Here is a 54,349-nt window from a genome sequence, read left to right as displayed (position 1 = left end):
ACTGGAGAAGGAGATCGGGGTCGAGCTGTTCAGCCGTTCCTCCAGCGGCGTGCAGCTCACCGAGGCGGGCGAGGCGTTCCTCGCCCAGGCCACGGTCGCCGTCGACGCCTTCGAGCGCGCCGTGGCCGCGGCCAGGAGCAAGGGCGAGACCGCCCGCCTGGGCGTCGCCGACGGCCTGGCCGACGTGGTGGCCCGGCTGCTCTCCCAGCTCCACACGGGCCGCCTGCGGGTGGCCCCGATGGGCACGGCCGAGCAGATCGTCTCGATCGCGGACGGCACCCTGCAGGCCGGGCTCGGCTACGCGCCGGGATCCCTGCCCAGGGGCGTGGCCCGCATGCTCGTCCACCGCTTCCCGGTACGCGCCCTGCTGCACCGCGAGCACCACCTGGCGGCGCACGACGCGGTGTCGCTGTCGGACCTGGCCGGCGAGCCGCTGGTCATGCCGGAGTCCGACGCGGTGGCCGGGGCCCGAAGGTTCCTCGAAGGCTTCGTACGCCACCGCCTCCACCCCCGCCTCGGCCCCTCCGCGGCCACCCATGACCTGGTCATCAACATGGTCGAGGAGGGCACGGGCTACGGCTTGTGCGTCCACGAGGGCACCACGATTCCGGACACACTAGTATTTGTACCGATAAAAGAGGACGTACCGCCGCTCGAAGTGGTCTTCCTCTGGAATCGCCAGGCTGACGTGCACGAACTCGTGAGCGCGGCTCGCCATCTCGCCCGATCTGGATAGCTCTAATATCTAACGATGCGCATCTCCGAACTCAGCGCCAAGTCCGGCGTCGCCATACCCACGATCAAGTACTACCTGCGCGAGGGCATGCTGCACCAGGGCGAGCAGACGGCCGCGACCAGGGCCGAGTACGACGAGTCGCACCTGCGCAGACTCCGCCTGATCCGGGCGCTGCTCGAAGTGGGCAGGCTCTCCGTGGCCTCGATCAAGCAGATCATCGCCGCCGTCGAGGACGAGTCGATGCCCACGCACGAGGTGCTGGGGACCGCCCACTACGCGCTGGGCCCGGCCGTCGAGCCCGAGCCCGGCGAGGAGTGGCAGGCCGCCCGCGCCCAGGTGGACGAGCTCATCGAGAAATTGGGCTGGGACATCCATCCCGCGGCACCCACCCGGGACGAGCTGGCCCAGACCCTCGTGAGGATGCGCCAGCTCGGCGTGGCGATCGATCTGGGGCCGTACGTGGAGGTGGTGCGCAAGCTGGTCTCCGAGGTGGAGATGAACACCATCCCGTTCGACGGCCCGCGTGACGCCGCCGTGGAGTCCCTGGTGCTCGGCACCGTTCTGTACGGCCGGGCGCTCGACACGCTGCGACGCATGGCCCACGAGTCGGAGTCGGCCCGCCGCCTCAGCTCCTAGGACCCGCCGCCTCGGCTCCCAGAGCAGGCCTCGGCTCCTAGAGCAGGCCGTTGGCGCGCAGGATCCCGACGGCCCGCACCGTGGCCGCGCCACGCCACTCCAGCGACCCGGCGGGCGAGAACCGCGCGTAGTCCACGACCCACCCGCCGTCGTCCTGCTGCTCCCCCGCCAGCCGGACGAGGTCGGCCGCGATCACGGCGGGCTCGAACAGGTCCCGGACGGGCCGCCCGGGGTAGGGCGCGAAGTCGAGGGGACGCAGGGCCTCGTCCACGGTGCCGCCCTCGACGGGCACCCTGCCGTCCTCGGGGATGTGGGCGCCAAGGCGTTTGAGCAGGTCGGCCGCGCGGGGGTGGCTGTCGTAGACGGCGTCGAGGAAGGCCACCGCGAACAACAACACGTACGCGTGCGGCCGCTCCTCCAGCGCCGCGATCGTGTCGACGCAGTAGCGCGTGGCCTTCTCCAGCCACGGATGCCGGGCCACGGCCGCGTCGTGGACGGCGACGCGCTGGGCGGCGGCCGCCGTCACGGCGGTGATCTGCAGGGACGAGGTGCCGGCGTCGCCTCCGGACCACCACGGCGCGGTGGCGGTGGGGACCGTGAGCGGCAACGAGAACGGCAGCCCGCCGTCGGGCAGCGTCACCGCGTCCAGCCAGTCGCACAGCACGACGGCCTGCGGCGAGGAGACGGGGGCGAGCTCCCCGAACACCTCGAAGGCGTGCAGGGCGGCGCCGGGCTGGCTCTCGGGCGAGCGCAGGTCCGGCTCCAGGCCCCAGCCGTAGCCGCCGTCGAGGTTGCGGTAGCCGTCCAGGGCCGAGAGCATTCCGACCGCGCTGCCCTCGCCCGTGAGCAGGTCGAAGCGGCGACGGTCGAGGACTCGCGCGTGCCCGGCCATGAACCCGGGGACCGCGGATAGGTTCGCATTCATGCAGCTATCGTGCCCAGATAGCCGCCACTCGGTCTTGTAGGTTCCGGACACCCTACGCGTGCAGGGCTTTCGACCTCGTTGAATGAACGACCGTACAACCAAGATTCGACGTCCGTACAATGAGACCCGTGACCGAGCCGCCCCGCCGCACCCGCGCCCAGCAGCGCCGCGACACCGAAGCCCGGATCCTGGCCGCCCGCGAGACGTCGCTGGTGGTGCCGCGCTGATCGGCGCGATCATGTCGGGACGCGAGAGGTTCGCCGCGCAGCCGGTGGCGCGGATGGCCAGGCTGGCCTCCGACGGGACGCCGCGCGTGGTGCCCGTCTCCTTCGCCGTGCTGGACGACCGCGTGGTGACGGCCGTCGATCACAAGCCCAAGACGACCACCGACCTCGCGCGGCTGCGCGACATCCGGCGCGACCCGGCCGTCAGCCTGCTGGCCGACCACTACGAGGACGACTGGACACGCCTGTGGTGGGTGCGCGCCGACGGGCGGGCCGCGATCGCCGAGGACACAGGGGACCGCGAGGAGGCGCTCGACGCGCTGGCCGCCAAGTACGCCCAGTACCGCGAACACCGCCCCGTCGGCCCCGTCATCGTCGTCGAGGTGACCAGATGGAGCGAATGGTCTGCTACTCCCTGATGGTCACCGGCCGTTTCAGCAGCCACAGCGCCGCCCGCTGGAGCAACGTCCGATGGATCTCGTTGCCGTACGACCTCGTGTCGTGCCCGAGCGCGTCGTAGAACACCCGCCCGCGCCGCACCGGACGGGCCCAGATCAGCGGCTGGCCGTTCGCGGAGGCCAGCGGCTCGACGTCGTCCAGCACGTCCATGTCGCTGTAGACCTCGTCCACGACGTCGAAGTCCCGCAGGCCCTCCACCACCGGATGGGTGCCGTGCACGCGCACGCCCGTCCAGCCCAGCGGCGGATGGTGGGACTTGGGCCACGTCCAGCAACCGCCCAGCACACGCGGCCAGCCCTGCCAGTCGTCGAAGCAGATCGACGCCGAATGCATGCACAACAGTCCGCCACCTCGGTCGAGGTGGTCGAGGAGGTTCGCCCGCGCCTCGGCCGGTAAGTCGAAGCGCCACTCGCCCCGCAGGTCGGCGAAGCGGTCCTGGTCCATCTGCCAGCGCAGTGCGTTGACGGTGATGAGCTGGACCTCCGACGGCTCGCTCAGCGCGCCCGCGATGTCCTCGGTGATCTCCGACTCGACCCCCACCTCGGCGAGCACTTCCGCGAGTGCGGCCGATGTGGCGGCGAAGTCGTGGAACAGGCCCCCTGACAGGATCAGATTTCTCGCCACCCGCCAACCTCATCACGCTTGTCCCGGCATTTCCACCCGTGAGCTGTCACATCCGGCGTCTCTTCCCCGTCCTGTCCATGTAGAGGAAGGAAGAGGACATGAGAGTTCTGGTCGCTGGAGCCACCGGGGTCATCGGCCGTCAGCTCGTTCCGCTGCTCAGGGCGGTGGGGCACGAGGTGGTCGGGCTTTCCAGGTCGCCGCGGGCGGACGTCCGCGTGGACGCGCTCGACCGGGACGCCACGGTCGCGGCCGTACGTGGGGTCGCGCCGGACGCGGTCGTCCACCTGCTGACGGCCATCCCCAAGGCCATCAACCCGCGCAGGATGTCGCAGGAGTTCGCCCTGACCAACCGGCTGCGCACCGAGGGCGCCAGGAACCTCATCGAGGCGGCCCCCGGCGCCCGGTTCCTCGCCCAGGGACTGGCCTACGCCTACACCCCCGGGCCGGGGCTGGCCGATGAGGACACGCCGTTGTGGCGGGAGGCGCCCAGCCAGTTCGCGCCGGTGGTGGCGGCGCTGGAGGACATGGAGCGGCAGGTCGCCGGGGTGGGCGGGCTGGTGCTGCGGGTCGGGCACCTGACTGGGCCAGGCTCGGTGTACGACGAGGACGGCTCGACCACGCGGTCCGTACGGGCGGGCAGGATGCCGATCGTGGGCGACGGAGGGTCCGTGATGTCGTTCACCGACTCGCACGACGCCGCCACGGCCGTCGTCGCCGCGCTCGACCGGGACGTCTCCGGGGTGCTGAACATCGTGGACGACACGCCGGTCAGGCTCGGCGACTGGCTGACCGCGTACGCGGCCTCGCTCGGCGGGCCCAAGCCCAGGCGGGTGCCCGGCTTCGTGGCCAGGCTGCTCGTGGGTGGCTTCGGCGTGGCGTACATGACCAGGCTCAGGGGCGCCGACAACTGCCGCGCGCGCCTCCAGCTCAACTGGCGGCCCCGGCACGCCTCGTTCCTGGCCGACAAGGCATGATGCGAGCCGTGGAGGACTTCGAAGAGCATCGCCCCATGTTGCTCGGGCTGGCCTACCGCCTGCTCGGCAGCATGTGGGACGCCGAGGACGTGGTGCAGGAGGCGTGGCTGCGCTGGCAGGGCACCGACAGGGGCGAGGTCAGGGAGCCGCGGGCGTTCCTGGTGACCGTGGTCTCGCGGCTGGCGCTCGACCAGCTCCGCTCCGCGCGGGTCAAGCGGGAAGCCTACACCGGGCCCTGGTTGCCCGAGCCGGTCATGACCTCGGAGGCGGGCCCGCTGGACACGGCCGAGCTGCGGGACACGGTCTCGTACGCGACGCTGCACCTGATGGAGCGGCTCTCGCCGCCTGAGCGGGCGGTGTTCGTGTTGCGGGAGGCGTTCGAGCTGCCCTACGACGAGATCGCGGAGATCGTCGGCTCCTCCGTGGCCAGTGCCAGGCAGCTCCACCACCGCGCCTCGGGCAGGCTGGCCGAGGGCCGCGACCGGTTCAGGCCGTCCAGCGAGGACCACGCGAAGCTGCTGGTGAAGTTCATGGAGGCGGCGACGGGCGGCGACCTGGCCGCGCTGACCGAGCTGCTGCACGAGGACGTCATCGCCTACAACGATGGCGGCGGCAAGGTGCGGGCGGCGCTGCGGCCGATCGTGGGCCGGCGCAAGGTGCTGGGGCTCGTGGACGGGCTGATGACCCGCTACCAGTTCACGGAGGCGCGGATCATCGACGTCAACGGCACGCCCGCGGTCTGGACGCGGGTCGAGGACGACGGGCAGCAGCTCGTCCTGCTCGACATCCAGGACGGCCTCATCAGAGGGATCTATGCCATGCTGAACCCCGACAAGCTCGAACATGTGCGACTGGGCTGACCTGTCCGATCTATAGTCGCCCCTATGGATCTCGGCATCTCGGGCAAGGTCGCCCTCGTCACCGGAGGCAGCGCGGGCATCGGGCTCGCCGCGGCCAAGAGTCTCGCGCGGGAGGGCTGCGACGTCTGCATCGCCGCCCGCGACCCGGAGAAGCTCGCCGACGCGGTGGTGGAACTGCAGGAGTTCGGCAAGGTCGTGCACGCGGTGCTGGCCGATGTGGAGGACCCGGCCGCCGCCCGGCGGGTGGTCGAGGAGACGCGCGACGTGGTCGGCCCGGTGGACATCCTGGTCGCCAACGCGGGCGGGCCGCCGCCTGGCCGCTTCGACGAGCTAGGGCTCGCCGACTGGGACGTGGCCGTCCAGCGCAACCTGCTCGGCACCGTACGGCTGATCCACGCCGTGCTGCCCGAGATGCGCTCGCGCGGCTGGGGGCGGATCGTCACGATCACCAGCAGGTCGGCCCGCGAGGCGTTGGACGGCCTGGCGCTGTCGAACGCCACCCGCTCGGCCGTGGCCGGCGTGGTGCGCACGGTGGCCCGCGAGGCCGCGCGCGACGGGGTGCGGATCAACAACGTGATGCCCGGCTCGATCGCGACCGAGCGGCTGTTGCAGACGGCGGGCAGCGAGGAGGAGGTGCGGCGGCGCGGCGAGGCGTCACCGGCCGGCCGCGTCGGGAGTCCCGAGGAGGTCGGGGACGTGGTGGCGTTCCTGGCCAGCGAGCGGGCCTCGTTCGTGAACGGGGTGTCGATGCTGGTGGACGGCGGGGAGAGCCGCGTCATCGCCTGACGAGCGTGCCGGCCTGGGGAGCCGCGTCATCGCCTGACGAGCGGGCTTGCCTGGGAAGCCGCGTCATCGCCTGACGAGCGTGCCGACGATCGTGCCGGCCCAGGTCTCGTCGTCGTCGGGCAGGTCCACGAAGTACGACAGGTTCGCCCGGTGGAAGCAGGCGCCCATCAGCATGGAGGCGGCGGCGCCCGCGTCGATGCCCGCGTCGAGCCGGTCGGCGCCCTGCTCGGCCCGCAGGATCTCGGCCAGCGCCTCGATCGGCAGGTGCGGGCCCGAGCCGGCCTTGACCAGCATGGTCCTGAACCCGTCGAGGAGCGGCGGATCGCCCAGCACTCCCCCGGCGATGGCCGCGGCCCTGGTGTAGAACTCCAGCGCCATGGTGGTGAACGTGGTCAGGTTGGCGCGGATCTCCCCCTGCCCCACGCTCAGCCGCAGCTTCGCCAGCGCGGGCGCGAGCGCGGGCATCCGCTCCAGCAGCACCGCGAGGAGGAGCGACTCCTTGCTCGCGAAGTGCTTGTAGAGCAGCGCCTCGGAACAGCCGGCCTGGTGGGCGATGCGTTTCGTCGTGGCCCCCGCGATGCCGAACTCGTGTATCGCCTGCTCAGCGGCGTCGATGATGCGATCGCGTGTGCCCATCCGCCCATGATATGAGCGTGTGCTCACTCTCACGGGCGTACATGACATCCTTCCTCTTAGGGAGACCACTGAAAGGGCGTAGGGGTATGGACAAGCCGGTCATCGTGACCGTGGACGACGATCCTGGCGTCTCGCGGGCGGTCGCCCGCGACCTGAGACGCCGCTATGGGCAGGAATACCGCATCGTGCGCGCGGAGACGGCCAGAGACGGCATCGACGCGGTGAAGCAGATGCGGTTGCGCGGCGACGAGGTGGCGGCGATTCTGGCCGACTACCGCATGCCGCAGATGAACGGCGTGCAGTTCCTGGAAGCGGCGATGGACATGTATCCGTTCGCGCGCCGGGTGTTGCTGACCGCCTATGCCGACACCGACGCGGCGATCCAGGCGATCAACGTGGTGGATCTGGACCATTATCTGCTCAAGCCGTGGGACCCACCGGAGGAGAAGTTCTACCCGGTGATCGACGGGCAGCTCGACGCCTGGTTGCGTACCGACCGGGTCGAGCAGGCCGAGCTGCGGGTGGTGGGCGACCGGTGGTCGGCGCAGTCGTACAAGGTGCGGGACTTCCTGGCCCGCAACCACGTGCCCTACCGGTGGATGTTGTCGGAGGACCCCGAGGGCGCGCAGCTCGTGAAGGCGGCCGGCGAGGGGTGTCACCTGCCGCTGGTGGTGACCGCCGACGGGGTCACGCTGGAGTCGCCCGACCAGGCGACGCTGGCCACGGCGGTGGGGTTGTCCACGACGCCGGCCACCGACTTCTACGACCTGATCGTGGTGGGCGGCGGCCCCGCCGGGCTGGGCGCGGCGGTGTACGGCGCCTCGGAGGGGCTGAACACCGTGCTGGTGGAGGCGTACTCGTCGGGTGGGCAGGCCGGGCAGAGCTCCCGCATCGAGAACTACCTGGGCTTCCCCGACGGCGTCTCCGGGCAGCAGCTGGCCGATCGGGCGCGCAGGCAGGCGCAGAAGTTCGGGGCGGAGCTGCTGACCGCGCGCAAGGTCGTCAGCCTGGAGCCGCGCGGGCAGGCGCGCGTGGTGGGGTTCAAGGGCGGCGGGGAGATCGCGGCGCACGCGGTGATCCTGGCCACCGGCGTCACCTACCGGCGGCTGGAGGTGCCGGGGCTGGAGGAGTTCAGCGGCCGGGGCGTCTTCTACGGCGCGGCCCTGACCGAGGCGCCGGCCTGCAGGGACACCGAGGTGTTCATCGTGGGGGCGGCCAACTCGGCGGGGCAGGCTGCCGTCTACCTGTCGGGATTCGCGAGCAAGGTCCATTTGTTGGTGAGGAGTGATGGTTTGGAGAAGTCCATGTCTCACTACCTCATCGAGCAGATCGCCGCGGTGCCCAACATCGAGGTGCACCTCGAGACACAGGTCGTCGGCGCCGCCGGCGACGCCCACCTGGAGCGGCTGACGCTGTCCACGAGGGGCGAGGAGCGCACGCTCGACGCGCAGTGGTTGTTCGTCTTCATCGGGGCCGAGCCGTACACCTCGTGGCTGGGCGAGACGATCGAGCGGGACGCGCGCGGGTTCGTGCTGACCGGGCCCGACCTGGTGCAGGGCGGGCGGCGGCCGCGTAACTGGCCGCTGCGGCGCGAGCCGTACTTCCTGGAGACCAACGTGCCCGGGGTGCTGGCGGCCGGCGACGTGCGCGCCGAGTCGATCAAGAGGGTGGCCTCCGCCGTCGGCGAGGGCGCGATGGCCGTCGCGCTCGTGCATCGCTATCTGGAGAAACAATGATCGACATCGATGAACTACGCAAACTCTTCCTGTTCGAGCGGCTGACCGACGAGCAGCTCACCAAGCTCGCGACCAGCGGGCGGGTGCAGACCTACGCCCAGGACGAGGACGTCGTCCGGCAGGGCGAGCCGGCCGAGTGCTTCGCGGTGCTGCTCGAGGGCGAGATCCAGATGATCAACGAGACGGTCAGCGCCGGGACCGTCGCCATGCCCCGCGCCTCGCAGCCCGGCGTCTACGGCGGCGCCACCGCGGCCTACCTGGGCGAGCGGGCGCCGCAGACCTACCAGCACACGCTGCGCGCCACCGCGCCGACGCGCATGTTCATGCTGCCGGCCAGGAAGTTCGCCTACATCGTGACCGAGTGGTTCCCGATGGCGATGCACCTGCTCGACGGCCTGATGTCCGGCGGGCGGATGCAGCGGGAGATCATCGACAGGCGGCAGCGGCTGACCGCGCTCGGCACGATCACGGCCGGGCTCACCCACGAGCTGAACAACCCGGCCGCGGCGGCCGTGCGGGCGGTGAGCGAGCTGCGTTCGCTGATCAAGACCTCGCGCCTGCAGCTCGCCCAGCTCGCCGAGGACGGCATCCCGCCGGAGAAGCTGCGCGCGCTGATCGAGGCGCAGGAGGCGTGCACGAGCAACCTGGGCAACCAGTCGCAGCGCTCGCCGCTGGAGATCTCCGACGCCGAGGACGAGCTCGGCGAGGCGCTGGACGAGCTGGGCGTCGACGACGCGTGGGAGCTGGCTCCCGCGCTGGTCAACGCCGGTTTCAACAAGTCCGACCTGCAGAAGATCCGGACGAAGGTGGGCGAGGAGCAGACGCCCGCGGCGCTGCACTGGCTGGCCGAGGCCATCGAGATCTCGCAGATGCTCAACGAGGTGACCGAGGCGACCGAGCGCATCACCACGCTCATCCGCTCGGCCAAGCAGTACTCCCAGATGGACCGGGCGCCGTTCCAGCAGGTGGACGTGCACGACCTGCTCGACAGCACCGTCGCCATCTTCCGTGGCAAGATCCCGCCGGGCATCAGCGTGGTCACCGACTACGACCGCACGCTGCCCGACATCCCGTGCTACGCGGGCGAGCTCAACCAGGTGTGGACGAACCTCATCCACAACGCCCTGGACGCGATGGAGCAGGAGGGCACGCTGACGGTGCGCACCGCGTACGACGAGGACGAGGCGATCGTCGAGATCGGCGACACCGGTCCCGGCGTGCCCGACGCGATCAAGGACCGGATCTTCGAGCCGTTCTTCACCACGAAGAGCGTCGGCGAGGGCACGGGCCTGGGGCTCGACATCTCCTACCGGATCGTGGCGGGGCGGCACGGCGGCGAGATCAAAGTTCGTTCGACGCCGGGTGAGACCTGGTTCGAAGTGCGCCTTCCGCTCCGCGAACCGGTCGCCACCCCCTGATTTTTGCGGGCTCCGACTTGTCAGGATGGTTCCTGACCGCATGTAATGGGTGACCGAAATGCGGGAAGGAGCCGACCCGGTGAGCACGTCGGAGTCCGTGAAGGGCTCACGTTCACTGAACACGCTGCTCGGCGTGCTCGGCGGCATCGAGCGCCTCGGCAACAAACTGCCGCACCCGTTCTGGTTGTTCGTCATCCTGAGCGCGGTGCTGGCCCTGGTGAGCTGGGTTCTGGCGGCGGCGGGGGTGTCCGCCGTCAACCCGGCGACCGGCAAGACCGTGGTGGCCAAGAACCTGCTGTCCGCCGACGGCGTGCGGATGATCGTCGGCGACGCGATCGAGAACTACACCTCGTTCCCGCCGCTCGGCACGATCCTGGTCGTCATGCTCGGCGTCGCGGTGGCCGAGCGGTCGGGGCTGCTGGCGGCGGTGTTGCGGTCCGGGGTGTCGAGGGTGTCGCCGAAGTGGGTGACGTTCGCGCTGGCGTTCACCGGGATGGTGGCGCACGTGGCCTCCGACGCCGCGTACGTGGTGCTGATCCCGCTCGGCGCGCTGGCCTTCCGCGCGGTGGGCCGCAGCCCGATCCTGGGCATCGTGGTGGCGTTCGTGTCGATCTCGGCCGGTTACGACGCCAGCCCGCTGGTCACCCCGGTGGACGCCGTGCTGTCCGGGCTGACCACGGCCGCCGCCCACACCATCGACCCGGCGTACCTGGTCACGCCGCTGGCCAACTACTACTTCTCGATCGTCTCCTCCCTCGTGCTGGCCGGGGCGATCACGTTCGTCACCGAGCGGGTGCTGGCCCGCCGCGTCGAGTCCATCCCCGTCGACCCCGACGCCGACGAGGACGACCTCGGCGCGCTGACGCTCACCCCCCAGGAGCGCCGGGGCCTGCGGGCCGCCCTCATCACCCTGGTGGTGTTCCTGGCCGCGATGGTGGCCGCCGTGCTGCCCTCGGGCTCGCCCCTGCGCGGCGAGGGCGGCAGCGTCGTGCAGTCGCCGCTGCTCACCTCGATCGCGGTCTTCCTCGGGCTGGCGTTCCTGGCCGTCGGCTGGGCGTACGGCAGGGCCGCCGGCACCGTCACCGGCAGCGGGGACATCCCGGCGTTCATGGCGAACGGGATCAGGGAGATGGCGCCGATCCTGGTGCTGTTCTTCGCGATCTCGCAGTTCCTGGCCTACTTCAAGTGGACCGGCCTCGGCGAGATCATCGCCGTCAACGGGGCCGACCTGCTGCGCTCGTCCGGGGTGAGCGGGCCCGTGGTGTTCCTCGGCATCCTGCTCGTGGTCACCCTGATCAACCTGGTGGTGACCAGCGGGTCGGCCCAGTGGGCGCTGGTCGGGCCGGTGTTCGTGCCGATGCTGATGCTGCTGAACATCCCGCCCGAATACACCCAGGCGCTCTACCGGATCGCCGACTCGTGCACGAACGCGATCACGCCGATGAGCCCCTACTTCGTGATGGCGCTCGGCTTCCTCCAGCGTTACCGCCGTTCGGCCGGGATCGGCACGCTGGCCTCGATGACGATCCCGCTCGCGTTCACCCTGCTGGTCGTCTGGACGCTGCTGTTCTTCGTGTTCTGGTGGCTCGGCATCCCGCTCGGCCCCGGATCACCCGTTCCCTAGTGACCGTTGGAAGGATTCTCGTGTTGATCACCGACTGGACCCGGCAGGCCCTGCCGGCCATGCTCGACGACCTCAGGGCCGTGGTGGAGCTGGAGACCCACAGCTACGACAAGGCCATGCTGGTCAAGGGCCTGCGCTCGATCCGGGCCAGGGCGGTCGGGCATCTCGGCACTCCGGACGACGAGATCCTGCACGAGGGCGGCCAGCATGGAGACGTCCTGGAGCTCTACTACCGGGGGACCGCGCCCGGCACGGTGCTCATGCTCAGCCACTACGACACCGTCTGGCCGACGGGCACGCTGACGAGCTGGCCGTTCGCGGTGGTGGAGGGCAAGGCCACGGGGCCCGGCGTGTTCGACATGAAGACCGGCCTCGTGCAGTCGATCTGGGCCCTGCGCGGGCTTCGGGAGCTGGGGCTGCCGCATCCGAGCGTGCGGTTCCTGTTCAACGGGGACGAGGAGATCGGGAGCCCCGCCTCGCGCGAGCACATCGAGGCGGCCAGTGAGGATGCCCTGGCCACGCTGGTGTTCGAGGCCTCCATGGACGGCGCGCTCAAGACCGCGCGCAAGGGTGTGGGGCTGTTCAACGTGAGCGTGACCGGGGTGGAGGCGCACGCGGGGCTGGATCCGTACGCGGGGGCGAGCGCTGTCCACGCGCTGGCCGAGATCGTCACGACGCTGGCGGGGTCGGGGTCGCGCGAATACGGCACCACCGTGAACGTCGGGCTCATCAGCGGCGGCACGGGGCGGAACGTCACGGCGGGGCATGCCACGTGCGGCATCGACGTGCGGGTCACCGATCCCTCCGAGATGGGGCGGATCGATGACATCTTCGCCGACCTGCGCGTCTCCGACCCGCGGGTCACCATCTCCGCCACCGGTGAGTGGAACCGGCCGCCGATGACGCCCAACCCCGCCTCGCAGCGGTTGTTCAAGGAGGCTCAGGGAGTGGCCGCCGGGTTCGGGTGGCCGGTGGACGAGGTGGCCGTGGGCGGGGCCAGCGATGGGAACTTCGTGTCCGCGCTGGGGCGGGCCGTGCTGGACGGGATGGGGGCCGTGGGCGACGGGGCGCATGCCCGGCACGAGCACGTGCTGGTCGAGCACATTCCGGAGCGCACGGCGCTGACGATCGGGCTGATCAACGCACTGGCCTGAGCCCTCGGCTCAGCCGTAAACGTTGTCACGGGCCAGGTCGAGGGCCGTCAGCACGGCACCCTGGAGCACGGCGTTGCCTTCCACCGTGCTGGCGCGCACCTCGCTGGGCGCCGGGGCCAGCTTCCGCAGGCACGCGGCCACCTCCCCGGCCAGCTCGTCACCCCCCTCATGCCCGCCCGCGCCACCGAGCACCACGAGCCCGGGATCCAGCAACGTGACGAAGGCGGCGGCGCCCTTGGCGACGCGGGCGGCGAACTCCGTACGGTCGAGCCCGCTCGACACGCTGGAGGTCACCAGGTTGCAGAACGCGGTGCCGTCCACCTCCAGGAACCCGATCTCGCCCGCGCCTCCCGACATCCCCCGGCGCAACCGCCCGCCGAGCACGACCGCCGCGCCCACTCCGTCACCCAGCCAGATCAGCACGAAATCCTCGGCCCCCTGCGCGGCGCCGGTGCGCAGCTCGGCGATGGCGGCCAGATTCACCTCGTTCTCCAGGACCACCGGAACGCCACCGAGCCGCTGACTCCACGAGCCCACCAGCCCGGATCGCCACCCCGGCACGTCATTGGCTGACACCAGCTCTCCGTCACGCGGGGCCACCAGCCCCGGCGCCCCGATCACCACGCTCTCCAGAGCCCGCTCCCCCGCCGCCTCGGCCAGGACGCCTTCGACGAGGTCCACGAGGTCGCCGCCGACCGCCCTGGCGGCCGAGCCGACGACCCGCCCGGTGAGGTCGGCGACGGTGACGTGGACGGCGTCCGGCCGCAGGTCCACCCCCGCCACGTGGGCCCGGTCCGCCACCAGCGCGTACACCCGCGCGTTGGGCCCCCGCCGCTCCTCACCCGACTCCCCCGCGGCCTCGATCAGCCCGCCCTCCGTGAGCCGCTCGATCAGGTCGGACACCGTGGGCCGGGACAACCCGGTCAGGGATCGGAGCTGAGGAGCGCTCAGCGGACCCCGCTCCAGCAGCAGATCGAGCGCCAGCCGATCATTGATGGCCCTGGCCATGGACGGGGTCGCGGTCTTCATGCTCCCCATATTAGTCAGGGAGCCTGCCTAAAAGCTCTTTTCATCAGGAACCCTGCCTGATAGTTTTCCGGACATGAGCCATCATCGCGCCATAGCGGCGGTCTTCATCGCACATGGAGCCGTAGCGGGCAGCCTGTCCACGCGCATCCCCTGGATCCAGGACCACCTCGGCCTCGATCCCCGCACCCTCGGCCTCGCGCTCCTGTGCCAGCCGATCGGCGCCTTCATCGGGATGCCCATGGCGAGCCGCCTGGCGTACCGGATCGGCGCCCGCACCGCCACCCGCGTGTTGATCGCCCTGTGGTGCGCCGCCCTCGCCCTGCCCGCCCTCTCCCCCGCCCCCATCTGGCTGTTCGCCGCGTTCTTCCTGCTGGGAGGGGCTGCGGGCATGTCGGACGTCACCATGAACGCCCAGGCGGTCGTGCTCGAACGCCGCATGCGCCGCCCGATCATGTCCGGCCTGCACGGCATGTGGGCCATCGGCAGCCTCGGCGCGGCCGGCCTCGGCGCCCTGGCCGCCCAGGCCGGCATCGACGCCCGCCTCCACCTCGGAGCGATGTCAGCGGCCCTGCTCCTGGTCGGCGCCCGCACCGGCCGCGGCCTGCTCGCCGACGACGGCGCCCCAGGCGACGCCCCCGCCCCTCGCCGCTTCGCCCTTCCCACCCGCGGCATCGCCCTCATCGGCGTCGTCGGCTTCTGCGCCACCTTCGCGGAAGGCGCCAGCGCGAACTGGTCGGCCGTCTACATCACCGCCGTCACCGACGCCGGCCCGGGCGTGGGCGCCGCCGGCTACACGGTCTTCATGTTCTTCATGGCCGGCACCCGCCTCCTCGGCGACCGCGTCATCCGCCTCCTCGGACCCGTGATGGCCGTCCGGGCAAGCGGAGCGGTCGCCGCCGTCGGCGGCCTGATCGTCGTCCTGTCCCGCACCCCTGCCCTCGCCATCACCGGTTTCGCCCTGGTCGGGGTGGGCGTGGCGGTGATCGTGCCGCTGGCGATCGCGGCGGCGGGCAACGCGGGCGCGACGCCCGGGGAGGGCGTGGCGGGGATGGCCACGATGACGTACCTGTCGGGCCTCGTCGCCCCGGCCGTGACGGGGTGGGTGGCGGGGGGACTGTCCTATCCCGCGGCGTTCGGGGTGATCACCGGTGTCGTGCTGCTGCTGACCTTGCTGGCCCCCGTCGTCCGCCCCTCCGCCCGCACGTCGCCCTCGGTTCGAGAGCGACAAGGCAGTCTCGTGAGCACGCAGGACCGCTGACGCACCCCCGGCGTGGTACGCTCCCAAGCGAGCGCTTGGTTCACCGTTGAGGGGCGGCCGCCGCATGAAGTTCTCGACCTTCCACCTCTTCCATCGCTTCGACGGGCAGAGTTTCAAGGACGTCTACGACTACCACCTGGAGCTCATCGAACTGGCCGAGGAGCTGGGGTTCGACGGGGTGCGGCTGGCCGAGCACCACTTCCGTGACTACGGGGTGGCGCCCAATCTGTTCACCATGCTCGCCCATGTCGCCGCCCGCACCTCGCGGCTGCGGCTCGGCACCGGCATCGTCGTGCTGCCGCTGCACAATCCCGTGCACGTGGCCGAGGAGGCCGCCCAGGTCGATGTGTTGTCCGGGGGGCGGCTGGAGCTGGGGATCGGGCGGGGTTACCAGAGCTTCGAGTTCGAGGGGTTCGGGATCGATCTGGCGGAGGCGCGGGATCGGTTCAACGAGGCCCTCGAAGTGATCATCGGGCTCTGGACGCAGGAGGCGTACCAGCACGAAGGGAAGTTCTACAAGACCGGCGCCGAGGTGTCGCTCGTGCCCAGGCCGCTGCAGAGCCCGCATCCGCCGCTGCACGTGGCGGCCGTGTCGCCGGAGACCGTGACCATGTACGCCGAGCGTGGTCTGCCCATCCTGGCCGACCCCGCCGCGACGTTCCGCAAGGTCGTGAAGGCGGCCGAGACGTGGCGGGAGACGGCCGCGCAGGCCGGGCATTCGCCGCAGACCGAGCTGGTGGTGGCCAGGAGCGTGTACGTCGCCCCGACCCTGGAGCAGGCCCGCGCCGACCAGGCGCGGTTCGAGGCGTCGTTCGACCGCTCGCGGATCTTCAACGAGCGCAGCGCGCCCATCGATCCCAAGACGGGACGGGCCGCGCAGGGGTTCGAGTACTACCAGGATCGTTACCTCAAAGGCGGCACCCTCTCCCCGGACTTCCGGTGGGAGCAGCTGGAGGTGATCGGGGATCCGGCGCGGGTGATCGAGCAGATCTCGGTGCTCAAGGACGCCGGGTTCAGCAACCTTCTGTGCGACTTCGGCAGCACCCGGCCGATGCCGCTGGAGGAGATGAAGCAGGTCATGCGCTTCTTCGCGACCGAGGTCATGCCGGCGTTCGGAGACCGATCATGATCCACAGCCTGTCGTTGTCAGATGTCCTGGCCGACCATGCGCGCAGCCGTCCCCAGGTGACGGCGGTGGTGGACGGGGAGGTCCGGCTCACCTACCCGGAGCTGGACGCCCGCGTCACCCGGCTGGCCTCCGCCCTCCAGGGGCTGGGGGTCTCCGGCGGTGACCGGGTGGTGTGGCTGGGGCAGAACGCGCACGCGGTGCTGGAGCTGCTGCTGGCCTGCTCCCGGCTGGGCGCCGTCTTCTGCCCGGCCAACTGGCGGCAGGCGGCGGACGAACTGCGTTTCGTGGTGAACGATCTGACCCCGGCGGTCGTGGTCTGGGAGCCGTCCGAGGCCACCACGGCGGTGCGCGACGAGAGCGCCGCCTCCGCCCGGTGGGTGCGGGCGGGCGAGGAGTACGAGCGGCTGGTCGAGGGTGCGGCGGCGCGGGAGTTTCCCCAGGTGGACGATGGTGAGCCGGTTCTCGCGCTCTACACCGCCGCCTTCGCCGGCCGGCCCGGCGCCGCGCTGCTCAGCAGCGCCGCGCTGGTCGCGCACGCCACGTCCCTGCTCGTCGTACGCCAGATGGAGCCGGGCTTCACCTTCCTCAACAACGGGCCGCTCTTCCACGTCGGCACCATGATGTTCTGCCTGGCCACGTTCCAGATCGGCGGCACGAACGTCTTCACCCCCGCCTTCGATCCCGAGGAGGCGTGCCGGTTGATCGACGCCGAGCGGGTGACGCAGGCGTTCCTGTTCGGGCCGATGATCGACGCGGTGGCGAAGGCGAACGCGGACGGCAAGTACGACCTGTCGTCGCTGCGGTTCGTGGCCCACTCCGCCGAGTGGGACGGCATGATCACGGTGGACGACTCCCCGTGGTGCCGGAGCAAGATGGGCGGGTACGGGCAGACCGAGGTGGGCGGCATGCTGACCTTCCTGGGGCTGGCGGAGGGCGGGGCCGGGTTCGCGGGGCGGCCGTCGCCGCTGGTGCAGATACGCATCCTGGCGCCCGGCGGGTCCGAGGTTCCGGCGGGCGAGGTCGGGGAGATCTGCGCCCGCGGCAAGACCCTCTTTTCCGGATATTTCGCCCGGCCCGACTTAAATGCCGAAAAGTCGGCGTATGGCTGGCACCACACCGGCGACCTCGGCCGACGCGAACCCGACGGCACCATCACCTTCATCGGCCCGAAGCTTCGCATGATCAAATCCGGGGCCGAGAACGTCTACCCCGCCGAGGTCGAACGCGCGCTCAAGTCTCACCCCGCCGTCGCCGACGCCGCCGTCATCGGCATCCCGGACCCCGACTGGCACCAGGCGGTCAAGGCCATCGTGACCCTTCGAGCACAGGCCACGGAAGCGGACCTGCTGGAGCACGTCAGGACGTTGCTGGCGTCGTACAAGAAGCCGAAGCGGATCACGTTCGTGGACGAGATCCCCAAGCGCGGCTTCACACCCGACTACGACGCCCTGGACGAGACCCACGGCGGCGGCAACTACCCCGGCGCCTGATCCCGGCCATCCGCACAAGCGCCGGTCAGCGCAGCGGCAGCCCTGCCTCCAGATGTTCCAGGGCCCGGTCGAACTCGGCGAGGGCGTCCAGGTCGCGATCTCTCACCCAGTCGAACCACAGCGCGAACATCACCCCCACGATCGCCCCCGTGACGTTCCTGATCTCCGGATCGTCCGGCTCGCGCCCCTCACGCGCCGCGAGCCGCCCCTGGAGCGTACGAACGACACCGGTGACGTTCTCCATGCTCGCCGCCCACAGCTCGGGCACCGTGAACATGAGGATCTCCCGCTCCACACTGTCGGCGCGCTCCTCCGGCGTCTGCGTGTCGAACACTGTCCGCATGGCCATCCGCACGGCGGAAACAGGACCGGCCCCGGGCGGCACCGCGTCGAGCGCCTCCAGGAAGGGCGGGAACTGGTCCATCAGGATCAGATCCTCTTTGGTGGCGAAATAGCGGAAGACGGTGCTGGGCGCCACCTCCGCCGCCTCGGCGATCTGCTCGACCGTCGTGGCCGTGTATCCCCGCTCACGGAACAGCCGCAGCGCCTCCTTCTGGATCAGCGCCTTCGTCTTGGCCTTCTTCCGTTCACGCAGACTCATGTCACCGCATTCTCGGGGGTATGGCGGCCCGCGTCCACTCACGAGAGATCACCATGTTTCGCTATACAACTCTCATTTGAGAGTCTACTCTCACAATTATGCGATTTCCCATCGAACGCGACCCGCGATGCCCCTTCGACCCGCCCGCCGCGCTGCGCGGCCTGCCGCCGATGAGCCGGCTGGAGTTCGCCGACGGCCATCTGGGCTGGCTGGCCACCACGAGCGAGGCGGCCAGGACCGTGCTGGCCGATCCGAGGTTCAGCGCCAGGCAGGAGCTCAAGCACGTACCCGTGAGGGCGGCCCGCCCCGGCGGCCCCAGCAGCCCGGCCCCGCCCGGGTTCTTCGCCGCCATGGATCCGCCCGAGCACACCCGCTACCGCCGCCTGCTGACCGGCCAGTTCACCGTCCGCAGGATGCGCCTGCTGGAGCCGCGCATCGAGCGCATCACCGCCGACCACCTCGACGCCATGGCCGCCGCGGGCCCTCCCGTCGACCTGGTGACGGCGTTCGCGCTGCCGATCCCGTCCCTGGTCATCTGCGAACTGCTCGGGGTGCCGTACGCCGACCACGTCTTCTTCCAGGAGCGCAGCTCCGACATCGTGCTGCCGGACCGGGACGCGCAGGGCGCGATGGCCGACCTCGGCGCGTACCTCGGCGACCTGATCCGCCGCAAGCGCGCCGACCCCGGCGACGACCTGATCAGCGGCCTGACCGGGGAGCTCACGGACGAGGAGCTGACCAACGTCGCCATGATCCTGCTCGTCGCGGGCCACGAGACGACCGCCAACATGCTGGCACTCGGGGTGTTCGCGCTGCTGCGGAACGGCGTCCCGTACGAGGAGAACGCCGTCGAGGAGCTGCTGCGGTGGTTGTCGGTCCTGCAGGTCGGCGCGCCGAGCAGGGCCGCGCTGGAGGACGTCGAGGTGGCGGGCACGAAGGTCGGCAAGGGTGAGACGGTCGCGATGTCCCTGGCGGCGATCAACCGCGACGATGCCGTGTTCGACGACCCCGACGAGCTGCGCCCGGACCGCCAGGAGGCGCGCCGGCACCTCTCGTTCGGCCATGGCGTGCACCAGTGCCTGGGCCAGCAGCTCGCCAGGAACGAGCTGCGCATCGGCTACCGGGCGCTGTTCGAGCGCTTCCCCGGCCTGCGCCTGGCCGTGCCCGCGGCGGACGTCCCGCTGAAGCAGGACGCCGCCGTGTACGGGGTCGCGTGCCTCCCCGTCACCTGGTGACCGTCAGACGCCCGAGCTCCGGCGATCACAGGATCGCCAGCGGGGTGAGCGGGCTGCCGGTGCCGCCCTCGATCCGCAGCGGCGCCGCCACGAACACGAACTCGCTACGCCCGGCCGCCGCCAGCTCCTCCAGCCAGAGCATCTCGATCAGGTGAATGCCGTGCCGGTGGAGCAGCACGAGGTGCAGGTCGTCCTCCAGGGATTCGTCGGCCATGCCCCGCCCGTTGAGCCCCCCGATCGCGGCGTTGTCGGAGGCGACGGCGGCCACGTCTTGCGCGGCCAGCCACCGCCCCGCCTCCGCCGACAACCCCGGCTGTCCCGACCAGTACTCCGCGCGCGAACGTTCCCACACCACCGGCCATCCCGTACGGACGACCGCCACGTCCCCGGGGCGCGGCGTGGCGATCTCCTCCAGCAGCCCCGCCGGGATGCGATGCCCGGCGGGCAGATGGTCGAGGCCGAGGTGCCCGGGCACGTCGTACAACACCCCCCTGGCCACCACCCCGCCCACGTGCTCGATGCCGCACCTCGTCGCGCCATAGGAGCGGACCCGGGCGGCCGGGTGGCCGTTGTACAGCTCGTCGCCGGACCACATGTGGCACAGCGCGTCCATGTGGGTCGTGGTGCCGTGGTGGGTGACGATCAGGGCGTCGTCGGCCACCCGCAGGCCCTCCCCGATCGGCCGGGCTCCTGCCGCGTAGTCGCCGCCGTCCACGGACATGAAGTGTTGCGGCAGCGGGCGGCCCTGGAGGTGCGGGACCGTGCCGGGGGCTGGTGAGGAGGTAGCGCCCCTGATCGGCATGGCCAGGCTCAGCACCTCGCCCGTGGTGGCGCTGCGCAGGGCGTCGAGGACCACGGCCGGCTTGAGGAGGTTGAGGGTGCCACGCTGATCGTCTGGGCCGAATCGTCCCCAGTTGTTAGGCTCGGGTACCAAGTAAGCGCTTCCTTTCCCTGCGGAGGTCTGATGCACTGCGATCCTCGGTTCTCCCGCGTACGCGAGGTCTTCGAGCGGAATTTCGCCGACGGCGAGGAGCTGGGCGCGGCCTTCGCCGTCCACCTGGACGGCGAGCTGGTCGTGGACCTGTGGGACGGGGTCGCCGACCGGAACACCGGGCGGCCCTGGGAGTCCGGCACGCCCGCCTTCGCCTACTCCTGCACCAAGGCGATCACCGCCGCCGTGCTGCTGCAGCTCGCGGAGCGGGGACTGGTGGAGGTGAACGCGCCGGTCGCCGACGTGTGGCCGGAGTTCGCGGCGGGCGGCAAGGGGGCGATCACCGTCGAGCAGTTGCTCAGCCACCAGGCCGGGTTGCCGGTGGTGGAGGAGCTGGTGCCGGTGGAGGAGTTCGAGGACCACCCGGCGATCGCGGCCCGGCTCGCCCGCCAGGAGCCGCTGTGGGAGCCGGGGGCGGCGCACGGGTATCACGCGCTGACCTACGGGTTCCTGGTGGGGGAGGTGGTCAGGCGGGTCACGGGGAAGTCGGTGGGTGAGCTGGTGGCGGCCGAGATCGCCGGGCCGCTGGGGCTGGAGCTGTGGGTGGGGGCGCCGGACCCGGTGATCGCCCGTACGGCGCGGCTCAAAGCAGGCGAACGCTCCCAGCCCGGCGCCACCGAGAGCGCCGCGCGTCCGCAGAAGGCCGCGCCCTCGCAGGATGGCGCCGAGACGGCTGAGAGCCCGCAGGAAGGCGCCGCGCGTCCGCAGGATGTGCTGGCCGAGATGGCCAAGGCCGCGCTCGACCCGCACAGCCTGATGAACAGGGCGCTCGGCAACCCCGGCATGCACCTGCTCAAGGGCGGCGCGAACAACCCGGTGATCCTGCGCGCGGGCTGGCCGGCCGCCGGGGTCGTGACCACGGCCAGAGGGCTGTCCGGGTTCTACCGCGCGCTGGTCGCCGGCGAGCTCCTGCGCCCCGAGACGCTCAGGGAGGCCCTGCGGCCCCGGGTGAACGGCCCCGACCGGGTGTTGTACCTGAACACGTCGTTCGGGCTGGGGTTCATGCGGCCGTCGATGACGTTCCCGCTGCCGTCCCCGAGCGCGTTCGGCCATTCGGGCATGGGCGGCGCCATCGGACTGGGCGACCCGGAGCGCGGCCTGGCCGTCGGGTACGTGATGAACAAGATGGCCGACGCGATCTCCGGCAACCTGCGCGGGCTGCGCCTGGTGCAGGCCGTCTACGACTCCCTCTGAGCGGGTCATTGCATGGTCACGCCGCCGCTCACCGACAGGGTCTGGCCGGTGATGTAGGCGGCGCGATCCGTACAGAGGTAGGCGACCAGGCCCGCCACGTCGGCGGGGGTGCCGAGGCGGCGCAGCGGGATGGCGCGGGCGATCTTGTCGACCAGCCCCGGGTCGGCCGCCGACACGCGGCGCAGCATGGGGGTGTCAATCGGGCCGGGGCAGACGACGTTGGAGGTGACGTGGGCTCTGGCGGCCTCGCGGGCGAGCGTCTTGGCCAGGCCGAACAGCCCCGCCTTGGTCGCCGCGTACGCCCCCTCGCCGCCTGACCCGGCCCTGGCCCCGTCGGAGGAGATGAAGACGAGCCGCCCCCAGCCCCTGGCGATCATGCCGGGCAGCAGCAGCTTGGTCAGCAACATCGGCCCGCGCAGGTTGACCTGCCACATGAGGTCCCAGCCCGCCGGGTCGCTCTCGGTGAACGGTTCCACGATCGCCACCCCGGCGTTGTGCACCAGGACGTCCACCTCCCCCACCGTGCCCGCGAACTCCTCCACGGCGGCGGGCGAGGTCAGGTCCACGGCCGACGCCCGCGCGTGGGGAAGGCCGGCCGCGACCTTCGAGGCGTTCGGCAGGTCCACGTCGGCGAGCACCACCCGGGCCCCGAGCGCGGTCAGGTCGGTGGCGATGGCCGCGCCGATCGCGCCCGCTCCCCCGGTCACCACCGCCACGCGCCCGTCCAGGCGCAGCCCGTCCATCACTTCCACGCCTCCACCAGGTCCGCCGTGGTGGCGCGGGTGGCGAGGAGGCTGATCGTGTGCTTCAGCACGGCCCGCGCGTAGTCCTCGGGGATGCCCGCCACCGCGTCCGTGACCACGGTCACCCGGTAGCCCAGGTTGACCGCCTCCAGCACCAGGCCGGGGATGCCCAGGTTGAGCGAGACCCCGAGCGCGACCACGGCCGATACGCCCAGCGAGCGCAGCGTCATGTCGAGCGAGGTGCCGGTGAACGGGGAGAAGCCGTGGTAGCGCCGGCTCTCCAGGTCGTCGTCCCACAGGTCGGGGAGGACCTCGACGGCGGCCGTACCCTCCAGCATGTGCGCCGGGTCCTTGAGCAGGGAGACGATGAACGGGCAGTTGTCCGTGTGAGAGCCGGCCCGGTCCGGCCGGAAGGCGGCCGTGCAGTGGATCACCGGCAGGTCCGCCTGCCGGGCCGCCTGGAGCAGGCGGGCGGCGTTCGCGAACACGTCGTGGCGGGCGCACGCATCCACCAAGTCCGGAAATTTCGTTAAATCGCCGACGACACCCCGCTGCATCTCCATCACCAGCACCGCCACGCGCCCCACCGGCGACCTCCACCACTCTTAGCCGAGCGCTTGCTTGGCGGCAGCATAACACCAGCACTCACCGTCATCTCCGATTAACGCGGGGCGAAATATCTCCGGTCGTGACAACCCGAACCCCGGGTGAGACCGTCGAACCCAAGACGGCTGCCCTATGGGGGGTACGACTTGGTCCCTGGTTACCGTGAAGTCCGCCAGCTCGGCTCCGGCCGCACCGGCCGTGTCTTCCTCGCCACCTACCAGTCCACCGGCGCGTACGTGGCCATCAAGTACCTCAACGCCACCCTGCGCCGCGACACCGAGTTCATGGACCGTTTCCGGTCCGACACCCACAACCTCGTCGAGATCGACGACCCGAACGTGGTGCGGCTGTACGAGTACGTCGAGACCGCCACCAGGGCGGCCCTGGTCACGGAGCTGGTGGACGGGGTGTCACTGCGCACGTTGCTGGCCGAGCACGGCAGGACCAGCCCGGAGGCGGCGCTGGCCGTGGTCAAGAGCACGCTGCTGGCCCTGGCCGCCGCGCACGAGCGAGGGGTGCCGCACCGGGACGTCAAACCGGACAACATCCTGGTCCAGGCCGACGGCACCGGCAAGCTGAGCGACTTCGGCGTCGTGGTGCACGCCGAGGAGCCCGGGGTTCCCGCGGGGAGTCCCGCGTACATGTCGCCGGAGTTGTGGACGCAGGGACGGGCGGGGCCTTCCGCGGACGTGTACGCGGCGGCCTGCGTGTTGTTCGAGGCGGTCAGGGGCCGGCCGCCGTACCGCGCGTACAAGGAGGGCGGGGACGGCGGCGAATCCGACGCCGCCGCGCTGCGGGACAAGCACCTGGTGGAGCCGGTTCCGCTGGAGGTGGCGCCCGAGTCGCTGCGCGACCTGCTCAGGCGCGGGCTGGCCAAGGATCCGGCGGTCAGGTACGCCTCGGCCCTGGAGTTCGCGTCGGAGCTGGAGGAGGACGCCCTGGCCGGGTACGGCCCCGACTGGGAGAAACGCGGGCGGCGTCACCTGGCGGAGCAGGCCACGATGCTCGCCCTCCGCTTCCCGCTGGCCAGGACCGACGCCCCCGTGGCGGCCGGGCTGCGGGACCGGCTGCCCAGGCTCCCGCCGCAGGTCTGGGTGGCGGGGGCGGCGGTGCTGGCGGCGGTGATCGCGATCATGATGTCCGGCGGCCGGTTCCCTCCCGGGCCCGGGACCATCCTGATGCCGCCGCCCAGGACCCAGAGCGAGCCCACGCCCGAAGCGGCCACCACCTCCTCGACGCCCACCGCCCCCGCTCCCAGACGCACCACGCGCCCACCGCCCCAGCCCACCCCCACTCCCCCGCCGCCCACCCGTAGCGGGCAGGGCAACACCGCCGCGCCCCTCTCCACCACCGTGCGCTCCGCCGGCATCCTGCGGTGGAACGGCACGGCGGGGACGATCGCGGTCTCGGTGGAGGGCACGGGGGCGGTGCGGCTGCGGATCTCGTACACGCGCAGGGACGGGGAGGGCGGCGCGGCCAGGACCGTACGCCAGGAGACCCGCACGTTACGCGGCGACACCGCCTACACCGCCTCCGTCACGCATGACCCGGGAGGGGTGGGGTGCGGCGAGCGGGCGTACGCCGGCCTCCTGGTGATGACGGAACCGGCCGCCGGGAACGGGCCGCAGGTGAGCGAGGCGGCGCTGAACGGGCCCGCCTGCCCCGCGCCGACCACGACCCGACCCGCTCCCACCGCGACCCACTCCGCCCCGCCCACCCCGACTCCGGAACCTGCCACCTCGCTCGCCCCGGCCCCCACGCCGACCGCCTCGGACCCGCCGGCGGCCCTGCCGTCCGGCACGGTTCTCCGCAGCTCGGACGAACCGCCGGAAGAGCCCTCGCAGAAGCCCTCGGACGGCCCCTCTGAGGAGCTCTCGGGCGGCCCCTCTGAGGAGCTCTCGGAGAAGCCCTCTGACGAGCCATCGGAAGAGCCATCGGGCGCGCCGCTCCTGCCCGCGACCCCTGAGCCGTCCGAGGGCCTTGTCGACGTACCAAGCGTGCGCTAGCTTGGCAGCGATGAGCGGTGACACCTCTGCCTACTGGGCCGCCTGCGGGCGCGGCGAGCTGGTCATCCAGCGCTGCACGACCTGCGAGCGCCGCATCCACCTCCCCGAGCCGGCCTGCCCATGGTGCGGCGGCCAGGGGCTCGTCTTCGACCTGGTCTCCGGCGACGGCGTCGTGCACACCTACACGGTCGTGCACCGCTCCTTCACTCCCGGGTACCGTGGCCGCGAACCCTACGTCATGGCCTGGGTGGACCTGCCGGAAGGCGTGCGCGCGTTCGGGCACGTGGTGGGCTGCCCGCCGGAGCAGGTGCGCGTCGGCCTCCCGGTACGCGTGACGTTCCTCGACGACCTGCCCCATTGGAGGCCCGCGTGAAGCTCGGCAACGTGCTCATCCCCGTCGCGAACCTGGACGAGGCCATCGCCTTCTACGACCTGCCGGTGAAGTTCCGCGACGGCGACCGGTTCGCCGCGCTCGACGGTGGCGGGGTCACCGTGGCGCTGGCGGGGCCTGAGGAGCACGTCACCGCGTCGGCCGCGCCGTCGTACAAGGTGGACGACGTCGCGCGGACCGTGCGGGAGATGACGGGGCGCGGGGCCGAGGTGGTGCGCGAGCCCGAGGCCGGGCCGCACGAGACGCGGGCCGTGCTGCGCGATCCCTCGGGAAACGTCTTCGTGCTCTATTCGCCCCTCTGATGTGGAGGCACCCCCCATGGCACGATCCCTCTACGGCAACTACGGCCACGCGATCCTGACCGCCGCGGCGCTGCGCACGCCCGACCGGGTGGCGCTGACGTACTGCGGCACGCAGTCCTTCACCTACGACCAGCTCAACAGGAACGTCAACCGCCGCGCCAACGCCCTCCTCGCGGCCGGGATCACGCCGGGCAGGCGGGTGGCGGCGCTGCTCAACGAGACGCTGCGGGTGGCGGAGGTCTACCTGGCGCAGGCCAAGATCGGGGCGGTGACGGCGGCGCTGAACCCGTACTGGCCGGTGGAGACGCTGCGGGAGGTGGTGGCGGCCTCCGGGTGCACGGCTTTCGTGTACGACGCGACCGTGGAGTCCGTGATCGAGGGGATCAGGCCGGCCCTGCCGGAGGTGACCACCTGGATCGACGTGACGGACCTGGCCGAGGGGCCGGACGACGAGCCGCCGTTAGCCGGGTTCCACGACGACGCGCTGGCGCTCTACTACACCTCGGGGACGACCGGGCTGCCCAAGGCCGTCACGCACACGCACGCGTCGTCGCTGGCCACGGCCCAGATCTGGCTGGACGTGCCGCGCGGGCCCGACGCGGTGTTCGGCACGGGCGCGATCATCTGGGGCATCGGCTTCCCCGCGATCGCCGGGCCCGCCCTGTACGCGGGAATGCGGCTGGTGCTGGAGCAGGACTGGGGACCGGCGAACTTCCTGCGCGTCGTCCCCCGCGAACGGGTCACGCATCTGTCGCAGATCCCCTCGTTCTACTCGGCCCTGCTGGCCTCCTCCGACCACGAGCGGGTGGACCTGTCGTCGATCCGGGTGATCATGCTGGGCGGGGAGCCGCTGACCGCCACCATGCTCGACCGGATCAAGGCCAGGCTGCCGGAGGCGGGCGTCTACTCCTACTACGGGCAGACCGAGGCCCCGTACACGTGCATGGGACGGGTGGACGACGGCTCCACGCCGCTCGGGTCCTCGGGACGCGCCCGTACGGGGAACGCGGTGCGGATCACCGGCCCCCAGGGGAACCGGGTGATCGACGAGGTCGGCGAGATCAACCTGGCCGGGCCGCACCGGATGGCCGGATACGACGGCCTGCCCGACAGGACGGCCGAGGTGCTGCGCGGCGAGTGGTACGTGGGCGGCGACCTCGGAACGCTCTCCGACGACGGCGTGCTGCGCGTGCTCGGCCGGCGGGAGGACTCGATACTCAAGGGCGGCGTCTGGACCCAGCCGGTCGTGATCGAGGAGGCGGCCTCGGCGCTGGACGGGGTGGCCGAGGCCGGGGCGGTCGGGGTGCCCGAGGGGGCGGTGGAGCAGGAGGTGCTGCTGGCCGTCGTACCCAGGGCCGGGCACACGCTCGACGCCTCCAAGCTGGCGCTGGCCCTGGCCGACATGTTGCCCGCCCACCAGCGTCCCGACCACATCGTGGTGGCCGGCGAGCTGCCGCACTCCCAGGACGCCTCCGGCGGACCCGGCAAGCTGCTGCGCAGGAAGATCCGAGAGCTGCTCGGGTGAGCGCGTACGAGCACGAGGTCAAGGCGCTGATCAGCGAGGCCGGGGTGCCGGTCCCACGCGGCGTGGTGGTGCGCCTTCCGGACGTCGAGAGCCCAGGAGCGGCTCCGGAGCTGGACATCGGAGCAGGCTCAGGAGCGGCTCCGGAGCTGGACGTCAGGGCAGGGTCAGGAGCGGCTCCGGGGCTGGAGGTCAGAGCAGGCTCAGGAGCGGCTGGGAAGCTGGACTTCGGGGCGGCTCGGGAGCTGGCCGGGCCGCTGGTGCTGAAGGCGTTCGGCCCTGGGCTGGTGCACAAGTCCGAGGCCGGGGCCGTGGTGCTGGGGCTGCGTTTCGAGGACCTGGCGGGCGCGGCGGCCGAGATGGCGGCCCGGCTGGACCCCGCCGGGTTCCTGGTGGAGGAGCAGGCCGAACCCGGGGTCGAGCTGATCGTCGGGCTCGTGCGGGATCCGGCGTTCGGTCCTGTGCTGCTGACCGGGCTGGGCGGGGTGTGGACGGAAGCCCTCAGGGACACGGCACTACGGCTCTGCCCGATCACGGACGGGGACGCGCGGCGCATGCTGGCGTCCCTGCGCGGGGCCGGGCTGCTGGACGGGTGGCGCGGCGGGCCGCCGGTGGACGTGGACGCGGTGGTCAAGCTGCTCATGACCGTCGGCGGGCCAGGAGGGTTGTGGGAGCGGCTGGAGCTGGGCGAGTTCGAGCTGAACCCGGTCATCGCCGGGCCCTCGGGGGTGATCGCGGTCGATGCCCGATACGTGCCGGACCGGCCGCCCGACACCGCGAGCGACAGCACGGCCCCCCGCGCGACGACCGCCCGTGCGGCGGACTCCCGTGCGACGGGCCCCCGTGTGACGGACTCCCGTGTGACGGACTCCCGTGTGACGGACTCCCGTGTGACGGACTCCCGTGTGACGGACTCCCGTGCAACGGACTCCCGTGCAACGGACTTCCGGTTGCTTTTCGAGCCGCGGGCCGTGGCCGTCGTCGGGGCGTCCACGTCCAGGGCGAACTTCGGGAACATGTTCCTCGGCTTCTACCAGGCCGCGGGCGTCCCGCTGGTGGCCGTACACCCCACTGCGGCCGAGGTGGCCGGGGTGCCCGCCGTGCCCTCGCTGGAGCGGGCCGACGTGGACTACGCCCTGGTCGCGGTGCCCGCCGAGCGGTGTGCCGAGGTGGTGCGGCAGGCGCGCGGGGTGCCGTTCGTCCAGGTGATGAGCGGCGGCTTCGGGGAGGCGGGACGGCCGGAGCTGGAGGAGGAGCTGGTCGCGGCGGCGCGGGCGGCGGGAACGCGACTGCTCGGGCCCAACTGCATGGGCGTGTACTGCCCGCGAGGCCGTCAGACGTTCGTCGGCGGCGGGATGGGACCGGCCGGGACGGTCGCGCTGATCTCGCAGAGCGGTGGGCTGGCGGGCGAGGTGATCAAGGTCGGCGAGCGGCGCGGGCTGGCCTTCAGCCGGGTCGTCACGGTCGGGAACGCGGCCGACGTCACCCCGGCCGAGCTGCTGCGCTGGCTCGCCGCGGACGACGAGACGCGGGCGGTCGGGTTGTACCTGGAGGACCCGCGTGACGGGCGCGAGCTGTACACGGCGCTGCGGGAGGCCGGCCTGCCCGTGGTGCTGCTGGTCGGCGGGCGCACCGGGCAGGGACAGCGGGCGGCGGCCTCGCACACGGGCGGCCTGGTGAGCGACCGGCGGATCTGGGAGGCGGTGGCCGAGCAGGCGGGCGCGGCGCTGGTGTCCGGTCAGGACGAGCTGATCGGGGTGCTGGCGTACTTCCAGGCGCACGGCGAACGCGTCACCTCCGGGAACCGGGTGCTGGTGGTGGGGCCGAGCGGGGGCGCGAGCGTGCTGGCCGCGGACGCGTTCGACCTGGCCGGGGTCCGGCTCGACCCGCTGCCGGACGACCGTCTGGAGGCGCTGCGCGGGCTCGGGGTGGTGGCGGCGGGCAATCCGCTCGAAGTGCCCGTGGGGCCGCTGGGCCGGGCCGGGCTGGTGGCCGAGGTGATCGACGCGCTCGGGGTGCCGTACCGGGATGTGGTGGCGCACGTGAACGTTCAGGCCTTCTTCACGTACGGAACCGCGCCCGAACCCCTGTACGCCTGCACGCGCGCCCTCGCGGGAGCCCAGGCCGCGCACCCCGGCACCAGGATCACCCTGGTCACCAGGAACGGCGAGTGCGCGCCCCCGGGCGTCGAGGACGAGGTCGGGCGGATCGCGGCGGCGGCGGGAATCCCCGTCTACCGGACGATGGAGGCGGCCGCGGTGGCCGTCGCGGCAGGAGGACGTCATGGGTCTGCTTGACGGCAAGGTCGCGCTGATCACCGGCGGGGCGCGGGGCATGGGCGAGGCGCACGTGCGGCTGTTCCTGGAGGAGGGGGCGCGCGTGGTCTTCGGGGACGTGCTGGAGGAGGAGGGCAAGGCGCTGGCGGAGGAGACCGGGGCGACGTACGTGCGGCACGACGTCGCGAGCCAGGAGGAGTGGGGCCGGGCCGTGGGGACGGCTGAGGAGTTGTACGGCAGGCTCGACATCCTGATCAACAACGCCGGGATCCTGAAATTTCGGCGCATCGCCGATATGTCGCTCGAAGACTTCGATCAGGTGATCGGCGTGAACCTCAAGGGCACCTGGCTGGGCATCAAGTCGGTCATCGAGCCCATGAAGGCGGCCGGGCGCGGCTCGATCGTGAACATCTCCTCGATCGAGGGGTTCGTCGGGGCCGAGGGGTTGTCGGCGTACTCGGCCTCGAAGTTCGGCGTGCGCGGCATCACCAAGTCGGCGGCGCGGGAGCTGGCCAGGTTCAAGATCCGGGTGAACTCGGTGCACCCCGGCGCGATCAACACCTCGATGGCCCTGGACCCCGACATGATGAACGAGGTCGACGCCGACGCGTTCGTGAAGTCCATGGTCATGAAGCGCTTCGCCAAGCCCGTGGAGGTGTCGCACGTGGTGGCCTTCCTGGCCTCGAACCGGGCCAGCTACTGCACGGGCAGCGAGTTCACCGTGGACGGGGGCCTGACGACGGGCGCAGGATACTAAGATCTCACCACAAGGTAGATCTTTTAGTGTTAAACCACCTAGGCCCGGACATTTCTGGCAGCATCCTGACCTGCGGCTTTTACCCCCAGGAGGGCAACAGTCTCCCTGGGGATGTGCTTGAGCTGGGGTTACAACACGATAACCTCACTCTTCCCGGAAGCGACAGGCCTCCGGTTTTGTCACACCAGTCACGGGTTACCCCCCTTACCCATGGCTGCGTGGATAAACCCGGACTTGCTCGGAAGGTTTCCCCACACTTCCATGACGCCAGAGATCCAGAAGTACATCGAACTGCTCGAGAGCCAGGTCGGCTACTCCGAGAAGTCGGGCTCGTACACGAAGTTCGGCAAGTGGTACGGCAACCACATCGAGTTCGACGCCGACTACAGCTCCGCGCCCTGGTGCGACATGTACCTCTCCTGGGCCGCGCACAAGCTCGGCTACCAGGACTGGATCGGGCAGTTCGCGTGGACGGTACGGCACGCGGAATGGTTCAAGGAGCAGGGAGCGTGGGGGAAGACCCCCAAGGTCGGCGCGTTCGTCTTCTACGACTGGAGCGGCACCAACAAGATCGACAACATCGACCACGTCGGCATCGTGACGAAGGTCGAGCACGGCAGGATCTTCACCATCGAGGGCAACATCGACGGCGGCGTCGCCAAGCGCAAGGAACGTGACACGAGCAAGGTCGTCGGTTACGGCTACCCGGAGCGCATCAAGTCCCGCCTGGACAGGGCCGCCGCCAAGAAGGCCGAAAAGGAGGCGTCGAAGCCGGGCAGCGAGCCTGGCACGCTCCCTGAAGAGGCGCTCAACTCCCTGATCCCCCGGTCCGAGGACGGGACGCAGGCCCCGCTGACCTCCACCGACCGCCTCGGGTCCAGAACCCCCACGCAGCCGGAGTCGCAGCAGGAAGGCCAGGTCAAGGGCCAGACCCCGGAAGAGGCCCAAGGCCGCACCGAGCCCCAGACCCCTGAACAGACCTCGAAAGAGACCCAGGGCCGCACCCAGGCCTCGAAGCCGCGCTCGGACACGGCCTCCCCCCAGCCGTCGGCCTCCGCCTCCGACTCGCACGCGGCCTCCTCAACGGCGAAGACCCCGCAAGCCGGGGCCTCCCCCACCACGGCGAAGACCGGCAAGCACGCCAAGCCGACCACGGCGGACACCGAGGAGGCGACCGCCAAGCCGCTCCCCGTGCACACCGACGCCTCCGCCACCGGCCCGCTGCCCGCCATCAACTCCCCGACCCTGATCGGCTCGGCGGTCGTGGCCGCCCTCGCGCTGCTGGCGGTGGCCAAGACCCGCCGCCTGCGCCTGAGCGCGGCCACCACGGCGGCGGACAAGCCGGCCCGCCGCGCCAAGGGCCGCCGCCGCAGGACCACCACCACACCGATCACGGCCACCAGTCGCAGGACCGCCACCGCACCGATCGCGGCCACCAGCAGCACCGTGGAACTCCAGGAGTCCGCCGAACGCCTGGCCACGGCGGCCGCCCTCCGCTCGCTCTCCGCCGCCTCCCACCACTCCACCACCGCCCGGGCCACGCATCACCACGCCGCCTCCCACCAGGCCGCCTCCCACCACGCCGCCTCCCACCAAGCGGACCGGCACACCACCTCCCGCGACACGGCCCGGCACGCCGCCGCCAGGGAGGCGGCCCGGCACTCCAGGCACAGAAGGCTCGAAACCAGGCCCTTCGACCTGGCATCAGACGCCGCGCCCCATCGCCGCACCGGCACAAGCACCGGCACCGGCGCGAGTTCGTACACGCCTGCCTTCGACTCCTACGAGCCGGACTTCGACCGCGGCCGCTTCACCTTCACCGACGAGACGGGACCGCTGGAGGTCGTCCTCGACACGGGACCCCTCCAGCGCGTCGTGGACACCGGCTCGTTCGAGCGCATCTTCATCCCCGGCGCGAGCAGCGCGTTCGACGCGTTCGCCCCGCCCAGGAGCAGGCGCGGCGACATCCTGGACGTCCAGGAGCCCGGCGCCTCCTACCGGGGCCGGCGCCGCGGCCACACCGTCGAGGAGCCCATCGCGTTCTCCCCCGACCTCCCGCCCCGAGGCCGCCGCCACCGCCGCTCGAACCACGACCCGCTCCCGCACGGCACCCCGCCGAGAGGCCGCCGCGGGCAGGACGACCTGGTGGGCGCGGCCCCCTCCGGCAGAGGCCGCCACCGCGCTTAACCGAGGAGACCGTACTCGGCGGCGAAGGCGGTCAGCCGCGACACCGCGTCCCGGCTACGCGTCCAGGGCCGCACGATGAGCCGTTCCACCCCGAGTCCCTCCCACGCGGCCACCTCCTCGGGACCGGCCAGGTCGTAGGCGTGCGCCGTCACCGGCACCCCCGCGCCGAGCAGCTCGATCTGCGGCTTGATCGACTCCACGGTGTGCGGCATGCTGATCCACCCGTCGCACAACCGGGCCGCCCTGCGCAGCGCCGCCGCCGACTCCCCGCCTCCGAGCACGGGCAGCCGAGGCTGCACAGGCTTGGGCTCGAAGGCGACCTCGGGAAAGGCGTAGAACCGCCCGGAATGGGCGACCACGGGCTCGCTCCACAACCGCCTGACCACCTCGATGGCCTCGTCCAGCCGCGCCCCCCTGGTCGAGTACGGCACCCCGGCCGCCTCCCACTCCCCCCGATACCATCCGGCCCCGACTCCGCAGATCGCCCGCCCGGAGGAGACCACGTCCAGGGTGGCGAACGCGCGGGCCGACATGAACGGGTGGCGGAGGGCGAGAAGCTGCACCGCCGTACCGAGCCGGACGCGGGAGGTGAAGGCGGCCAGCCAGCACAGGTACGCGGGCGCGTCGAACAGCGGCGTGGACGGCTTGATCCCGGGATCGGAGGTGCCCGGGTAGACGGCCGAGGACAGGTCGGTGGCGAAGACGAGGTGCTCGGGCAGCCACACCGACTCGAACCCCAGCTCGTCGGCCGCGACCGCCACGTCCTTCCAGGCCGCCGGGTGCAGCAGGCCGAGGGGCACGCCGAACTTCACGGGTACCTCCGCAGGTCGCCGTCGGCGAGGGCGGCACGCAGACGCGAACGATGGGCGGCGGTGGTGCCGTACGCGCCGGCCAGGGACCAGGCCCGCGCGAGCCAGAACCGCAGATCCAGCTCCTCCGTGTACCCGATCGCCCCGTGAACCTGCAGCGCCACCCGCGCCGCCAGCGTGGCCGCCTCCCCCGCCGCGGCCTTGGCCGCGCTCACGTCCCGCCCCTGGCTCGGCGCCGCCCGGTCCACCGACAGCGCCGCCCGGTACACCAGCGGCGCCGCGAATTCCACCGCCACGGCCACGTCGGCGAGAAGATGCTTGACCGCCTGGAAGGACCCGATCGCCGCCCCGAACTGGGTACGAACCCCCGCGTAGGCGACGGAGACCGCGAGCAGTTCCCTGGCGACCCCGATGAGCTGCGCGGCGGTGGCCACCGCCCCCCGCCGCAGCACCTGCTCGGGCGACCCGTCCAGCGGCTCGGAGACATCGAACTCCACCGAGAACAGCGGCCGGCACGGATCCACCCCACGACGCGGCACCAGGCGGGCGGACTCACGGGCGACCAGCCGCAACTCACCGTCCCGCACCACCACGAGCAGGTCGGCCAGGTCCGCGTCCGCCATGTATGCCTGCCCGTCAGGCAGCACGCACACCGTCCCGGACGCCTTGGGCAGCACGTACGGAGCCACGACGGCCGTCTCCACCACCGGCCCCGGCAGGCACGCGCGCCCGGTCTCCTCCAATGCGGGCACCACGTCGGTCAGCGCGAGCGCCTCGGGAGGCAGCAGCAGCTCGAAGAACCCGAGCGAGGCCAGGTGCTCCCAGGCCGGACGCCGTTCCGCACGCAAGGCGGCAGGCGGACAGTGGTCACGCAGCACGTCCCGCACGGTCGCCGCCAGGGCGAGCTGATCGTCGGTGAAGGCGAAGTTCATCGCGGCAGCCCCAGGACCCGCTCGGCCACGATGGTGCGCTGGATCTCGTTCGTGCCCGCGTAGATGGGCCCGGCCAGGGAGAACAGGAACCCGTCCAGCCACGGCCCGGCCCGATCTCCGAGGAGTTCCATGGCCAGGGCGTGCATCCGCAGGTCCAGCTCGGACCAGAAGATCTTGCCCAGGCTGGCCGCGGACCCGAGTTCCTCCCCCGCCATGAGACGCCGGGCGATCCCGAACGTGTGCAGCCGGTACGCTTCGGCCTCCACCCAGCACCTGGCGGCCCGATCGGCCGCGGCCGGGTCGCCGATCTCGCGGGCCAGCGCGACGAGCCGATCGGCGGTGGCCAGGAAACGTCCTGGGCTGCGCAGGGCGAGTCCGCGTTCTGAGGAGGTGGTGGCCATGGCGATCCGCCAGCCCTCGCCCACCTGCCCGAGCACCATCGAGTCGGGCACGAACACACCGTCGAAGTGCAACTCGGCGAACCCCGGCAGCCCGTCGAGCTGTGCGATCGGCCGCACGCCGACCTCGGTCAGCGGGAACATGAAGTACGTCAGGCCCCGGTGCCGGGTCCCGGAGGTGCGGAAGAGGCCGAACCCGTGGCCGGCGTGGGCGGCACGGGAGCTCCACGTCTTGTGCCCGTACAGGAGCCAGCCACCGGGCGCGGGCGACGCGCGTGAGGTGAGCGCGGCCAGGTCGCTGCCCGCCTCGGGCTCCGACCACGCCTGCGCCCACACGTCGTCGCCCCTGGCCATCCTGGGCAACCACCGCTCACGCTGCTCCGGCGTGCCGTACCTCATCAGCGAAGGTCCCAGCAGGAAGATCCCGTTCTGGGTGACGCGGGCGGGGCATCCGGCGGCCCAGTACTCCTCCTCGAAGATCAGCCAGTCGATGAGGGAGGCGCCGCGCCCGCCGTACTCCTCGGGCCAGGAGACGACGGACAGCCGCGCGCCCGCCAGCGACGCCTCCCAGCCGCGGTGCGCGGCGAAGCCCTCGGGGGTGTCCATGGACGGGAGCGGTCCCGGCGCGTGCGTGCTCAGCCAGTCGCGAACCTCGGCGCGGAAGTCCCGCTCGGCCGGGGAGAAGTCGAGATCCACACCGACCAACCTAGCGCACGCTTGGTGGGCTTGCCAGTAGTCTGGTAGTCGTGCAGGGACTGCTGCTGCGGCTCTCTACGCTCGACGCCGACGCGGAGAGCGCGGTGCGGGTGATCGCCTACTTCGACTCACTGGTGCGCGACCATGTGAGCGTCCCGGTGTTGCTCACGGCCACGGCCCGGCTGACGCAGTGCCCTGTCGGCCTGCTCGACGCCGCCACGGGCCGCCGCACCCGCACGAGGCCGGACGGTTCCGTGGACACTCCCGCCGCCCTGGAGGCTGTCAGGGAGCTGAGCTCCGGGCTCGGCGCGGTCTGGATGGAGCGCGAGGGCCCGGCGCACGGGCTCGACGAAATAGTGCTCGAACGCTACGCCGCCGCCGCGGAGGTCACCCTGGAACGCGCCGCCGCGCTCGCGCGCACGGGCCAGGACCCGGCGCTGGTCGAGCTGGCCCTGTCCGCCGAGACCGGCGAGGCCGAACGTGCCCGCGCCCTGCGCCTGCTGGGCTTCGACCCCGCCCTCCCGCTCCAGGCCCTGGCCATCGCCCTGCCGGACACGGACCTCGCCTCGGGGCTGCGCGCGATGGGCCACCGCGTACGCGCCGCCAGGATCGGCGACACGGAGGCCGTCCTGGTCGCCACCACCCATCCCGAGTTGCCCGAAGGCGCCAGGATGGGGATCGGCCCGGAGCTGCCGGGCGCGCGCGCCGCCGAGTCGTGGGCGGGAGCCCGCACGGCGCTGCGTTTCACCGGCCCCCACGACCGGGTGATGCGCTGGTCGGACCTGGGCGCGCTGGCACTCTTCGCCGACCTGCCGGAGCAGGCGATCGCGGGCCTGGACGACGTACGCGCGATGGCCCGCCTCGGCGGGGAGTCGCTGCTCGCCGTGCGGGCGTTGTGCCTGGTGGGCTCGGTGCGGGGCGCGGCGGGAGCCGTGCACCTGCACCACAGCTCCCTGGCCGTCCGCATCGCCCGCGCGGAGCGCGTGCTCGGCTTCTCGCTGGCCGACCAGCCGGGCCGGATGCGCGCCCACCTGGCCCTGGCCCTCGTGCGCCTGCGGGCCAACATCAGAGGCGAAACACCCGCCTGACCCCCCGCGGGCCGGCGTCAGAGGCCGAACGCCCGCCTGAGCGCCGCCTCCCTGGCCTGCTTGGCCCGCCTGCTCAGCGCGGCGTCGGGCGCCATCATGTCGAACCCGTGGAACGCCCCGGGATACAGGTGGAGCTCGGTCGAGACCCCCGCCTGCGCCATCCGCAGGGCATAGTCGACGCACTCGTCCCTGAACACCTCCAGCTCACCCACGTCCACGAACGCCGGAGGCAGCCCGGACAGGTCGGTGGCGCGGGCGGGGGCGGCGTACGGGGAGACGTCGTCGGCGCCGGCGCGGTCGCCGAGCAGCGCCTTCCAGCCGTAGAGGTTGGCCGACCTGTCCCACACCACGGCCTCGGCGAACTGGTGGCTGGACGGCGTGGTGTTGCGGTCGTCCAGCATCGGGTAGATGAGGAGCTGGAAAGCCACCTCGGGCCCGCCCCGGTCCCTGGCCAGCAGCACGGTCGCCGCGGCCAGCCCACCGCCCGCGCTGGCCCCGCCCACCGCCAGCCGCGCGAGGTCGATGCCCAGCTCGGCGGCGTTCTTGGCGGTCCAGGCCAGCCCGGCGTAGCAGTCCTCGACGGGCGCGGGGTGCGGGTGGTGGGGCGCGAGCCGGTAGTCCACGGACACCGCGACGACGCCGAGCCTTTCGGCATAGTCGATCATCATCGCGTCGTCCATCTCCGGCATGCCGAAGATCATGCCGCCGCCGTGGATCCAGTAGATCGCCGGCCGGCCCTGCCCGGACCCGTCCGGCCGGTAGATCCGCAACCGCACGTCCGGCGCGCCCTCAGGCCCAGGGACCAGCCGGTTCTCGATCACCACCGTCGTCTCCGGCGCGGGCATCGCGGCCATCATCGCGCTCATCTGCGCCCGTTGCCCGGCGAGGTCCTCATACGACAGGGCGGCCAGGTCGAACGACATCGGCGGCGCCTGCTCGACCCCGGCGCGCAGTTCGGGATCGAGGTTGGGGTGAAATGCCATGAGGCTTGCCTTCCACTAGGACGGTGGGGTCACCCCTCATCGTCAGAGCCCACGCCCTGGCGCACAACCGCCGTCCGGCGGCGATTACCCACCCCGGGCCCGCCGTTCGTCGAGGAGCGGGCCGCCGGCCGGTGACGAGACGGCTGTCCACCATCAGCAACAGATAACAACATATGCCGCGAGGCATAAGGATGGTGATATGTCGCCCATGTCGCTGGACTTGCTGCGGACCTTCCTCGCCGTGCACAGGACCGGCTCGATCACCGCCGCCGCCCAGACGCTCGGCCTCTCGCAACCGGCCGTGACGGCGCAGGTCAAGGCACTGGAGTCGGCGCTGGACCGGCCGCTGTTCGACCGGCTGCCGCGCGGCGTCGCGCCCACGCCCGCCGCCGACGAGCTGGCCCGCCGGGTGGCGCCGGGGCTCGACGTGCTGGACGAGGTGGTGGCCTCGGAGCTGCCCTCCGACGAGGCCGTGCACCTGGGCGGGCCCGCCGAGTTCCTGTGCGAGGAGGTGATGCCGCTGCTCGCCCCCCTCGTACGCGGCGGGCTGCGGCTGCGCTTCACCCTGGGCCTGGCCGACGACCTGCTGGCCGGCCTCGCGGCCGGGCGGCTGGACCTGGTGTTGTCCACGATCAGGCCCCGGCTGCGCGGCGTGCGGGCCGAGCCGGTCTACGACGAGGAGTTCCTCCTGGTGGCCTCGCCGGAGGTCGCCGCGTCGGTGCCCGAGGCAGGGCCGAAGGGGCTGGCCGGGGTGCCGCTGGTGGCGTACGCGGAGGATCTGCCCATCGTGCGGCGCTACTGGCGGACCGTGTTCGGGCGCCGCCCGGCGATGGCGGCCCAGGTCGTCATCCCCGATCTGCGGGGGGTGCTGAGCGCGGTCAGGGCGGGGGTCGGCGTGTCGGTGCTGCCCGCGTACCTGTGCCGCCGTGATCTTGCCGACGGCACGCTCGTGACGCTCGCGGAACCGGCCGAGGCCCCGATCAACACCGGCTACCTGGCCGTCCGCTCCGGCGCGCAGGCGCGGCCCGCCGTGGCCGAGGTGCGGGCCCACCTGATCAGGGCGCTGCGTTCCGCGCCGCCGTACTAGGAAATGGTTGAGCCCATGTGCCATTCCACCGAGCGCCGCTCCTAGCCGAGGTAGGCGGCCCTGACGACCGGATCGTCCCGCACCTCGCCCGGTGTGCCGGTGGCGATCACCCTGCCGAGGTCGAGCACGACGATCCGGTCGCAGACGCCCATGACGAAGCCCATGTCGTGCTCGACCAGCAGCACGGTCGTGTCCAGGGCCCTGACGACCTCGCCCAGGCGGGCCGCCTGCCCGGCGTCGAGCCCGGAGGTGGGCTCGTCGAGCAGCAGCAGCCGGGGGCGGTCGGCCAGGGCTCTGGCCAGCTCGACGAGGCGGCGCCGGCCGACGGGGAGCGCGGCGGCGTAGGCGTCGCTCAGCGCGCTCAGCCCGCACAACTCCAGCACCTCGGCCACCCGCTCGCGCCGCTCACGTTCGAGCCGCCGGCGGGCCGGCCGGCCGACGAGGTCGGCGGCGAGCCCGCCACCGCCGCCGTGCCAGTCGAGCGCGGCCAGCACGTTCTCCGCGACGGTGAGCCGCCCGAACACCTGGGTCCGCTGGAACGTGCGGCGCACCCCGGCCCTGGCCCGCCTGACCGCGGACACGCCGGTCAGATCCCGGCCGGCCACGAGCACGCGGCCCTCGCTCGGCGAGCGCAGCCCCGACACCACGTCGAACAGCGTGGTCTTGCCGGCCCCGTTCGGCCCGATCACCCCGCAGACCAGGCCCTCACCGACCTCGAACGACACCTGGTCGAGCGCCCTGACCCCGCCGAAGGCCACCGACACACCCTCCACGGCCAGCATGGTCACCGCACCCCCAGATAGGCGGCGGTCAGCCGCTCGCTGTCCACCTCGGCCCGCGGCCCGGCCCAGGTCACGCGGCCGAGCGCCATGAACGCCACCCGGTCGGCGATCGCCAGCGCCTCCGTGGCCTTCTCCTCGACCAGCAACAACGCGACCCCGCGCGCACGCAGTTCGGCGAAGAGCTCGAACACCTGCCGCACCACCATCGGCGCCAGCCCGAGCGACGGCTCGTCGGCGATCAGCACCCGGGGCGGGCGCACGAGGGCGGGCGCGAGCGTGAGGAGTTGCTGCTCGCCGCCGGACAGGGCGCCGGCCAGGACGGTACGGCGCTCGGCGAGCATCGGCAGGCGCTCGAAGACGGGTTCGGGGTCGGGCAGCCAGGTACGCAGGTTCTCCTCGACGGTGAGGCCGGGGAAGACGCCACGGCCTTCTGGCGCGAGCAGGATTCCCGCCCTGGCCCTGCGGTGGGCGGGCCAGGCGGTGACGTCCTGGCCGTCCAGCAGGATCCGGCCCGAGGTCACCGGCAGGTCTCCCGCGGCGACCGCGCAGGTGGTGGACTTGCCCGCCCCGTTCGCGCCGAGCAGCGCGACCACCTCGCCCGGGTTGACGACCAGGTCGACGCCATGCAACACGGTGCTGTCCTCGTACCCCGCGACGACGCCCCGCATCACGAACAACGCCCGCTCGCCGGTCACCGGCACCTCCACGGAGACGCTCTTCTTGGCCCGCCGAGGGCGCAGGGTGAGCACTCCGTCGGGATGTCTGGCCAGGATCATGCCTCCGGCCCCGAACAGGATGGCCCCCACGTGCGCCGACACGTCCCAGGTGGCCAGCAGCTCGGGTACGGCGACCGCGATGAGCCCGCCCACCACGGCTCCGCCGATCCGCCGCACCCCTTGCAGCACCACCACGGCCAGCCACACGAACCCCGAGAAGGCGGGCAGGTCGGTCGCGGTGATCGACCCCTTGGAGATCGCGAACAACACCCCGCCGAGCCCGGCGATGGCCGACGCCAGCGCGAACAGCACGATCTTGGTACGCGGCCCCGACACCCCAGACGTCGTGGCCGCCGCCGGAGCCGACCGCACGGCCAGAATCGCCCGCCCGGAAGCCGACCGTTCGAGATTGCGCACCAGCAGCGCCACGGCCCCGATCAGCACGAGCAACACGACGACCCGCACCCGGGCGTCGGAGGTGTCGGCGAACCCGAACCCGAGAGCGGGCAGCGACCACCCGATCGTCCCGTTGCTGAAGGCGTCCACCTGGAACACCACCTGGTCGGCCAGCAACGCCATGGCCAGCGTGGCCAGTGTCAGCACCCGCCCGCCCAGCCGCAGCGCGGGCAGCGCCACCAGCATCCCCACGGCCGCCGCGGCCAGCACGCCCAGCAGGATCGCCACGACGAACGGCATTCCGGAGGTGAACGCCCATCCGCAGGTCAGCGCCGCCATCGAGGCGAAGGCCGCCTGCGCCAGGTTCACCATGCCGCCGATCCCGGTCACGACCACGAACGAACAGAAGATCAGCGCCAGCACCAGCCCCTGCGCCGCCACGCCCACGTAGTACTCGGACCCGGCGAAGGTGAACACCATCAGCGCGAGCACGCCGAGCACCCACGGCCCTCGCCGCCGCCACGGCGGCAGCCCCGCCAGGCGATCGGGCGGCGGCACATCCTCCGCCGCGCTCCCCGCCACCCGCTCACGCGACCGGTTCAGCAACACGAGCCCGGCGAACAGCAGGATCACCGGCACGGCGGTACGCAGCCCGGTCACCTCTTCCAGGAAGTCGGTGTATCCCGCGACCAGGTTCTGCACCACGCCGAGCGCCAGCCCGGCCGCGAACGTCCAGGGGATCGACCGCAGCCGCCCGAACACCGCCGCCGTCGCCGAGGCGAACAGCAACACGGTGTACGCGGTCGCGTCCAGCCCCAGCACCGACACCGCCAGCACCCCCGCCAGCCCGGCGAGCCCGGAGCCCAGCATCCAGGCCAGCGCCGAGGTGGCGTCCGCGTCGATGCCCCGCAGTGTGGCCAGGCGGCGGCGGTCCACGGAGGCACGCATGCGCAGGCCGTACGGGGTGTGCCGCATGAACGCCCACAACCCGGCCGCCGCCACCGCCGAGAACCCGAACGTGATGAGCTGATCGCTGTCCAGCCGCACGCCGAGCATGTCGAACCCCTGCGCCGGATGCGGCCCCACGCCCCGCGGCAACGCGGTCGCGTCCGCGGGAGGCAGCCCCGCCACGTCCACGACCAGCAGGCCGAGCGCCGGCAGCGCGATCGTGAGCCCGATGGTGGCCACGATCTGCGCCGTCTCCCCCGCCTGGGCGAGCCCCCGGAACATGGCCTTGTGCAGGGCGTAGCCGAGCGCGGGGGCGAACACCGCCACCGACGCCAGGGCCGACAGCCACGCGGGCAGTCCGGCCAGGTTGAGCTGGTAGAACACCAGGGCGGTCAGGAAGCCGATGGCGCCGTGGGCGAAGTTGAACACCCCGGTGGCCGCGTACGAGAGCGTCAGGCCCGATCCCATGATCGCGAAGATGGCGCCGGTGACCAGGCCGCTGAGCACGTAGTTCAGGATCATTTGAGCGGCACGTTGTCGAAGCACTTCATGCTCTTGGCCACCTGGAAGGCGCCGGTGTCCAGCTTGACCAGGGCGCCGCAGCCGTTCGGCTCGCTGTGGTCCTTGGGGTACTGGATCCTGCCGAATCCGGCGTTCTCGTACAGGTAGGAGCCGTTGCCCGTGGCCAGGAACTTCGCCCTGGTCAGGTCCTTGCCGGTCTTGTTCAGCATGTCGAGGAAGATGTCGGCGGCCCAGTAGCCGATGGCCAGGTGCTGGGTGAGCGGGGTGCCGGGGGCGACCTTCTCGACGTCCTGCCTGAGCCGGGCGATCTCGGGGGCGCTGGACTCGAACGGCTCGAACATCGGCGCCGCGATCACGCCCTCCAGGGCCTGCGCACTGGCCGGATCCTTCAGGATGGCGGCGTCATAGCTGGTGGCGTCCGTCAGCACACCCTTGTATCCGGCCCGCTTGAGCGCCGCGTACAGGCCGACGTTGAACTTGGTCCCGGCGATCACGGACACCACGATGTCCGGGGGCTCGCCGCCGTCCGAGGTCATGATCTTGTTGACGTACGGGAGCCAGTCGGGGGGCGGGGCGGCGGCCGGGAGGCCGGAGTTCACCCCGGCCAGGTCGAACCCGGCCGCGGTGAAGGACTGGGAGATGGTGGTGCCGCCGTACTTGCTGCCGCTGGAGTCGGAGGTCTGTACGTAGACGCTCTTCCCCTCCGCGCCGCCGAGCAGGTCGGCCATCTGCCGGCCCCACCACGTCTGCGAACCCGCCCCCTGCTTGGGCGCCAGGCAGCCGTTGTAGCCGAAGCCGGTCTTCGTGCCGCACCACTGCGGCCCGGTCGCCCACCCGAACCAGGGCACGCCCTGCTGCTCCAGGAAGGCGGCGCCGCCGAAGTTGGGGGCGTGCACGGGCACGAGGGCGAACACCTGATCCTTCTGTACGAGCTTCTTCGCCGCCGCGTCCCCCTTGGCCGCGTCCTGCCCGTCATCCTCGGCGCCCAGGAACTCGATCTTCCGCCCGTGCACGCCGCCCTCGGCGTTGGCCCGCTCGAACCTGGCCTTGGCGCCGATCTCGGCGTCCTTGGTGGAGTAACCGCTGGCGCTGGTCTTGGTCAGCACCCCGCCGACCTTGATCGTGGTGTCGGTCACGCCCGCGGTGCTCGTACCCTGTTGCCGCTGCTGAGCCGCGCATCCCGCGACGAGCACCACCATCAGGACCGCCACCGATCCACCCCATACCATGGCAGCCTCCTTGGCCTAGCGCTCGCTTGGTATGATCGAGCGTAGGTTCGACCGCGGAGACCGTCAACGAGCTTCCCGAGCAACCGCTTGCTCACAGCAGGCGCCCCGGTTACCGTGTGGCCCATGCTGATGCGCGCGGCCGTGCTGACCGCATTCCACTCCCCCATGGAGATCCACGAGGTCGAGATCGCGGATCCCGGCCCCGGCGAGGTCCGCGTACAGATCAAGGCGTCGGGCGTGTGCGGCTCCGACCTCAAGGCCATCGACGGCAAGAGCCCCGTGGTGAGCCGGTTGCCGTTCGTCCTGGGTCATGAGAGCGCCGGGATCGTCGAGAGCGTCGGTACGGGCGTCACCGCCGTCGAGCCCGGCGACCACGTCATCATCTCCATGAACGGCCCCTGCGGCCGCTGCCGCCCCTGCTCCGCCGGACGTTTCCACCTGTGTTCGGGCCCCGACCGCCTGCCCACCATCATGGGCGGCCCGCCCCGGATCACCCTGGACGGCGTGGAGACCCGCCGCTTCATCGGCATAGGCTCGTTCGCCGAGTACGCGGTAGTCCCCGACCCCATGTGCGTAAAAATCACGAAATCCGCCCCCTTCGACGCCATGTGCCTGCTGGCCTGCGGCGTCATCACAGGGGTGGGCGCGGTCCTCAACGTCGCCCGGGTCCCCCCGGGCGCCACGGTCCTGGTCGTGGGCTGCGGCGGCGTCGGCCTCAACGTCATCCAGGGCGCGGTGCTGGCAGGCGCGACCACGATCATCGCCGCCGACGTGGCCGACCAGAAACTCAAACTGGCGCAACGCTTCGGCGCCACCCACACCCTCCTGCCCACGGACCTCCCGAAACAGGTGTCCGACGTGGTGAAGGGCGGGGTGGACTACGCCTTCGACGCGACCGGCGTACCGGGCGTCCTGGCCCAGACCTTCGCCTCGACCTGCTCCGGCGGAACCACGGTCATGGTCGGCAGCCCACCCTCGGGCCACCCCATGGAACTGGACACGAGCCTGCTCTTCGCCTCCCGCCGCCTGATGGGCACCCAGGGCGGCGACTCGGCCCCCCACCGCGACCTCCCCATGCTCGCCGCCCAGTACGAGAGAGGCCACCTGGACCTCAACGCCCTGATCACGGAACGCCTCCCCTTGGACAGCATCAACGAAGCGGTAACCCACGTCCGCCAGGGCACCGTCGCCCGCACGGTCATCACCTTCTAAACCAGGGACCTCGCTAATCGCTCGGACGTCCTTCCCAAAACCAGCCCACCCGTGGGCCGTTTACACGGTGGGCCCCGTACGCCCGCCCGAAACCACGCTCGCCCAGCACCCACCCGTGAGACGGTTACCGGCTTGGCCGCCATGCCGCCCATAGAGGCGAGGAGAAGCACCAGCTCCCTCAAAGGCGGTCGTAGCGGGCGACGATGACACCCTTGGTGGTCGTGACACTGCTGGTCAGGCGGTACCGAGTCAACGGCGCCGCCCCCTCGAACATCCGCGTGCCCGACCCCAGGGTGACCGGGTGAACCACCAGCGTGTAACGGTCGATCAGACCGGCCGCATGCAGGCTGCGCACCAGTGCGGCACTGCCGACGACACCCAGGTCGTTACCGTCCTGGGCCTTCAGCTTCGCGACCGTCTGCGTCGCGTCACCGCGTAGCAGCACCGAGTTCTGCCAGGCACTGGCGTCGTCAAGCGTGCCGGAGGCGACGTACTTGGTGGCGGCGTTCATGTGGGCGGTGTACGGATTGCCGTCCTCGCGGTGCGCCCACACGGTGGTGAAGTCCTGCCAGGTGCGGCGCCCGAGCAACATGTCGCCGGGACCGCTCATGCCCTTGGCCATCTCCTGAGCCAAGGCCTCGTCCTGGTTCCAGGCCCCCCACCCGCCGTGGATGAAGCCTGCGCGGATGTCCTCATCGGGACGACCCGGGCCCTGCGCCACGCCGTCCAGGCTGATGTTCATGGTGACAATGATCGAACGCACCGAAATGCCTCCTCCGCTCGTGCGGACCGCCCTGCGGCGGTCCCTTCACCCCCTACACGAGCGCCGACCGCCCGAATCGACATCGCCGACCGAAATTCCGTCCCGGGTGTGCCCACCCCGAGCGGACCTCGTCGGGATGTAGGTATGGCCTGCAAACAAGTGGCCCGTCCCGGAACGTTGACCCGGTAATTGATGGGTGCGTAGGCACATCTGCCTGATCGCGCCGAGTGAGATATCACGGGCCATTCCACCTGGAGCCTGCGCACCCTGGCCGAACGCCTCCTCACCCCGGGGTGTGGTGGCGGCGATCAGTCGCGAGAGCCTGCGACGCATCCTGCACGCTGGCGTGGTGAGCTGACAGCCCACCACTACCTGGAAGGCGTCCAACGACCCGCACTTCATCGCCCAGAAACAGCGGGTGGCCAGCCCGACGGGTGATGCTCAAGGCAGTGTCAGGCTGTCCGGCGCTTGACCTCAATGGTGGTTGAGGTCCCAGAATCGCTGATGGCGGGCGGCTCGGCCGGATGGGCCGGTCGGAACGCGCCCGCCTGTCCTGGATCGAATCCCATCCCATCTCAACCATGGAGATATTCATGAGCAAAGTCGTCGTCGTTGGCGCCACCGGCAATCAGGGCGGCGCAGTCGCCGACCTGCTCCTGGAGCGCGGCCACGAGGTGGTGGCGTACGTGCGCTCGCCCGAGTCGCCGGCCGCGAAGGCGCTGTTAGCCCGAGGCGTACGGCTTGCCACCGGCGACCTCGCCGATCCCGATGCGCTCCAGCGGGCTTGCACAGGCGCCGACGCGATTTTTGGCCTGTCGGTGCCGTTCGGCGAGGGCGGCAAGGACGAGGAGGTCGCGCAGGGACGCCAACTCGTCGACACCGCCGCTCGCCTCGACGTCCACCTGGTGTACTCGTCTGTGCGGGGCGGCGACCGGCTGGTGGCCACCAACGTCGACCACGCCGACAGCAAGCAGCTCATCGAGGCGTATTTGCGCGAGCGGCCGGCGCGCGCGACGGTGCTCGGCCCGGTGTATTTCATGGAGAACGTGCTCAACCTCGGCTTCAGCCAGCTCGGTGACGGCATGCTCGCCAACCCGCTGACCCCGGGCAAGCCGCTCGACCAGGTGAGCGTCCTGGACATCGCCGGCATGGCCGTACATGCCGTCGAGAACCCCGACGAGCTCATCGGCCAGCGGATCGACATCGCCTCCGATCGCGTCACCGGGCAGGAGGCGGCCCAGATTCTGAGCGAGGTGCTCGGCCGGGAGATCCCCTACCAGCAGATGCCGCTGGACATGGTGCGGCAGTGGGCCGGCGAGGAGGTGGCCACGATGTTCGAGAACTTCGAGAACAACACCGATTTCCTTGACATCGAGACTCTGCATGCCAGGTACCCCGCCGTGCGCTGGCACAGCTACGCCGAGTGGGCCAAGACGGTGGACTGGGACAGAATCCTCGCGGGCTAGTGGCCCGTCACGCAACCTTGGCCGGGTAACTGCTCCAGCTTCGGATGGGTGAGCTGGCGGCGAAGCTGGTTTTCGGTTGCGCGCGGGCGGTGCGCCAGCGGACGTAGCCGCCGATCGCCGCGTTCTGCTCGTCTTGAGTGCGGTGGTCGGTGCCGTTGAGGGCGTAGCGCTTGCGCTTACGGATGCGGTAGTACAGCTTGCCGGTGGCCAGGTCGAGCGCGGCGATCATGCGCAGACTACAGGTGGAATGGCCGATGATGCCCCACTCGGCGGGGACCGTCCGGGCGATCAGGCAGATGTGCTCACACACCCGCTCACTGGCCACCCGCGGACGACCTCCGCTCCATTTTGGGTCCAGCGCGTCGAACCCCCGCTCGTTGAAGGCGTGGATGACATCCCGCACGTAGTCATCGCCGACCTGCATCAATGAGGTGATGTCCGGGACTGACTGGCCTTGCCCGGACATCATCACCACGACCGCCCGGCGCAGCTTGACCGGGTCCTTCGCGGTCCGGGTGATGCGCTGGAGTTTCCGGCCCTCCATCGACAAGGGCCGTCCGGTGGACGAGCCACGACTACCTCCCAGATTCCAGAGGCAGCCAGCCTTACGGTTCACCGGCTGAGATCAATTACCGGGTCAACGTTCAGGGACGGGCCACTAGGCGGACTTTCCGCCCGGCACCTTGGCGAGCGGCACACCACGCAAGCTGAGCAGCACAATCGCCACACCCCCGCAGGCGAGTGCGATGTCGGCGACGTTGCCCACGAACGGGCCGTAGTCGATGAAGTCCACGACATGCCCCCGGGCGAAGCCGGGCTCGCGGAAGAGCCGGTCGCCCAGGTGGGATACCGCGCCGCCGAGCAGCACGCCCAGCACGAGCGCCCAGCCGGGAGAGGCCAGCCGGCGCGCGATGTAGAGGATGCCGAACACCGCGACCGCCGCCACCAAGGTGAACACCCATGTCGCGCCGGTACCTATGGAGAACGCGGCGCCGGCGTTGTACAGCAGCCGGAAGTGGATCAGAGGAGGGATCACGGCGACGCGCTCGCCGCCGGACAGCGCGGAGACCGCCCAGAGCTTGGTGAGCTGGTCCGCGAGCAGGACCACCACGGCCGGCACGAGCATCAGCCCGTACAGCCGACTCGTACCTCGCTCTAACCGCATCATTCACGGCCTCCGTGCTGTCGCGACAACCAAAGATTGCCCTGAGACTACCGGGGCGCTTCCTGAGCCATCCGTGCGCATGCCGCCTGATCGGTGATCGTGCGCCTCGCCAGCGTCAGGACGCGCCGGTCGGCCATCACCCCGCGCGGAGCCGCGCCAGGTGGTAGTCGAGCGCCGCCACGACCTCCTTGGGCGTGTAGTGCCCGACCAGGGTGGCGTTCACGATGCCCTGCGCGAAGGCGTAGAGGATGCTCGCCTCCTTGTCGGCATCCAGGTGCGCGGCGAGCTGCCCGGCGGCCTGGGCGGCCCTGATCTGCTCGGAGAGGAAGGACAGCAGGTGCGGCAGCCCGAGCCGGATCGCCGCCGCCTGGTCGCCGGCCACCACCGAGCTCGCCTGGAACGCCAGCCCGACGCGGTTCAGGTAGCTGCGCTCGTCGTCCAGCGGCAACAGCTCCAGCACGGTCTCCCGCAGCAGGTCGAGCGGCGTGGACTCGCGCGCGGCCACGGCCGCCACCCGGGTCCCGATCCAGATCCTGAAGTGCTCCAGCGCCAGCAGCAGCATCTGGTCCTTCGTGGTGACGTAGTACTGCACGGTCCCCATGGACATTCCGGCCTCGGCGGCGACCTCCCTCAGGCTGACGCTCTCCATGCCCTTGTCGTGAATGACGCGGTGCACCGCCTCGGCGATGTGCCGCCGCCGGGCGTCGTGGTCGACGATCTTCGGCATGTCCCGCGCCTTTCTCATGCGAGTGCATGGTAAAAACCATCGCTCCCGTTTATCATGCGACTGTATGACAAAAGGGGGTGGTCCGCATGCGGGTTCTGATCATCGGGGTCGGCACACGGGGGGACGTGGCGCCGTACACGGGGCTGGGGGTGCGCTTACGCCAGTCCGGGCACGAGGTGGCGATCGCCGCGCACGAGCCGTACGCGGAACTGGTGACCGATGCGGGCCTGGAGCATCTGCCGCTTCCCGGAGATCCGCTCCCGGCACTGACCGGCCGCTTCTCCCTCAGCGCCTTCAAGGAATACAGCGAGCAGCTCATGGCGGGCTTGGCCGAGATCGCCGAGCAGGAGGCCGACCTGCTCCTGCTGGGCGTGGCGGGCGCGCTGGGCTCGCACGTCGCCGAGGCGATGGGCGTGCCGAGCATGGGGGTGCACCTGCAGCCGATCGACCCTACGGGGGACTTTCCGCCGGTCATGAGCCTGTTCCGCCGATCGCTCGGGAGGTGGGGAAACCGCAGGGCGGCCCGGCTCGCGTTCGAGCTGCCCGCCGCCGGACCGCTGCTCGCCGGGATGAGCACGAAGATGCGGGCCCGGCTCGGCCTGCCCCCGGTGACCCCGCGCGATCTCTACCGGCGCCGGGAGAGCACGCGCTGGCCGGTCTTCCACGGGGTCAGCCCGCTGGTGCCGCCGCGCCCGGCCGACTGGCGGCCGGGGCTGGAGATCACGGGTTACTGGTGGCCGCTCCGGCCGCGGGACTGGCGGCCGGAGCCGGTGTTGTGCGACTTCCTGACGTCGGGGCCCACACCGATCTTCGTCGGCTTCGGCAGCCTGGCGGGCACGCGGGCCGAGCAGTACACGGAGCTGGCCGCGCACGCGCTGCGGGGGGCCGGGCTGCGCGGCGTGCTGCAGACCGGCCTGCGGGGAGGCATCTCTGACGATGTGCTGGCGGTCGGCGACGTGCCACACGACTGGCTGTTCCCCCGCATGGCCGCCGTCGCCCACCACTGCGGCGGCGGCACCACCGGCGCCGGGGTGCGGGCGGGGGTGCCCGCCGTGGCCGTGCCGGTCATGAACGACCAGCCGTTGTGGGCGTCCAGGCTGATGACACTCGGCGTGGCCCCGGCCGCGATCCCGTTCCGCCGCCTGACACCCGAACGGCTGGCCACCGCGCTCACCACCGCGGTCACCGATCCGGCCTACCTGCACCGCGCCCAGGCCCTCTCAGCCCGGATCTCGGCGGAAGACGGCGCGGCGCCCGTCATCGAGGCGGTGAACCAGCTCCAGGTCACCCGCGGGCCCGGCCGTCGACCAGCGTGACAAAGTCGGACTGGAGGGCGACCGCCCGCGACAAACCCGGCCGGGCTACAAGGGACCGTCAGTTGAGCTGCTCGGCCAGCGCGACGATGATCCCCTCGGGGCCGCGGACGTAGCACATCCGATAGCTGTCCTCATACTGCACCACCTCGCCCATGAGTTCCGTGCCCCGGGCTCGCAGACCGGCGACGACGGCGTCGATGTCTTCGACGGCGAACAGGATGCGACGAATGCCCAGCGTGTTCACCGGTGCGTCCGGCTCGGCGCCGACCGCCTTCGGCGTGTGGAATCTCATCAGCTCAAGCCGGCCGTGGCCGTCCGGAGTCCGCATCATGGCGACGTCGAGGCGCATGCCGTCGAGCCCGACGACGCGGTCCGCCCAACGTCCCTCGACCGGACCCTCGCCCTCCAACTCGAGTCCGAGCTCGACGAAGAACTCGATCGCGGCGGCGAGATCGTCAAAGACGATGCCCACGTTCTCCAGCCGTCGGATGGTCATCCGGCTACCTCCTGAGTCCATGCGGCGCTCGGCTGCCGCCGCGGATGGCCTCCACCTTGTCCCCCTGGGCACGCCGGCGAACAGATGCAGATGTCACCGCACGGGCGATGAATTCCCACGGGCACCCGGACCTTACGCCTCCGGCCGCTCGTCCTCCGCCCAGATCTCGAACCGTTCCACGATCCCCGCGAACAACTCCCGATCCTCCTCAGGAACCGAAGTCCCGCACCCCAGAACGAAATGCACATCGTCCCTGACGACGAAGTTCCTCAGGTTCGGCGGACGCTCGTCCCACCCCTGCGGAACCTCGATGCTGCAGCCGTAACCCGGCTGGTCGAAACGTTGCCACTGCACGACGTGCCACTCCTTGGCTTCGATGCGCCGCAGGTGCCGCAGGGCAGCGGTGTAGGACTCCCCGGTACGGCGAGCACGTTCGCGGACACGCCGCTTGAAGCGGCGCGCGAGACTGGACGCGCCCCCTGAACAGGGCTATTCGGTGGAGCATGACAGATTCCACGAACACCAGGTTCGCCATGTCCCTCCCCCAGCAGGTCCCGGACGGCGCCTTCGACCCCGACGCCTTCCGCGCCTACGTGCGCCGCGTCGAGGACCTGGGCTTCCACAGCGTCTGGACCCGCGAGGGCACGCTCTCCCCGATCCCCGCGCTCGGCCCCGTCGAGATCATGACGTACGCCGCCGCCTGCACCCAGCGCCTGCGCATCGGCTGCGCCGTGTTCGTCAGCGTCCTGCGTAACCCGCTGCACCTGGCCAAGAGCCTCAGCACCCTCGACCAGCTCAGCCGGGGCCGGCTGGAGGTGGGGTTCGGGCTCGGCGCCAGGGAGGGGCTCGCGCCGTTCGGCGTGCCGGCCGAGGGAGTGGTGAGCCGGTTCACCGAGGGGATCGAGCTGATGAAGGCGTGCTGGCGGGATCCCAAGATCACCTTCGATGGGCGGTTCTATCAGGTGGAGGCGACCATGGAGCCCAAGACGTTCCAGAAGCCGCATCCGCCGATCTGGATCGGCGGCCACAAGCCCGCCGCGATCGCGCGCGCGGTCCGCTACGGCGACGGCTTCATCGGCGCGGGCGGGGCGACCACGGCGGCGTTCGCGGAGCAGGTGCGCACGCTGCGGGAGGAGCTGGAGCAGGCCGGGCGCGACCCGGCGAGCTTCGGGGTCGCCAAGCGCGTCTATGTCTCCGTCGGCGCGCAGGGCCGGATCGAGGAGCAGCTCCGGCGCATGTACGGCAGCGCCGACGTGGCCGTCACCGGCTCTCCCGAGGAATGCGTGAACGGGCTGCGCGAGGTGATCGAGGCGGGTGCCGGCCTGGTCCTGCTGGATCCGATGGCCGACGAACCCGAGCAGCTCGAACTACTGGCCGCCGAGGTGCTTCCCGAGCTATTCTAAGGTTCCTTAGAACTCTGGAAGAGGAGGCGGAATGTCGTACCCCGAGCCCCGCTACCTCGCCGAGAACGGCGAGCACAGCGGCACGTTCCACCTGACCGGCGAGGAGCCCGACCTGTTGATCGGCACCAACACGAAGGTGCACTACCTGGCCACGGGCGCCTCCACGAACGGCGCGTACGGGCTGTACAGGTGGGAGATGGGCCCGAAGCCGGGCGGGCCCGGGCCGCACTTCCACCGCACCATGACCGAGGCGTTCCACGTGTTGTCCGGCACGATCAGGCTCTACAACGGCGAGAAGTGGGCCGACGGCAGGCCGGGCGACTTCCTGTTCCTGCCCGAGGGCGGCGTGCACGCCTTCAGGAACGAGTCGGGCGAACCGGCGACGATGCTGATCCTGTTCACGCCGGGCGCCCCGAGGGAGAGATATTTCGAGGAGCTGGCGGAGATCGCCGAGAGCGGCCGGCAGCTCACCCCTGAGGAATGGACCGACGTGTACCTGCGCCACGACCAGTACATGGTCTGATGTTCCCGGAAGAGCCGATCTACGCGCAGCTCGCCCGCATCGGAAAGGCCCTGGCCAGCCCGGTGCGGCTGCGCCTGCTGGACGTGCTCGACCAGCGCGAGCGCACGGTCGAGGAGCTGGCGCAGGCGGCGGAGATCCCGCTCAAGAACACCTCGGCCCAGCTCCAGCAGCTGCGCGCCGCCCACCTGGTGACCAGTCGCAGGGCGGGCACGCGGGTCTACTACCGGCTGGCCGACGAGGGGGTCTCGCGTTTCCTCGGCGAGTTCCAGGCGTTCGCGGACGGCCGGCTGGCCGACCTGCGCGAGGCCGTACGGTCGCGGCTGGGCTCCCTGGAGGGCGTGACCGCGGACGAGCTGGCGGACCGGCTGGCGGATCCCGGCACGGTGGTCGTGGACGTGCGCTCGGCGGCCGACTATGCCGCGGGCCACCTGCCGGGGGCGATCTCGGTGCCGATGGCGGAGCTGCCGGGCCGGCTGGAGGGCCTGCCGAGGGAGGCGGAGATCGTGGCGTACTGCGGCGGGCCGTACTGCGTGGTCTCCCCCGACGCGGTACGCCTGCTGCGCGCCCGCGGCTACGACGCCCGCCCGCTGGACGGCGGCTACCTGGGCTGGCGACGCGGGGAAAAACCACTAGAACCTTGAGTGACCGTGCCATTACTGTGAGCAACAGGAGATTCACAGAGGGAGGCACGGTGCACAAACGAGCCACCATGGCCGGCCTGCTCACGGCGCTGACGCTGGGCGCCCTGATCCCCGCCGAAACCGCGCAGGCCAGGCGCCTGTACGACTTCGGCGCCCAAGGCGTGATCATCTGGAGCGAGCCACGGGGCGGGTCGGGCCGCAACGGTCTCGGCTTCGCCGGGCAGGGTTTCGAGTCGGATCGGTCGGAGGAGCACGGGCTCTACCGGTGCGACAACTTCGAGAGCACCCTGTGGCACCACGGCCGCAACGCCACCACCGGCGTCGTCGGCTGGGTCCCCGCCTGCAACCTCGCCGACCCGGACTGACGGAGGTTCCCCATGCTCCACCTCGTCCCCGCCGCCCTCCTCGTCATGGGCGGCCTGTCCCCGGCCCACGCGGCCCACGCGGCCTCCGTGCCGACCTACACCTGCGACACCGTGCGCGGCGACCCCGGCGTGGCGGTGCTGTTCGGCAACTGCCACGCCACGCCCGGCGCCGTCACCAACGGCCCCTTCTCCGGCACTGCGATCGGGGTCGCCCAGAAGGTCCCGCTCAAGATCCGGTGCACGGGCGGCGGCACGGCCGCGCTGCCCGGCGAGGTCACGCTCCAGGACTGCACGGACATCGGCTGGTCGATCGGCTGACCGTCCCGGATGCCCCTCCCCCGGAGGGGCATCCGGCGGTAGATTCCTGCTCGTGACCGTTCAGCTGAACGTCGAAGGCGACAACCGCGGTGACGAACTACGCGACCTGTACGGGTGGTTGTCGGAGGAGCCCGAACTACGCGGCCGCATCAGGATCATCGAAGCCCCGCCCGAGCCTGGCACCCTCGGCACGGCCCCCGACCTGCTGCAACTCCTGCTCGGCGCCGGAGGGGCGTTCGCCACGATGGCCACGGTGCTGGTCGCCTGGCTGGGCACGCGGCGCGGCGAGGTGAGCGTCAAGGTCAGCCGCGGCGAGGACTCGGTGGAACTGACCGCCAAGGGCATCAAGGCCCTCGACGCGGCCTCCGCCAAGGCCCTGACCGACCACGTCGCCCACCTGCTCGACGCCAAGGACGGGCTCGACGGCAAGGACAAGCTCGGCGGCAAGGACGGGTGAGGCGCGGTCATTCGGCCGGGCAGACCGTGCCGGGCGCGGGCAGCCGCAGCTCGGTCAGATACGCGGTGGCGTACGCGATCGGGCACTTCTTGCCCGACAGGTACATGACGTGCCCCGGCCCGTCATAGCCCACGGTGACCGACCCCGGCACCATCTGGGTGAACCGCTCCGTCCACGGGAAGTCCCCTTCCAGGGTGCCGACGCCCAGCATCGGCGGCAGCCCGCGCGTGTCCAGCGGACGGGCCGGGTTCGCCACCTCCACCGGCCAGCCCGTACAACCCAGGGCGTCGAACGAGGCCCCCGCGAAGCTCGGCGCGACCTCGCGGAACTGCCGGCGATACTCGCGCAGCTGGTCCCAGCCGGTGTAGCCGCGTTCGTCGCCGCAGGTCATCGCCAGCGCCC

General features: G+C 71.3%; 55 protein-coding genes (2 of these 55 only partly in view). 33 read left to right on the top strand and 22 right to left on the bottom strand.

Going from position 1 to position 54,349, the window contains the following annotated elements:
* A protein-coding gene (locus tag ACFPZ3_RS45240; protein ID WP_379520580.1) for a LysR family transcriptional regulator crosses the window boundary here: on the top strand, window positions 1-736 show its 3' portion. 113 nt of this gene lie to the left of the window's left edge; 736 of the gene's 849 nt are visible here — the last part of the coding sequence; the start codon falls outside the window, past its left edge; it ends in the stop codon at window positions 734-736.
* A gap of 15 nt (window positions 737-751) precedes the next feature.
* Window positions 752-1,372, top strand: a complete 621-nt coding sequence (locus ACFPZ3_RS45235; RefSeq protein ID WP_379520579.1) for a MerR family transcriptional regulator — start codon at window positions 752-754, stop codon at window positions 1,370-1,372.
* A 37-nt stretch (window positions 1,373-1,409) separates the two neighbouring features.
* On the opposite strand, the gene ACFPZ3_RS45230 is transcribed toward ACFPZ3_RS45235, so the two are convergent.
* A complete protein-coding gene (locus tag ACFPZ3_RS45230; protein WP_379520578.1) occupies window positions 1,410-2,297 on the bottom strand; it encodes a hypothetical protein in 888 nt (295 codons plus the stop codon).
* A 238-nt stretch (window positions 2,298-2,535) separates the two neighbouring features.
* Here ACFPZ3_RS45230 and ACFPZ3_RS45225 point away from each other — a divergent pair, with 238 nt between their 5' ends.
* The gene (locus ACFPZ3_RS45225) at window positions 2,536-2,940 is read left to right on the top strand and encodes a TIGR03668 family PPOX class F420-dependent oxidoreductase (protein WP_379520577.1); all 405 of its coding nucleotides are present in this window, start codon (window positions 2,536-2,538) and stop codon (window positions 2,938-2,940) included.
* Here the strand turns inward: ACFPZ3_RS45225 and ACFPZ3_RS45220 are convergent.
* Entirely contained in the window at window positions 2,930-3,604 is a 675-nt protein-coding gene (locus tag ACFPZ3_RS45220; RefSeq protein WP_379520576.1) for a ThuA domain-containing protein, read from the bottom strand. The genes ACFPZ3_RS45225 and ACFPZ3_RS45220 overlap by 11 nt on opposite strands.
* A gap of 98 nt (window positions 3,605-3,702) precedes the next feature.
* Here ACFPZ3_RS45220 and ACFPZ3_RS45215 point away from each other — a divergent pair, with 98 nt between their 5' ends.
* From ACFPZ3_RS45215 to ACFPZ3_RS45205, 3 genes are read left to right on the top strand one after another with little or no spacing between them, the layout of a single operon-like run.
* Window positions 3,703-4,578, top strand: coding sequence for an NAD-dependent epimerase/dehydratase family protein (locus tag ACFPZ3_RS45215; RefSeq protein ID WP_379520575.1), 876 nt, complete (start codon window positions 3,703-3,705; stop codon window positions 4,576-4,578).
* Window positions 4,578-5,438 carry an RNA polymerase sigma-70 factor gene (locus tag ACFPZ3_RS45210; RefSeq protein ID WP_379520590.1) on the top strand — a complete coding sequence of 287 codons (861 nt, stop codon included), beginning with the start codon at window positions 4,578-4,580 and terminating at the stop codon, window positions 5,436-5,438. Before ACFPZ3_RS45215 ends, ACFPZ3_RS45210 begins: the two co-directional genes overlap by 1 nt.
* Before the next feature lie 24 nt (window positions 5,439-5,462).
* On the top strand, window positions 5,463-6,224 hold the full coding sequence (locus ACFPZ3_RS45205) for an SDR family oxidoreductase (RefSeq protein ID WP_379520574.1): 762 nt from the start codon (window positions 5,463-5,465) through the stop codon (window positions 6,222-6,224).
* A gap of 63 nt (window positions 6,225-6,287) precedes the next feature.
* Here the strand turns inward: ACFPZ3_RS45205 and ACFPZ3_RS45200 are convergent, their stop codons facing one another.
* Window positions 6,288-6,860: a TetR/AcrR family transcriptional regulator gene (locus ACFPZ3_RS45200; RefSeq protein WP_379520573.1), complete on the bottom strand. Its 573-nt coding sequence runs from the start codon at window positions 6,858-6,860 to the stop codon at window positions 6,288-6,290.
* Between the two features lie 86 nt (window positions 6,861-6,946).
* Between ACFPZ3_RS45200 and ACFPZ3_RS45195 the strand changes: the two genes are divergently transcribed.
* From ACFPZ3_RS45195 to ACFPZ3_RS45180, 4 genes are all read left to right on the top strand, one after another.
* Window positions 6,947-8,596 (top strand): NAD(P)/FAD-dependent oxidoreductase, encoded by a 1,650-nt coding sequence (locus tag ACFPZ3_RS45195; protein WP_379520572.1) that lies wholly within the window; start codon window positions 6,947-6,949, stop codon window positions 8,594-8,596.
* Window positions 8,593-10,014 (top strand): ATP-binding protein, encoded by a 1,422-nt coding sequence (locus ACFPZ3_RS45190; protein WP_379520571.1) that lies wholly within the window; start codon window positions 8,593-8,595, stop codon window positions 10,012-10,014. The genes ACFPZ3_RS45195 and ACFPZ3_RS45190 overlap by 4 nt, the downstream gene beginning before the upstream one ends.
* Before the next feature lie 79 nt (window positions 10,015-10,093).
* Window positions 10,094-11,638, top strand: a complete 1,545-nt coding sequence (locus ACFPZ3_RS45185) for an AbgT family transporter (protein ID WP_379520570.1) — start codon at window positions 10,094-10,096, stop codon at window positions 11,636-11,638.
* Between the two features lie 20 nt (window positions 11,639-11,658).
* Entirely contained in the window at window positions 11,659-12,792 is a 1,134-nt protein-coding gene (locus ACFPZ3_RS45180) for a M20 family metallopeptidase (RefSeq protein ID WP_379520569.1), read from the top strand.
* Between the two features lie 9 nt (window positions 12,793-12,801).
* Here ACFPZ3_RS45180 and ACFPZ3_RS45175 read toward each other — a convergent pair whose 3' ends face one another.
* Window positions 12,802-13,821: an ROK family transcriptional regulator gene (locus ACFPZ3_RS45175; protein ID WP_379520568.1), complete on the bottom strand. Its 1,020-nt coding sequence runs from the start codon at window positions 13,819-13,821 to the stop codon at window positions 12,802-12,804.
* A gap of 73 nt (window positions 13,822-13,894) precedes the next feature.
* On the opposite strand from ACFPZ3_RS45175, the gene ACFPZ3_RS45170 reads away from it, so the two are divergent.
* The 3 genes from ACFPZ3_RS45170 to ACFPZ3_RS45160 all read left to right on the top strand — a co-directional run bounded on the left by ACFPZ3_RS45170 (window position 13,895) and on the right by ACFPZ3_RS45160 (window position 17,698).
* Window positions 13,895-15,079 (top strand): MFS transporter, encoded by a 1,185-nt coding sequence (locus ACFPZ3_RS45170; protein ID WP_379520567.1) that lies wholly within the window; start codon window positions 13,895-13,897, stop codon window positions 15,077-15,079.
* Window positions 15,080-15,143: 64 nt separating this feature from the next.
* Entirely contained in the window at window positions 15,144-16,208 is a 1,065-nt protein-coding gene (locus tag ACFPZ3_RS45165; RefSeq protein ID WP_379520566.1) for an LLM class flavin-dependent oxidoreductase, read from the top strand.
* Complete coding sequence (locus tag ACFPZ3_RS45160) at window positions 16,205-17,698, top strand: AMP-binding protein (protein WP_379520565.1); 1,494 nt, start codon at window positions 16,205-16,207, stop codon at window positions 17,696-17,698. Before ACFPZ3_RS45165 ends, ACFPZ3_RS45160 begins: the two co-directional genes overlap by 4 nt.
* Window positions 17,699-17,723: 25 nt before the next feature.
* Here the strand turns inward: ACFPZ3_RS45160 and ACFPZ3_RS45155 are convergent, their stop codons facing one another.
* Entirely contained in the window at window positions 17,724-18,299 is a 576-nt protein-coding gene (locus ACFPZ3_RS45155) for a TetR/AcrR family transcriptional regulator (protein ID WP_379520564.1), read from the bottom strand.
* Window positions 18,300-18,397: 98 nt separating this feature from the next.
* Here ACFPZ3_RS45155 and ACFPZ3_RS45150 point away from each other — a divergent pair, with 98 nt between their 5' ends.
* On the top strand, window positions 18,398-19,534 hold the full coding sequence (locus ACFPZ3_RS45150; protein ID WP_379520563.1) for a cytochrome P450: 1,137 nt from the start codon (window positions 18,398-18,400) through the stop codon (window positions 19,532-19,534).
* Window positions 19,535-19,559: 25 nt separating this feature from the next.
* Here the strand turns inward: ACFPZ3_RS45150 and ACFPZ3_RS45145 are convergent, their stop codons facing one another.
* Window positions 19,560-20,468, bottom strand: coding sequence for a cyclase family protein (locus ACFPZ3_RS45145; RefSeq protein WP_379520562.1), 909 nt, complete (start codon window positions 20,466-20,468; stop codon window positions 19,560-19,562).
* Window positions 20,469-20,498: 30 nt separating this feature from the next.
* Here ACFPZ3_RS45145 and ACFPZ3_RS45140 point away from each other — a divergent pair, with 30 nt between their 5' ends.
* Window positions 20,499-21,719: a serine hydrolase domain-containing protein gene (locus ACFPZ3_RS45140; RefSeq protein ID WP_379520561.1), complete on the top strand. Its 1,221-nt coding sequence runs from the start codon at window positions 20,499-20,501 to the stop codon at window positions 21,717-21,719.
* A 5-nt stretch (window positions 21,720-21,724) separates the two neighbouring features.
* On the opposite strand, the gene ACFPZ3_RS45135 is transcribed toward ACFPZ3_RS45140, so the two are convergent.
* Both ACFPZ3_RS45135 and ACFPZ3_RS45130 read right to left on the bottom strand, forming a co-directional pair.
* Window positions 21,725-22,462 (bottom strand): SDR family NAD(P)-dependent oxidoreductase, encoded by a 738-nt coding sequence (locus ACFPZ3_RS45135; protein ID WP_379520589.1) that lies wholly within the window; start codon window positions 22,460-22,462, stop codon window positions 21,725-21,727.
* Window positions 22,462-23,049: a cysteine hydrolase family protein gene (locus ACFPZ3_RS45130; protein WP_379520560.1), complete on the bottom strand. Its 588-nt coding sequence runs from the start codon at window positions 23,047-23,049 to the stop codon at window positions 22,462-22,464. Before ACFPZ3_RS45130 ends, ACFPZ3_RS45135 begins: the two co-directional genes overlap by 1 nt.
* 165 nt (window positions 23,050-23,214) lie before the next feature.
* Between ACFPZ3_RS45130 and ACFPZ3_RS45125 the strand changes: the two genes are divergently transcribed.
* The 7 genes from ACFPZ3_RS45125 (at window position 23,215) to ACFPZ3_RS45095 (ending at window position 32,509) form a co-directional block, all read left to right on the top strand.
* On the top strand, window positions 23,215-25,074 hold the full coding sequence (locus ACFPZ3_RS45125) for a serine/threonine-protein kinase (RefSeq protein WP_379520559.1): 1,860 nt from the start codon (window positions 23,215-23,217) through the stop codon (window positions 25,072-25,074).
* Between the two features lie 10 nt (window positions 25,075-25,084).
* Window positions 25,085-25,447 (top strand): Zn-ribbon domain-containing OB-fold protein, encoded by a 363-nt coding sequence (locus ACFPZ3_RS45120; RefSeq protein ID WP_379520558.1) that lies wholly within the window; start codon window positions 25,085-25,087, stop codon window positions 25,445-25,447.
* Window positions 25,444-25,767: a VOC family protein gene (locus tag ACFPZ3_RS45115; protein WP_379520557.1), complete on the top strand. Its 324-nt coding sequence runs from the start codon at window positions 25,444-25,446 to the stop codon at window positions 25,765-25,767. The genes ACFPZ3_RS45120 and ACFPZ3_RS45115 overlap by 4 nt, the downstream gene beginning before the upstream one ends.
* A gap of 16 nt (window positions 25,768-25,783) precedes the next feature.
* Window positions 25,784-27,292, top strand: coding sequence for a class I adenylate-forming enzyme family protein (locus tag ACFPZ3_RS45110; protein WP_379520556.1), 1,509 nt, complete (start codon window positions 25,784-25,786; stop codon window positions 27,290-27,292).
* Window positions 27,289-29,586, top strand: a complete 2,298-nt coding sequence (locus ACFPZ3_RS45105; protein WP_379520555.1) for an acetate--CoA ligase family protein — start codon at window positions 27,289-27,291, stop codon at window positions 29,584-29,586. The genes ACFPZ3_RS45110 and ACFPZ3_RS45105 overlap by 4 nt, the downstream gene beginning before the upstream one ends.
* Complete coding sequence (locus tag ACFPZ3_RS45100; protein WP_379520554.1) at window positions 29,573-30,322, top strand: glucose 1-dehydrogenase; 750 nt, start codon at window positions 29,573-29,575, stop codon at window positions 30,320-30,322. The genes ACFPZ3_RS45105 and ACFPZ3_RS45100 overlap by 14 nt, the downstream gene beginning before the upstream one ends.
* A gap of 261 nt (window positions 30,323-30,583) precedes the next feature.
* Window positions 30,584-32,509 carry a CHAP domain-containing protein gene (locus tag ACFPZ3_RS45095; protein WP_379520553.1) on the top strand — a complete coding sequence of 642 codons (1,926 nt, stop codon included), beginning with the start codon at window positions 30,584-30,586 and terminating at the stop codon, window positions 32,507-32,509.
* On the opposite strand, the gene ACFPZ3_RS45090 is transcribed toward ACFPZ3_RS45095, so the two are convergent.
* Genes ACFPZ3_RS45090 through ACFPZ3_RS45080 form a run of 3 tightly spaced genes read right to left on the bottom strand, consistent with a single transcriptional unit; the run spans window position 32,506 to window position 35,344 of the window.
* Complete coding sequence (locus ACFPZ3_RS45090; RefSeq protein WP_379520552.1) at window positions 32,506-33,321, bottom strand: TIGR03619 family F420-dependent LLM class oxidoreductase; 816 nt, start codon at window positions 33,319-33,321, stop codon at window positions 32,506-32,508. The two genes, ACFPZ3_RS45095 and ACFPZ3_RS45090, sit on opposite strands and share 4 nt — an antisense overlap.
* A complete protein-coding gene (locus ACFPZ3_RS45085; protein WP_379520551.1) occupies window positions 33,318-34,250 on the bottom strand; it encodes an acyl-CoA dehydrogenase family protein in 933 nt (310 codons plus the stop codon). The genes ACFPZ3_RS45090 and ACFPZ3_RS45085 overlap by 4 nt, the downstream gene beginning before the upstream one ends.
* Window positions 34,247-35,344: an acyl-CoA dehydrogenase family protein gene (locus tag ACFPZ3_RS45080; RefSeq protein WP_379520550.1), complete on the bottom strand. Its 1,098-nt coding sequence runs from the start codon at window positions 35,342-35,344 to the stop codon at window positions 34,247-34,249. Before ACFPZ3_RS45080 ends, ACFPZ3_RS45085 begins: the two co-directional genes overlap by 4 nt.
* 50 nt (window positions 35,345-35,394) lie before the next feature.
* On the opposite strand from ACFPZ3_RS45080, the gene ACFPZ3_RS45075 reads away from it, so the two are divergent.
* Entirely contained in the window at window positions 35,395-36,432 is a 1,038-nt protein-coding gene (locus tag ACFPZ3_RS45075; protein ID WP_379520549.1) for a helix-turn-helix domain-containing protein, read from the top strand.
* A gap of 17 nt (window positions 36,433-36,449) precedes the next feature.
* Here ACFPZ3_RS45075 and ACFPZ3_RS45070 read toward each other — a convergent pair whose 3' ends face one another.
* On the bottom strand, window positions 36,450-37,415 hold the full coding sequence (locus ACFPZ3_RS45070; RefSeq protein WP_379520548.1) for an alpha/beta hydrolase: 966 nt from the start codon (window positions 37,413-37,415) through the stop codon (window positions 36,450-36,452).
* Between the two features lie 208 nt (window positions 37,416-37,623).
* On the opposite strand from ACFPZ3_RS45070, the gene ACFPZ3_RS45065 reads away from it, so the two are divergent.
* Complete coding sequence (locus ACFPZ3_RS45065; RefSeq protein ID WP_379520547.1) at window positions 37,624-38,502, top strand: LysR family transcriptional regulator; 879 nt, start codon at window positions 37,624-37,626, stop codon at window positions 38,500-38,502.
* A 41-nt stretch (window positions 38,503-38,543) separates the two neighbouring features.
* Here the strand turns inward: ACFPZ3_RS45065 and ACFPZ3_RS45060 are convergent, their stop codons facing one another.
* From ACFPZ3_RS45060 to ACFPZ3_RS45050, 3 genes are read right to left on the bottom strand one after another with little or no spacing between them, the layout of a single operon-like run.
* Entirely contained in the window at window positions 38,544-39,284 is a 741-nt protein-coding gene (locus tag ACFPZ3_RS45060; protein WP_379520546.1) for an ABC transporter ATP-binding protein, read from the bottom strand.
* A gap of 2 nt (window positions 39,285-39,286) precedes the next feature.
* On the bottom strand, window positions 39,287-41,866 hold the full coding sequence (locus ACFPZ3_RS45055; RefSeq protein WP_379520545.1) for an ABC transporter permease subunit: 2,580 nt from the start codon (window positions 41,864-41,866) through the stop codon (window positions 39,287-39,289).
* Window positions 41,863-43,095, bottom strand: a complete 1,233-nt coding sequence (locus ACFPZ3_RS45050) for an ABC transporter substrate-binding protein (protein ID WP_379520544.1) — start codon at window positions 43,093-43,095, stop codon at window positions 41,863-41,865. Before ACFPZ3_RS45050 ends, ACFPZ3_RS45055 begins: the two co-directional genes overlap by 4 nt.
* Window positions 43,096-43,218: 123 nt before the next feature.
* Here ACFPZ3_RS45050 and ACFPZ3_RS45045 point away from each other — a divergent pair, with 123 nt between their 5' ends.
* On the top strand, window positions 43,219-44,307 hold the full coding sequence (locus ACFPZ3_RS45045) for an alcohol dehydrogenase catalytic domain-containing protein (protein WP_379520543.1): 1,089 nt from the start codon (window positions 43,219-43,221) through the stop codon (window positions 44,305-44,307).
* A gap of 178 nt (window positions 44,308-44,485) precedes the next feature.
* Here the strand turns inward: ACFPZ3_RS45045 and ACFPZ3_RS45040 are convergent, their stop codons facing one another.
* Window positions 44,486-45,070, bottom strand: a complete 585-nt coding sequence (locus tag ACFPZ3_RS45040; protein WP_379520542.1) for a dihydrofolate reductase family protein — start codon at window positions 45,068-45,070, stop codon at window positions 44,486-44,488.
* A gap of 593 nt (window positions 45,071-45,663) precedes the next feature.
* On the opposite strand from ACFPZ3_RS45040, the gene ACFPZ3_RS45035 reads away from it, so the two are divergent.
* Complete coding sequence (locus ACFPZ3_RS45035) at window positions 45,664-46,536, top strand: NmrA/HSCARG family protein (RefSeq protein WP_379520541.1); 873 nt, start codon at window positions 45,664-45,666, stop codon at window positions 46,534-46,536.
* A gap of 7 nt (window positions 46,537-46,543) precedes the next feature.
* Here ACFPZ3_RS45035 and ACFPZ3_RS45030 read toward each other — a convergent pair whose 3' ends face one another.
* The 3 genes from ACFPZ3_RS45030 to ACFPZ3_RS45020 all read right to left on the bottom strand — a co-directional run bounded on the left by ACFPZ3_RS45030 (window position 46,544) and on the right by ACFPZ3_RS45020 (window position 48,446).
* Window positions 46,544-47,080 (bottom strand): helix-turn-helix domain-containing protein, encoded by a 537-nt coding sequence (locus tag ACFPZ3_RS45030; protein ID WP_379520588.1) that lies wholly within the window; start codon window positions 47,078-47,080, stop codon window positions 46,544-46,546.
* Between the two features lie 114 nt (window positions 47,081-47,194).
* Window positions 47,195-47,704, bottom strand: coding sequence for a signal peptidase II (locus ACFPZ3_RS45025; RefSeq protein ID WP_379520540.1), 510 nt, complete (start codon window positions 47,702-47,704; stop codon window positions 47,195-47,197).
* Window positions 47,705-47,837: 133 nt separating this feature from the next.
* Entirely contained in the window at window positions 47,838-48,446 is a 609-nt protein-coding gene (locus ACFPZ3_RS45020; RefSeq protein WP_379520539.1) for a TetR/AcrR family transcriptional regulator, read from the bottom strand.
* Between the two features lie 68 nt (window positions 48,447-48,514).
* On the opposite strand from ACFPZ3_RS45020, the gene ACFPZ3_RS45015 reads away from it, so the two are divergent.
* Window positions 48,515-49,744 (top strand): glycosyltransferase, encoded by a 1,230-nt coding sequence (locus ACFPZ3_RS45015; protein WP_379520538.1) that lies wholly within the window; start codon window positions 48,515-48,517, stop codon window positions 49,742-49,744.
* A gap of 58 nt (window positions 49,745-49,802) precedes the next feature.
* Here the strand turns inward: ACFPZ3_RS45015 and ACFPZ3_RS45010 are convergent, their stop codons facing one another.
* On the bottom strand, window positions 49,803-50,240 hold the full coding sequence (locus ACFPZ3_RS45010) for a VOC family protein (protein ID WP_379520537.1): 438 nt from the start codon (window positions 50,238-50,240) through the stop codon (window positions 49,803-49,805).
* A gap of 132 nt (window positions 50,241-50,372) precedes the next feature.
* Window positions 50,373-50,594, bottom strand: coding sequence for a hypothetical protein (locus tag ACFPZ3_RS45005; protein WP_379520536.1), 222 nt, complete (start codon window positions 50,592-50,594; stop codon window positions 50,373-50,375).
* Between the two features lie 149 nt (window positions 50,595-50,743).
* Here ACFPZ3_RS45005 and ACFPZ3_RS45000 point away from each other — a divergent pair, with 149 nt between their 5' ends.
* Genes ACFPZ3_RS45000 through ACFPZ3_RS44975 form a run of 6 tightly spaced genes read left to right on the top strand, consistent with a single transcriptional unit; the run spans window position 50,744 to window position 53,947 of the window.
* Window positions 50,744-51,643 carry an LLM class flavin-dependent oxidoreductase gene (locus tag ACFPZ3_RS45000; protein WP_379520535.1) on the top strand — a complete coding sequence of 300 codons (900 nt, stop codon included), beginning with the start codon at window positions 50,744-50,746 and terminating at the stop codon, window positions 51,641-51,643.
* Between the two features lie 31 nt (window positions 51,644-51,674).
* A complete protein-coding gene (locus ACFPZ3_RS44995) occupies window positions 51,675-52,166 on the top strand; it encodes a cupin domain-containing protein (RefSeq protein WP_379520534.1) in 492 nt (163 codons plus the stop codon).
* Window positions 52,166-52,807, top strand: a complete 642-nt coding sequence (locus tag ACFPZ3_RS44990) for an ArsR/SmtB family transcription factor (RefSeq protein WP_379520533.1) — start codon at window positions 52,166-52,168, stop codon at window positions 52,805-52,807. The genes ACFPZ3_RS44995 and ACFPZ3_RS44990 overlap by 1 nt, the downstream gene beginning before the upstream one ends.
* 50 nt (window positions 52,808-52,857) lie before the next feature.
* The gene (locus tag ACFPZ3_RS44985; RefSeq protein WP_379520532.1) at window positions 52,858-53,172 is read left to right on the top strand and encodes a hypothetical protein; all 315 of its coding nucleotides are present in this window, start codon (window positions 52,858-52,860) and stop codon (window positions 53,170-53,172) included.
* A 12-nt stretch (window positions 53,173-53,184) separates the two neighbouring features.
* Window positions 53,185-53,490, top strand: coding sequence for a hypothetical protein (locus ACFPZ3_RS44980; protein ID WP_379520531.1), 306 nt, complete (start codon window positions 53,185-53,187; stop codon window positions 53,488-53,490).
* Between the two features lie 52 nt (window positions 53,491-53,542).
* Entirely contained in the window at window positions 53,543-53,947 is a 405-nt protein-coding gene (locus ACFPZ3_RS44975) for an effector-associated constant component EACC1 (protein ID WP_379520530.1), read from the top strand.
* A gap of 7 nt (window positions 53,948-53,954) precedes the next feature.
* Here ACFPZ3_RS44975 and ACFPZ3_RS44970 read toward each other — a convergent pair whose 3' ends face one another.
* Window positions 53,955-54,349 carry the 3' end of an alpha/beta fold hydrolase gene (locus ACFPZ3_RS44970; RefSeq protein WP_379520529.1) on the bottom strand. The gene runs 1,048 nt beyond the window's last position, so the window shows 395 of its 1,443 coding nt (coding positions 1,049-1,443); its start codon lies beyond the right edge, outside the window; the stop codon is at window positions 53,955-53,957.

The organism is Nonomuraea insulae (assembly GCF_042656245.1).
This window is presented reverse-complemented; position numbering and strand designations above follow the sequence as displayed.

What these genes read in the sequence shown, in the direction of transcription:
- ACFPZ3_RS45035 (WP_379520541.1), top strand. Translation starts at nt 45,664, where the DNA reads ATGAGCAAAGTCGTCGTCGTTGGCGCCACCGGCAATCAGGGCGGCGCA.
- ACFPZ3_RS45205 (WP_379520574.1), top strand. Translation starts at nt 5,463, where the DNA reads ATGGATCTCGGCATCTCGGGCAAGGTCGCCCTCGTCACCGGAGGCAGC.
- ACFPZ3_RS45200 (WP_379520573.1), bottom strand. Translation starts at nt 6,860, where the DNA reads ATGGGCACACGCGATCGCATCATCGACGCCGCTGAGCAGGCGATACAC.
- ACFPZ3_RS45190 (WP_379520571.1), top strand. Translation starts at nt 8,593, where the DNA reads ATGATCGACATCGATGAACTACGCAAACTCTTCCTGTTCGAGCGGCTG.
- ACFPZ3_RS45015 (WP_379520538.1), top strand. Translation starts at nt 48,515, where the DNA reads ATGCGGGTTCTGATCATCGGGGTCGGCACACGGGGGGACGTGGCGCCG.
- ACFPZ3_RS45045 (WP_379520543.1), top strand. Translation starts at nt 43,219, where the DNA reads ATGCTGATGCGCGCGGCCGTGCTGACCGCATTCCACTCCCCCATGGAG.
- ACFPZ3_RS45085 (WP_379520551.1), bottom strand. Translation starts at nt 34,250, where the DNA reads ATGAACTTCGCCTTCACCGACGATCAGCTCGCCCTGGCGGCGACCGTG.
- ACFPZ3_RS45100 (WP_379520554.1), top strand. Translation starts at nt 29,573, where the DNA reads ATGGGTCTGCTTGACGGCAAGGTCGCGCTGATCACCGGCGGGGCGCGG.
- ACFPZ3_RS45095 (WP_379520553.1), top strand. Translation starts at nt 30,584, where the DNA reads ATGACGCCAGAGATCCAGAAGTACATCGAACTGCTCGAGAGCCAGGTC.
- ACFPZ3_RS45160 (WP_379520565.1), top strand. Translation starts at nt 16,205, where the DNA reads ATGATCCACAGCCTGTCGTTGTCAGATGTCCTGGCCGACCATGCGCGC.
- ACFPZ3_RS45065 (WP_379520547.1), top strand. Translation starts at nt 37,624, where the DNA reads ATGTCGCTGGACTTGCTGCGGACCTTCCTCGCCGTGCACAGGACCGGC.
- ACFPZ3_RS45230 (WP_379520578.1), bottom strand. Translation starts at nt 2,297, where the DNA reads ATGAATGCGAACCTATCCGCGGTCCCCGGGTTCATGGCCGGGCACGCG.
- ACFPZ3_RS45055 (WP_379520545.1), bottom strand. Translation starts at nt 41,866, where the DNA reads ATGATCCTGAACTACGTGCTCAGCGGCCTGGTCACCGGCGCCATCTTC.
- ACFPZ3_RS45175 (WP_379520568.1), bottom strand. Translation starts at nt 13,821, where the DNA reads ATGAAGACCGCGACCCCGTCCATGGCCAGGGCCATCAATGATCGGCTG.
- ACFPZ3_RS45050 (WP_379520544.1), bottom strand. Translation starts at nt 43,095, where the DNA reads ATGGTATGGGGTGGATCGGTGGCGGTCCTGATGGTGGTGCTCGTCGCG.
- ACFPZ3_RS45235 (WP_379520579.1), top strand. Translation starts at nt 752, where the DNA reads ATGCGCATCTCCGAACTCAGCGCCAAGTCCGGCGTCGCCATACCCACG.
- ACFPZ3_RS45170 (WP_379520567.1), top strand. Translation starts at nt 13,895, where the DNA reads ATGAGCCATCATCGCGCCATAGCGGCGGTCTTCATCGCACATGGAGCC.
- ACFPZ3_RS45215 (WP_379520575.1), top strand. Translation starts at nt 3,703, where the DNA reads ATGAGAGTTCTGGTCGCTGGAGCCACCGGGGTCATCGGCCGTCAGCTC.
- ACFPZ3_RS45110 (WP_379520556.1), top strand. Translation starts at nt 25,784, where the DNA reads ATGGCACGATCCCTCTACGGCAACTACGGCCACGCGATCCTGACCGCC.
- ACFPZ3_RS45140 (WP_379520561.1), top strand. Translation starts at nt 20,499, where the DNA reads ATGCACTGCGATCCTCGGTTCTCCCGCGTACGCGAGGTCTTCGAGCGG.
- ACFPZ3_RS44980 (WP_379520531.1), top strand. Translation starts at nt 53,185, where the DNA reads ATGCTCCACCTCGTCCCCGCCGCCCTCCTCGTCATGGGCGGCCTGTCC.
- ACFPZ3_RS45020 (WP_379520539.1), bottom strand. Translation starts at nt 48,446, where the DNA reads ATGAGAAAGGCGCGGGACATGCCGAAGATCGTCGACCACGACGCCCGG.
- ACFPZ3_RS45010 (WP_379520537.1), bottom strand. Translation starts at nt 50,240, where the DNA reads ATGACCATCCGACGGCTGGAGAACGTGGGCATCGTCTTTGACGATCTC.
- ACFPZ3_RS45060 (WP_379520546.1), bottom strand. Translation starts at nt 39,284, where the DNA reads ATGCTGGCCGTGGAGGGTGTGTCGGTGGCCTTCGGCGGGGTCAGGGCG.
- ACFPZ3_RS45030 (WP_379520588.1), bottom strand. Translation starts at nt 47,080, where the DNA reads ATGGAGGGCCGGAAACTCCAGCGCATCACCCGGACCGCGAAGGACCCG.
- ACFPZ3_RS45165 (WP_379520566.1), top strand. Translation starts at nt 15,144, where the DNA reads ATGAAGTTCTCGACCTTCCACCTCTTCCATCGCTTCGACGGGCAGAGT.
- ACFPZ3_RS45070 (WP_379520548.1), bottom strand. Translation starts at nt 37,415, where the DNA reads ATGGCATTTCACCCCAACCTCGATCCCGAACTGCGCGCCGGGGTCGAG.
- ACFPZ3_RS45025 (WP_379520540.1), bottom strand. Translation starts at nt 47,704, where the DNA reads ATGATGCGGTTAGAGCGAGGTACGAGTCGGCTGTACGGGCTGATGCTC.
- ACFPZ3_RS44995 (WP_379520534.1), top strand. Translation starts at nt 51,675, where the DNA reads ATGTCGTACCCCGAGCCCCGCTACCTCGCCGAGAACGGCGAGCACAGC.
- ACFPZ3_RS45120 (WP_379520558.1), top strand. Translation starts at nt 25,085, where the DNA reads ATGAGCGGTGACACCTCTGCCTACTGGGCCGCCTGCGGGCGCGGCGAG.
- ACFPZ3_RS45135 (WP_379520589.1), bottom strand. Translation starts at nt 22,462, where the DNA reads ATGGACGGGCTGCGCCTGGACGGGCGCGTGGCGGTGGTGACCGGGGGA.
- ACFPZ3_RS45150 (WP_379520563.1), top strand. Translation starts at nt 18,398, where the DNA reads ATGCGATTTCCCATCGAACGCGACCCGCGATGCCCCTTCGACCCGCCC.
- ACFPZ3_RS44990 (WP_379520533.1), top strand. Translation starts at nt 52,166, where the DNA reads ATGTTCCCGGAAGAGCCGATCTACGCGCAGCTCGCCCGCATCGGAAAG.
- ACFPZ3_RS45155 (WP_379520564.1), bottom strand. Translation starts at nt 18,299, where the DNA reads ATGAGTCTGCGTGAACGGAAGAAGGCCAAGACGAAGGCGCTGATCCAG.
- ACFPZ3_RS45000 (WP_379520535.1), top strand. Translation starts at nt 50,744, where the DNA reads ATGACAGATTCCACGAACACCAGGTTCGCCATGTCCCTCCCCCAGCAG.
- ACFPZ3_RS45195 (WP_379520572.1), top strand. Translation starts at nt 6,947, where the DNA reads ATGGACAAGCCGGTCATCGTGACCGTGGACGACGATCCTGGCGTCTCG.
- ACFPZ3_RS45210 (WP_379520590.1), top strand. Translation starts at nt 4,578, where the DNA reads ATGCGAGCCGTGGAGGACTTCGAAGAGCATCGCCCCATGTTGCTCGGG.
- ACFPZ3_RS45225 (WP_379520577.1), top strand. Translation starts at nt 2,536, where the DNA reads ATGTCGGGACGCGAGAGGTTCGCCGCGCAGCCGGTGGCGCGGATGGCC.